Origin of the sequence: Sphingobacterium sp. UBA865 (genome assembly GCF_002295765.1) — a bacterium.
GTDB classification, from domain to species: domain Bacteria; phylum Bacteroidota; class Bacteroidia; order Sphingobacteriales; family Sphingobacteriaceae; genus Sphingobacterium; species Sphingobacterium multivorum.
Genome location: NZ_DBGB01000013.1, coordinates 57,672 through 115,342 on the forward strand (window position 1 = coordinate 57,672; position 57,671 = coordinate 115,342).

At 40.2% G+C, this 57,671-nt stretch carries 48 protein-coding genes, 1 tRNA gene and 1 pseudogene (2 of these 50 cut by a window edge); 22 read left to right on the forward strand and 28 right to left on the reverse strand.

Going from position 1 to position 57,671, the window contains the following annotated elements; translation table 11 throughout:
• Positions 1–339 carry the end of a Na+/H+ antiporter gene (locus B2O97_RS07475; protein ID WP_070564084.1) on the forward strand. 1,239 nt of this gene lie to the left of the window's left edge, so the window shows 339 of its 1,578 coding nt (coding positions 1,240–1,578); its start codon lies off the left edge, out of view; it ends in the stop codon at positions 337–339.
• Between the two features lie 80 nt (positions 340–419).
• Here the strand turns inward: B2O97_RS07475 and B2O97_RS07480 are convergent, their stop codons facing one another.
• The 3 genes and pseudogenes from B2O97_RS07480 to B2O97_RS07495 form a co-directional block, all read right to left on the reverse strand.
• Positions 420–686 carry a hypothetical protein gene (locus B2O97_RS07480; RefSeq protein ID WP_070564082.1) on the reverse strand — a complete coding sequence of 89 codons (267 nt, stop codon included), beginning with the start codon at positions 684–686 and terminating at the stop codon, positions 420–422.
• 39 nt (positions 687–725) lie between these two features.
• Positions 726–2,521: pseudogene (locus B2O97_RS25125) on the reverse strand (serine hydrolase).
• Between the two features lie 368 nt (positions 2,522–2,889).
• Entirely contained in the window at positions 2,890–3,249 is a 360-nt protein-coding gene (locus B2O97_RS07495) for a hypothetical protein (protein ID WP_201639205.1), read from the reverse strand.
• Between the two features lie 234 nt (positions 3,250–3,483).
• Here B2O97_RS07495 and B2O97_RS07500 point away from each other — a divergent pair, with 234 nt between their 5' ends.
• Both B2O97_RS07500 and B2O97_RS07505 read left to right on the forward strand, forming a co-directional pair.
• Positions 3,484–4,113, forward strand: a complete 630-nt coding sequence (locus tag B2O97_RS07500) for a FadR/GntR family transcriptional regulator (protein WP_286710292.1) — start codon at positions 3,484–3,486, stop codon at positions 4,111–4,113.
• 88 nt (positions 4,114–4,201) lie between these two features.
• A complete protein-coding gene (locus B2O97_RS07505) occupies positions 4,202–5,413 on the forward strand; it encodes an MFS transporter (RefSeq protein WP_070564519.1) in 1,212 nt (403 codons plus the stop codon).
• Positions 5,414–5,925: 512 nt separating this feature from the next.
• On the opposite strand, the gene B2O97_RS07510 is transcribed toward B2O97_RS07505, so the two are convergent.
• The gene (locus tag B2O97_RS07510) at positions 5,926–7,803 is read right to left on the reverse strand and encodes a RagB/SusD family nutrient uptake outer membrane protein (protein ID WP_112374115.1); all 1,878 of its coding nucleotides are present in this window, start codon (positions 7,801–7,803) and stop codon (positions 5,926–5,928) included.
• Positions 7,804–7,839: 36 nt separating this feature from the next.
• A complete protein-coding gene (locus B2O97_RS07515) occupies positions 7,840–11,055 on the reverse strand; it encodes a SusC/RagA family TonB-linked outer membrane protein (protein WP_083295857.1) in 3,216 nt (1,071 codons plus the stop codon).
• A gap of 487 nt (positions 11,056–11,542) precedes the next feature.
• On the opposite strand from B2O97_RS07515, the gene B2O97_RS07520 reads away from it, so the two are divergent.
• On the forward strand, positions 11,543–11,851 hold the full coding sequence (locus tag B2O97_RS07520; RefSeq protein WP_070564064.1) for a GNAT family N-acetyltransferase: 309 nt from the start codon (positions 11,543–11,545) through the stop codon (positions 11,849–11,851).
• Positions 11,814–11,924, forward strand: coding sequence for a GNAT family N-acetyltransferase (locus B2O97_RS25240; RefSeq protein ID WP_201639204.1), 111 nt, complete (start codon positions 11,814–11,816; stop codon positions 11,922–11,924). The genes B2O97_RS07520 and B2O97_RS25240 overlap by 38 nt, the downstream gene beginning before the upstream one ends.
• Here the strand turns inward: B2O97_RS25240 and B2O97_RS07530 are convergent.
• The 6 genes from B2O97_RS07530 to B2O97_RS07555 all read right to left on the reverse strand — a co-directional run bounded on the left by B2O97_RS07530 (position 11,921) and on the right by B2O97_RS07555 (position 19,046).
• The gene (locus B2O97_RS07530) at positions 11,921–12,775 is read right to left on the reverse strand and encodes a polysaccharide deacetylase family protein (RefSeq protein ID WP_236590847.1); all 855 of its coding nucleotides are present in this window, start codon (positions 12,773–12,775) and stop codon (positions 11,921–11,923) included. The genes B2O97_RS25240 and B2O97_RS07530 overlap by 4 nt on opposite strands.
• A gap of 290 nt (positions 12,776–13,065) precedes the next feature.
• On the reverse strand, positions 13,066–13,815 hold the full coding sequence (locus tag B2O97_RS07535; RefSeq protein WP_046673445.1) for a succinate dehydrogenase/fumarate reductase iron-sulfur subunit: 750 nt from the start codon (positions 13,813–13,815) through the stop codon (positions 13,066–13,068).
• 11 nt (positions 13,816–13,826) lie between these two features.
• Complete coding sequence (locus B2O97_RS07540; RefSeq protein WP_046673351.1) at positions 13,827–15,743, reverse strand: fumarate reductase/succinate dehydrogenase flavoprotein subunit; 1,917 nt, start codon at positions 15,741–15,743, stop codon at positions 13,827–13,829.
• 12 nt (positions 15,744–15,755) lie between these two features.
• Positions 15,756–16,412, reverse strand: a complete 657-nt coding sequence (locus B2O97_RS07545) for a succinate dehydrogenase cytochrome b subunit (RefSeq protein ID WP_070564055.1) — start codon at positions 16,410–16,412, stop codon at positions 15,756–15,758.
• 16 nt (positions 16,413–16,428) lie between these two features.
• Positions 16,429–17,859 carry an anion permease gene (locus B2O97_RS07550; RefSeq protein ID WP_046673349.1) on the reverse strand — a complete coding sequence of 477 codons (1,431 nt, stop codon included), beginning with the start codon at positions 17,857–17,859 and terminating at the stop codon, positions 16,429–16,431.
• Between the two features lie 20 nt (positions 17,860–17,879).
• Positions 17,880–19,046, reverse strand: a complete 1,167-nt coding sequence (locus B2O97_RS07555) for a porin (protein ID WP_083295856.1) — start codon at positions 19,044–19,046, stop codon at positions 17,880–17,882.
• Positions 19,047–19,366: 320 nt separating this feature from the next.
• On the opposite strand from B2O97_RS07555, the gene B2O97_RS07560 reads away from it, so the two are divergent.
• Together B2O97_RS07560 and B2O97_RS07565 are read left to right on the forward strand one after the other, a co-directional pair.
• Complete coding sequence (locus B2O97_RS07560) at positions 19,367–20,758, forward strand: hypothetical protein (RefSeq protein ID WP_070564513.1); 1,392 nt, start codon at positions 19,367–19,369, stop codon at positions 20,756–20,758.
• Between the two features lie 217 nt (positions 20,759–20,975).
• Positions 20,976–21,488, forward strand: a complete 513-nt coding sequence (locus tag B2O97_RS07565) for an SRPBCC family protein (RefSeq protein ID WP_046673443.1) — start codon at positions 20,976–20,978, stop codon at positions 21,486–21,488.
• A 79-nt stretch (positions 21,489–21,567) separates the two neighbouring features.
• On the opposite strand, the gene B2O97_RS07570 is transcribed toward B2O97_RS07565, so the two are convergent.
• The 8 genes from B2O97_RS07570 to B2O97_RS07605 form a co-directional block, all read right to left on the reverse strand.
• The gene (locus B2O97_RS07570; RefSeq protein ID WP_286767209.1) at positions 21,568–22,254 is read right to left on the reverse strand and encodes a Bax inhibitor-1/YccA family protein; all 687 of its coding nucleotides are present in this window, start codon (positions 22,252–22,254) and stop codon (positions 21,568–21,570) included.
• A 125-nt stretch (positions 22,255–22,379) separates the two neighbouring features.
• Positions 22,380–23,819: a TolC family protein gene (locus B2O97_RS07575; RefSeq protein WP_070564043.1), complete on the reverse strand. Its 1,440-nt coding sequence runs from the start codon at positions 23,817–23,819 to the stop codon at positions 22,380–22,382.
• The gene (locus B2O97_RS07580) at positions 23,812–26,976 is read right to left on the reverse strand and encodes an efflux RND transporter permease subunit (RefSeq protein WP_070564040.1); all 3,165 of its coding nucleotides are present in this window, start codon (positions 26,974–26,976) and stop codon (positions 23,812–23,814) included. Before B2O97_RS07580 ends, B2O97_RS07575 begins: the two co-directional genes overlap by 8 nt.
• A gap of 21 nt (positions 26,977–26,997) precedes the next feature.
• Positions 26,998–28,080 carry an efflux RND transporter periplasmic adaptor subunit gene (locus B2O97_RS07585; protein ID WP_046673341.1) on the reverse strand — a complete coding sequence of 361 codons (1,083 nt, stop codon included), beginning with the start codon at positions 28,078–28,080 and terminating at the stop codon, positions 26,998–27,000.
• 178 nt (positions 28,081–28,258) lie between these two features.
• The gene (locus B2O97_RS07590) at positions 28,259–28,555 is read right to left on the reverse strand and encodes a hypothetical protein (protein WP_286767210.1); all 297 of its coding nucleotides are present in this window, start codon (positions 28,553–28,555) and stop codon (positions 28,259–28,261) included.
• Positions 28,556–28,744: 189 nt separating this feature from the next.
• Positions 28,745–29,959 (reverse strand): DUF763 domain-containing protein, encoded by a 1,215-nt coding sequence (locus B2O97_RS07595; RefSeq protein ID WP_070564034.1) that lies wholly within the window; start codon positions 29,957–29,959, stop codon positions 28,745–28,747.
• A 158-nt stretch (positions 29,960–30,117) separates the two neighbouring features.
• A complete protein-coding gene (locus tag B2O97_RS07600; protein WP_046673338.1) occupies positions 30,118–30,768 on the reverse strand; it encodes a hypothetical protein in 651 nt (216 codons plus the stop codon).
• 93 nt (positions 30,769–30,861) lie between these two features.
• Entirely contained in the window at positions 30,862–33,783 is a 2,922-nt protein-coding gene (locus B2O97_RS07605; RefSeq protein ID WP_070564032.1) for an FAD-binding and (Fe-S)-binding domain-containing protein, read from the reverse strand.
• 210 nt (positions 33,784–33,993) lie between these two features.
• Between B2O97_RS07605 and B2O97_RS07610 the strand changes: the two genes are divergently transcribed.
• From B2O97_RS07610 to B2O97_RS07635, 6 genes are all read left to right on the forward strand, one after another.
• Positions 33,994–34,497: an FUSC family protein gene (locus tag B2O97_RS07610; protein WP_286767211.1), complete on the forward strand. Its 504-nt coding sequence runs from the start codon at positions 33,994–33,996 to the stop codon at positions 34,495–34,497.
• Positions 34,498–34,680: 183 nt separating this feature from the next.
• Positions 34,681–35,154 (forward strand): Lrp/AsnC family transcriptional regulator, encoded by a 474-nt coding sequence (locus B2O97_RS07615; RefSeq protein WP_046673335.1) that lies wholly within the window; start codon positions 34,681–34,683, stop codon positions 35,152–35,154.
• A gap of 18 nt (positions 35,155–35,172) precedes the next feature.
• On the forward strand, positions 35,173–36,240 hold the full coding sequence (locus tag B2O97_RS07620) for an EamA family transporter (protein ID WP_070564029.1): 1,068 nt from the start codon (positions 35,173–35,175) through the stop codon (positions 36,238–36,240).
• 145 nt (positions 36,241–36,385) lie between these two features.
• Positions 36,386–37,147 carry a 5'-nucleotidase C-terminal domain-containing protein gene (locus tag B2O97_RS07625; RefSeq protein WP_236560201.1) on the forward strand — a complete coding sequence of 254 codons (762 nt, stop codon included), beginning with the start codon at positions 36,386–36,388 and terminating at the stop codon, positions 37,145–37,147.
• Positions 37,125–38,084, forward strand: a complete 960-nt coding sequence (locus B2O97_RS07630) for a bifunctional metallophosphatase/5'-nucleotidase (RefSeq protein WP_286767212.1) — start codon at positions 37,125–37,127, stop codon at positions 38,082–38,084. Before B2O97_RS07625 ends, B2O97_RS07630 begins: the two co-directional genes overlap by 23 nt.
• 121 nt (positions 38,085–38,205) lie before the next feature.
• On the forward strand, positions 38,206–39,420 hold the full coding sequence (locus tag B2O97_RS07635) for an MFS transporter (protein ID WP_070564026.1): 1,215 nt from the start codon (positions 38,206–38,208) through the stop codon (positions 39,418–39,420).
• Between the two features lie 75 nt (positions 39,421–39,495).
• On the opposite strand, the gene B2O97_RS07640 is transcribed toward B2O97_RS07635, so the two are convergent.
• The 4 genes from B2O97_RS07640 to B2O97_RS07655 all read right to left on the reverse strand — a co-directional run bounded on the left by B2O97_RS07640 (position 39,496) and on the right by B2O97_RS07655 (position 43,460).
• Entirely contained in the window at positions 39,496–41,499 is a 2,004-nt protein-coding gene (locus B2O97_RS07640; RefSeq protein ID WP_046673331.1) for a M13 family metallopeptidase, read from the reverse strand.
• Between the two features lie 105 nt (positions 41,500–41,604).
• A complete protein-coding gene (locus tag B2O97_RS07645; RefSeq protein ID WP_286767213.1) occupies positions 41,605–41,814 on the reverse strand; it encodes a hypothetical protein in 210 nt (69 codons plus the stop codon).
• A 60-nt stretch (positions 41,815–41,874) separates the two neighbouring features.
• Entirely contained in the window at positions 41,875–42,816 is a 942-nt protein-coding gene (metA, locus tag B2O97_RS07650; protein WP_070564023.1) for a homoserine O-acetyltransferase MetA, read from the reverse strand.
• A 113-nt stretch (positions 42,817–42,929) separates the two neighbouring features.
• Entirely contained in the window at positions 42,930–43,460 is a 531-nt protein-coding gene (locus B2O97_RS07655; RefSeq protein WP_070564020.1) for a TlpA family protein disulfide reductase, read from the reverse strand.
• Between the two features lie 233 nt (positions 43,461–43,693).
• Between B2O97_RS07655 and acnA the strand changes: the two genes are divergently transcribed.
• The 3 genes from acnA to B2O97_RS07670 all read left to right on the forward strand — a co-directional run bounded on the left by acnA (position 43,694) and on the right by B2O97_RS07670 (position 48,841).
• Positions 43,694–46,462, forward strand: a complete 2,769-nt coding sequence (acnA, locus tag B2O97_RS07660) for an aconitate hydratase AcnA (protein WP_286767214.1) — start codon at positions 43,694–43,696, stop codon at positions 46,460–46,462.
• Positions 46,463–46,749: 287 nt separating this feature from the next.
• A complete protein-coding gene (locus B2O97_RS07665) occupies positions 46,750–47,316 on the forward strand; it encodes a pentapeptide repeat-containing protein (RefSeq protein WP_070564014.1) in 567 nt (188 codons plus the stop codon).
• A 139-nt stretch (positions 47,317–47,455) separates the two neighbouring features.
• A complete protein-coding gene (locus tag B2O97_RS07670; protein WP_070564010.1) occupies positions 47,456–48,841 on the forward strand; it encodes a WG repeat-containing protein in 1,386 nt (461 codons plus the stop codon).
• A 75-nt stretch (positions 48,842–48,916) separates the two neighbouring features.
• Here the strand turns inward: B2O97_RS07670 and B2O97_RS07675 are convergent, their stop codons facing one another.
• Positions 48,917–49,786 (reverse strand): DUF808 domain-containing protein, encoded by an 870-nt coding sequence (locus tag B2O97_RS07675; RefSeq protein WP_070564007.1) that lies wholly within the window; start codon positions 49,784–49,786, stop codon positions 48,917–48,919.
• 133 nt (positions 49,787–49,919) lie between these two features.
• Between B2O97_RS07675 and B2O97_RS07680 the strand changes: the two genes are divergently transcribed.
• The 4 genes from B2O97_RS07680 (at position 49,920) to B2O97_RS07695 (ending at position 53,271) form a co-directional block, all read left to right on the forward strand.
• Positions 49,920–50,477 (forward strand): DUF4256 domain-containing protein, encoded by a 558-nt coding sequence (locus B2O97_RS07680; protein ID WP_070564004.1) that lies wholly within the window; start codon positions 49,920–49,922, stop codon positions 50,475–50,477.
• A gap of 31 nt (positions 50,478–50,508) precedes the next feature.
• Positions 50,509–51,366 (forward strand): DUF6265 family protein, encoded by an 858-nt coding sequence (locus B2O97_RS07685; protein ID WP_070564001.1) that lies wholly within the window; start codon positions 50,509–50,511, stop codon positions 51,364–51,366.
• Between the two features lie 61 nt (positions 51,367–51,427).
• Positions 51,428–51,886 (forward strand): GyrI-like domain-containing protein, encoded by a 459-nt coding sequence (locus B2O97_RS07690; RefSeq protein WP_046673474.1) that lies wholly within the window; start codon positions 51,428–51,430, stop codon positions 51,884–51,886.
• A gap of 92 nt (positions 51,887–51,978) precedes the next feature.
• Positions 51,979–53,271, forward strand: coding sequence for a chloride channel protein (locus B2O97_RS07695; protein WP_236560203.1), 1,293 nt, complete (start codon positions 51,979–51,981; stop codon positions 53,269–53,271).
• Positions 53,272–53,331: 60 nt separating this feature from the next.
• Here the strand turns inward: B2O97_RS07695 and B2O97_RS07700 are convergent, their stop codons facing one another.
• Positions 53,332–54,753, reverse strand: a complete 1,422-nt coding sequence (locus B2O97_RS07700) for an RtcB family protein (protein ID WP_286767215.1) — start codon at positions 54,751–54,753, stop codon at positions 53,332–53,334.
• Positions 54,754–54,855: 102 nt separating this feature from the next.
• Positions 54,856–55,950 carry a slipin family protein gene (locus tag B2O97_RS07705; protein ID WP_070563995.1) on the reverse strand — a complete coding sequence of 365 codons (1,095 nt, stop codon included), beginning with the start codon at positions 55,948–55,950 and terminating at the stop codon, positions 54,856–54,858.
• 210 nt (positions 55,951–56,160) lie between these two features.
• Here B2O97_RS07705 and B2O97_RS07710 point away from each other — a divergent pair, with 210 nt between their 5' ends.
• Positions 56,161–56,343 carry a hypothetical protein gene (locus B2O97_RS07710; RefSeq protein WP_046673477.1) on the forward strand — a complete coding sequence of 61 codons (183 nt, stop codon included), beginning with the start codon at positions 56,161–56,163 and terminating at the stop codon, positions 56,341–56,343.
• Positions 56,344–56,357: 14 nt separating this feature from the next.
• Here B2O97_RS07710 and B2O97_RS07715 read toward each other — a convergent pair.
• Positions 56,358–56,419 (reverse strand) — tRNA-OTHER (locus B2O97_RS07715).
• Between the two features lie 547 nt (positions 56,420–56,966).
• On the opposite strand from B2O97_RS07715, the gene B2O97_RS07720 reads away from it, so the two are divergent.
• Positions 56,967–57,554 (forward strand): hypothetical protein, encoded by a 588-nt coding sequence (locus B2O97_RS07720; protein ID WP_236560204.1) that lies wholly within the window; start codon positions 56,967–56,969, stop codon positions 57,552–57,554.
• 85 nt (positions 57,555–57,639) lie between these two features.
• Here the strand turns inward: B2O97_RS07720 and B2O97_RS07725 are convergent, their stop codons facing one another.
• On the reverse strand, positions 57,640–57,671 hold the end of the coding sequence (locus B2O97_RS07725) for an amidohydrolase (protein WP_286767216.1). 1,222 nt of this gene lie beyond the right edge of the window; only the last 32 of its 1,254 coding nucleotides appear in the window; its start codon lies off the right edge, out of view; its stop codon occupies positions 57,640–57,642.

Genomic DNA, 57,671 nt, shown 5'->3' on the forward strand with positions numbered 1-57,671 from the left:
GATAGAGATTTTGTAAGAAGTGAAAAGGAGATCGATTATGAAATTCAGAATAGATTGGCTCAAGTCGCCGTTGACAAGATTCGTAATGATTACGCGGACAAAGTTGAAAGTTTTCCGACCTTAAAGGATCAACTACAGAAGTATGAAAATCAGTTGCGGAGCTCCGAGATTATCATTAATTATGCCGAATACCGTAAAATCTATATCGATATCCTTGAAACACAGCGTATTTGGCTTATCAATAAAAACCGCGAAGAACTTTTATTGGACGAAGAGATTATCCGTAAACACCTTCGTTTGTTAGATCTTCAGGAAGAAAGGTTGAATATGAGAAGCTAATTTATCCCTAGCTCAGCCTACTGCCGTACATTTATGATCGACAATGCAGATTGAATTGTCGATCATAAATAACTAATTTATTAGTCTTCATCCAAATAAATGTCGTGAACAACAAAACGAATAGACTTGCTAAACACCAACATATCCGCTACATCTTCAGAATCTATGGCATAGAGTGTTTCTACCCCACCTTCATCCAAAAGTTCGGAATCTGGTATAAGTTCAAAAAAAGTGATTCCTTCAACAATGGATAATTCTTCTACTTTAACATATGATACATCCTGGCTCTTCCAAAGTGAGAGAATTTCTTTGGAAAACAATTGATAATTATTAGCTTGATTTGACATGCTCGCAAATTAACAAAAATATGGCTCATTATATTTGTGTTATAACGTTTCTAAAATCTTACTTACTCTTTCGTTTTTAGGATTAATTTCGCGAACTTTTTGATAGTTCTTCTTGGCACTATCTATTTGTCCAGATTTCAGGTAGGCTTCCGCTAAACTATCATAAACATTTTCACTTTTAGGATATAGCACCGTATTCACCTTAAATATGTCAATAGCTTGGTTTATTTTATGCTGATTGAGCAATTCATAACCTGCACCGTTCAGGAAACCTTCTGAAAGCAACTCATCGTCACTATCCTGTTCTTTTGCTTTTTGAAAAGCTTTTAATCCATCCTCGAAATTTCCTTCTAAAATAAGCTCTAGTGGAGTCCGGTCATTTGCATTGACTTTCGGATTTTTGGAATAAATCTTTTTATCACGCAAAACCTGTACAAGCTCATATTGACCGCTTTCGGTATCCTTTGAAAATACTACGTTCACGTTTCGATCTCGCATAACAAAAGTATTTGCCGACACTTTAACCAACTCTACAGGCTTGTCTAGATTTTGGACTGACATAAGCTTGCCACTCTGACTATAGACCCTTATAACACCGTATTTGCCAGATCGATAACGTCCACTATTGACATTCAGTTCTTGAGAACTGAGCGGCAAAATTTTATTTATTGGGGCCAGGTAATTGGGCCATTGATAGGTTAGTGCAACCGCTCGGACAAGTTCGTTGATAAATTCAGGTTTGTTTGTATTTGTAAGAATAACTACGCCATCACCGCTTGTTTTATTTCCAACAAAATAGGAGCTAAAGCCTTCGTTCCATCCACCATGGCAAAAAAAAGATGAACCGTCGTAATCTTCCAGAAAGACACCTAATCCTATAATAGATTCAATATAGGGGCTTGTGAATTCTTCGGCCGTCTTCTTGGAAATAACAGCATTACTTTTGCCATTTAAGGTCCGTTGAATATCGATCACGAATCTAGCGTAATCTTCTGCTGTTGACCACAAGCCAGCAGCCGCCTGCTCTGGGTAGACATGATATCTTCCTTCGACTTTTTTACCATCTACAGTATAAGCCGTCGCCGCAAATTGTTTTTTCAACTCAGGAAGAGGCTGGGCAAAAGTGCTATTTTCATACCCAAAGGTGAGAGTACCTTTTCTTCCATTATGCTACTATAATCTTTCCCTTCAATATCAACGAGCATCTGTTGAAGTACGGTATAGCCACCGCCTGAATACCGAAAATTTAAGCCAGGAAGTTTATCAACATACACCATTGGTGTATTAGCAGGCTTTAGACCACTCAGTACTTCTACCGCTGTAGGAATTGGGTCTGTTGTCCGATAGCCCGGGAACCCACTTACAGTAAGTCCCGCAGTGTGGCTAATGATATTTTTGAGTGTAACATTTTTCGCTCTGGTCCAATTATTTTCGGGTATTTTCCAGGATTTCAGGTATAAATTCACATCGGCATTGGATGCCAACTTGCCAAGCTCCACTTCCTTCAATGCAGCGTATGCACTTACGGGCTTGCTCATGGACGCCACCTGAAATAAGGTGTTTGACCTAACTGGTGTTTTCGAATCGAGATCGGCAAAACCATACGTTTTGCTCCATAATATTTCAGCGTTTTTTATCACGGCGATGCTTACACCTGGAACCTGATAAAATTCCATGCGCGATTTAATATTCCAGGCCGGCTCACCCTCAAAACGAACAGGCGGTATGAGACTGGATTCGACATGAGAAATCTCCTTTATTTTTTGAGGGGTCGTTTGAGCACATGCGGTTGACACTAGTATCGCAAAAATTCCAGTAATTGGTAAAGCTTTCATTTTATTTATGATCGTTTAAATGGTGATACGAAGCGTCTCTCCTATCTCTTGCTCGCTTCTTTGTAATTCTTCATTGACAGTAGATGCCAATTTTATTGCCAAAACCATAAATCACTGTAAAACAATATTATGCAATAGTATTCCAAAATAAATTGATCGTATTCGGNNCCGAATACGATCAATTTATTTTTACTAAGCGGTATCTCGCTTTTCTAACATCATCAGCTGTCAGCCCCATAGCATGTTCGCATACAGTAGCATCTTCATTGTCGTATTAGGATCGCCAATAGAAGTTTCCTTTTGGTTGAATTGTGGAAAAATGAAAACGGGGCATACTAGCCCCGTTACATTGTTTGATTAATTGATACTTAATGATTCGGATTACCATAATAGTTTTGATAATTCTGAATGGTAGCACTAAACCATGCTCCACAGCTGCTATAATACATATCATTGGCTCCATAGCTGGTGTACGTGAGATCCTGAGTTTCGATCAACTGACCGCTTGTATTATAGATACTCATCGTCAATCTACATAGCGTACGAGACTTTCCGAGCTTGATCTCTTTGGCTTCGCTCACGATATTCAAATTAGCTTTTCCAGTTTGTGATTTGTAAATCGTTGATTTTTCAACAAGGCTGTTGTCGGCCGCTTTTGGCCCCGTTTTCGCAAAAGTAGCAGATGACATTAAAGCCAAGGCTACGGCGCTCATCATTAATTTTTTCATGTTACTAAGTTTTTGATAAATACATTGGAGGACCAGCCTCACTGTTAATAAACCTAAAACTGCCAATAAATTTGGCACTGTAAACACTGTAATAAATATCTGATGTAGTCGTAACAATATTCGGTTGGTTTGATCAAATTTTTGAAAATAACTAAGAATTCAAAAAATTCTACTACCTTTGCAATCATCAGATGATATGACTATATGAAGACTGAAGCTATCGTACGAAGATCCTTGGCAGAGGAAGTTGCCGCGGCAATAGAAGAAAAAATAAAATTAGGTGAATTCCCGGTAGAATCTAAACTTCCTACGGAACCAGAATTGATGAAACAATTTGCTGTGGGCAGATCCAGCATTCGTGAGGCGGTCAAATATTTAAGTCAATCAGGCTATCTCAATGTACAACAAGGTCTTGGTACTTTTGTTAAAAGTAGCACAGGTCATCATGCTCTTGACTCAAAAATTGAAAAAGCCAATTTTAACGATATTTTTGAAGTTAGACACGTATTGGAATTGCGAATTATTGAAAAAGCTGCCTTAAATCGTACTTCGAAAGGCCTCAAGGATATGGCTCAAGCGCTCAAAAATAGAGCAAAATATGCCGAAATGGGAAATTTGATGGCGTGCGTGGATGCCGATATTGCCTTTCACAGTGCAATTGCTGAATCATGTGGAAATAGTATTTTGACCGCTTTATATACAACTTTATCTGAACATGTCAATAAGTTCTTCATGACTATTTATAAGGATACAGTACCCTTCTTAACTTCACAACAGCAACACGAGGAACTGATGTTGGCAATCAAAGATAAAGAAGTGAAAAAAGCTGTTGATATTGCTAACCGAATTATCCAACAGCTGTAATTTTCCTATAGCATATGCAAATCATCAATCTCAATATACTTTATTTTTATCAATTAAAACATCAGATGACCTGATGAATATTTCTTTTATGAAAACACAATCTTTAAACCCGAGTGGATCTTGGAAAAGCTCCGAAACCGTCTATCCGATTTTATTTGCGATTAGTCTTTCACACTTGCTCAACGACTTGATTCAGTCGGTCATCCCGGCAGTATATCCCATGTTAAAATCAAATTATGCGCTTAGTTTTACCCAAATTGGTATTATAACGTTGGTTTTTCAGCTTACTGCTTCTATTTTGCAACCCTTCGTTGGTTTGTATACAGATAAAAACCCTACACCACGATCACTCGCTGTCGGTATGCTTTTCTCTTTAGCAGGATTGATATGCATTTCTTTTGCGTCAAACTTTATCTACATTCTCCTTTCTGTAAGTCTTATTGGCATGGGTTCGTCTATATTTCATCCTGAAGCTTCTCGAGTTGCTCATTTAGCTTCCGGAGGCAAAAAGGGGCTCGCGCAGTCTATCTTCCAAGTCGGTGGTAATGCTGGTGGTGCGATAGGTCCCCTTCTTGTAGCGCTTATTGTGATCCCTTTGGGCCAACAATACATTGGTGTATTTGGCGTATTGGCCATTGTAGCCGTTATGATTCTTACTTATGTCGGTAATTGGTATCAAATACATCTCAAGCCTAAGACACAAACAACTGCTGTTGGTGCTTCAAAAGCCGACCTGCCAAAATCAAAAGTAGTATTTGCACTTGTAATTTTATTGGTACTCATTTTTTCCAAATATTTTTACATGGCTTCCATGACCAGTTATTTCACCTTCTATTTGATCAATAAATTCCATGTTTCGGTTCAGGAATCTCAAATATACTTATTTATATTTCTTGCTTCTGTAGCTGCGGGAACTATATTAGGGGGGCCATTGGGAGATCGCTATGGGCGTAAACTAATTATCTGGGTATCGATTCTCGGAGCGGCTCCGTTCACATTACTATTGCCACACGTTGGTCTAGGGCTAACCATTATCCTCGCTATTTTAATAGGTCTTATTATATCGTCTGCATTCTCTGCTATCTTGGTCTATGCGACAGAACTCATCCCAGGAAAGGTCGGAATGATTGCTGGTTTATTTTTTGGCTTTGCTTTTGGTATGGGGGGAATTGGTTCAGCAGTTCTGGGCTGGCTTGCAGATCAAACCTCAATCGAATATGTATTTAATATCTGTGCTTATCTTCCATTAATCGGAGTAGTTACAGGGCTATTACCTAATATAAGTCAGCAGAAAAAGTAATTATATAATCCGTGTGTCCGAAAAGTTTGTCACTTGTTTTGTGGAAACTATTTTTGAATAGCAGAGAAAGTTTCAACCTGTCCAAAGAGCTATGGTGAAATTCGATGAAAAATAACCAAAATAAGCGAGTGGGAAGCCCTTTGCTTCGTACCTGCTTCGTACTTTCTTCGGATCATCAATAGATTCCGTACAGATGCTGAACAGTCATTGACCAGTCTCCGAACAGGAAAATACTGGTCAGGAACTGGCCAATAGCTAATCCTTATCTGGTGAGCTCCGAAGCTTGTCCGAAGCAGGTACGAACACAATAGGTATCTAAGGCATATTGCCGCCACTAGCAGCATATACTGAAACTTATTCCTGTCGCTTATCAATACAGCATAGTTACTAAAATTGGACCTATTCACGTATTAAAAATTAGCCGCAAAAAAAGCTGTCCAAAAAAATGCAGTGCCCCCAAAAAGTTAGACATTTTCCGGGGGCACAGCACATTTGGACAGCTTCTTTAAATACTAGTAACCTGGATTTTGGATCAATTTTGTATTTCGATTAACCTCATCGCGATGCAAAGACGTGTAGTACATCTTGTCATCCCAGTTCCTATTTTCGATACCTGGATCAATATTGGATACCGTATAGGTATAGGTGTAGTTATCGGGATTATATTGATAAAGAGTTACATTTTTACCCGCCTTAAGGGTTCCCGTGATGTTTATAATATTTGCTTTACGACCTATAGTTTCCGCGGCTATCATCCAGCGTCGCGCGTCAAAGAAGCGATGCTCCTCGTAGGCTAATTCAATACGGCGCTCGTTTCTATAACGTGCTTTTAGAGCCGCTCCGGTTTCGGCGGTTGGAATTGCAGGCATTCCAGCTCTAAAGCGGATTTTGTTTAACCATGTTTTAGCTTCATTCTCTTCTCCTAATTCAAGACATGCTTCTACATAGTTCAATATCGCCTCTGTATAGCGAAACATTGGCCAGGGAATGCGCTGTCTTGTGTTTTGATCCTGCATTGTAGGGTCCGGATCTGTAAATTTACGAATATAATATCCTGTCCGTGAACCATTCCAATCTTCAATCGGGCTTTTTCTTGTGTCAAGGCCAAATTGGATAACCTTTTGTCCTTTGGCATTCATTATTTCGTATTGACCTGTTTGGATTTGATTCGCCTTATCTCTTTCAGCGACATCGGCTGTCCTAGGTTTCCAATCCGCACCGTCGTATAAAATTGTTGCCTTTAAACGTGGGTCACGATTTTGATAAGGGCTGGCTGCCATAGTAGGATTTGACCAACTGAATTTTTGGCCATCAATAGTCTCGTAGTCGTCTACCAAGAGTTGTATCGGTGTATTTCCGGCCCAGTTATGATAGCCATTTGGACCGTTGTCTCGCCCTACCCAGCCACCACGTTCGTCCTTTTCGTCAATAAAGAATCTCCCCAGAATAATATCTTTTCCTGCTGTAAAATCAACTGTCTTGCTCCCCCCTCCTAACGATACGGCCATATAGTTGGCAGTACCCTCATTAGGCGAAGCGGGTTGAGTTAGGTCTAACTTATAGGCGAATTCTGTATGATCCAGTACGGCTTTTGCTGCGGCTTTTGCTTTTGTCCAACGCTCCACCTGATTGCCACTCGTGTACATTAGATATTCTGGATTCTTATACCCTGCCAATAATGTTGATTTTGCTTTGGCTTTACCCGCATCGTGGAGATCGCTGGCAGCATAGAGTAATACCCTTGATTTTAAGGCCAATACTGCAGTTTCATTTGCACGTCCCTTTGTTGATGAACTGCCCTTTAACAAAAGAGCTGCGCTGTCTAGATCTTTCACGATGGCATTGACACACTCCTCATAGCTATTCCTCGGAACCATATAGTCTTTATCGTTCAATGTATATATCTTATTATCGATGGGGATGCCACCATAAAAGCGTAAGAGCTGTTGATAATAATACCCACGCAGGAAATAAGCTTCGCCTAACAGCTTATCGGCTTTTGCTTTGTCAAACTTGGGTGCACTCAAATTGGAGATGGCAATGTTAGTTGCCCGGATGCGCGTATACATGCGACCGTATTCGTAAGTATCCATAATATAGCCTTGATCAGCTGGATTTGATCGAGATTCGGTCACGGTATTTATGCCCCGATTAGGGTGTGTAAATAAGGCTTCGTCGGTCATGGATGCCATTTCTTGCTCATAAAAGCCTCCTACTCCAAAACCGTTATAGATTTCTGTCACGAAAGCCTCAGACAAACCAGCATCCGACCAAACGATCTCCTGTGGAACTTCACTGAGTGGCTTCGTGCTCACAAAATCATCATTGCAAGCTTGTAATGATGCAGAAAGTACAAGTAGTATAAGTGATATATTCTTAATTTTTTTCATTTTTATTCTTCGTTAAGTTCTTAATATGACAGTTGGTTAGAACGATAATAATGCGCCAAAATTAATCAATCTTGCCTGCGGATAATATTGCCCTAATGCATTAACGGCTTCTGGGTCATACATTTTGATCTTACTCCACGTCATTAAGTTCATGCCATTTGCATATAGCCGTAAAGAACCAATGCCAATTTTACTACAAATGCTTGAGGCCAGATTATATCCTATTTCCACATTTTTAAGCCGCAAATAATCGGTGCTCCGCATCCAATAGGTATTGTTATAAGAATAATATTGATTGCCACGGTCTGTCAAACGTGGATAAACGCTACTTGGGTTACTGATGCTCCAGCGTTTATCATAGAATTCTTCCACAAAATTTCCGATCGATCCAGATTCATCTGTTCCTACACGTATCTCTCCTCCTGTAGCTCCTTGAAATAGTACCGATAAGTCAAAATCCTTATAGGTCAGACTAAAATTGAAACCTCCCTGAAATGTTGGGTCACTATTCTTGTCTCGTCTTACTTTATCATCGGGGGTAATCTTTCCGTCACCATTGAAATCTTTATATTTCATATCTCCAGGGCGTAAAGTTTTCGTAATGGCACTATAGTCCAATTTATTGTTGGCGATATCTTCCATGTCACGGAATACGCCGTCATAGACATAATAAATATCCGTTTTGATAGGTTTACCTGTACTTTGCTGCCATGCAGGGGCGCCCGGGGCTTCATCCCAGAAGATAATTTTGTTTTTAGCATAACCACCATTCACACCAACCGTGTACCCCAAATCTCCCACCTTGCCACGATAACCTAAGTTAAATTCCCAACCCTTGTTATCCACTTTGCCAATATTTTCTGCCGGTAATGTCATCCCTGTACTTTGTGGTATTGACGCATTTTTTCTCCATAGAATGGAATTACGGCGATTTTTAAAAATATCAAACTCGAAATTCAGCTTTCCTTGTAAAAATTGAAAATCAAACCCTAAATTATAGTTATTGGCAACCTCCCAAGTAATCATCTCATTAGGAACACGGCTTTCAAAAAGGGTTTTGGCTAGCTTATCATTGACGATATAAGTACCAAAGGAATAGGTTGAAAAATATTGATATTCTTGTAATTTATCATCATAGTAGATGTTGTCATTACCCATCTGGCCATATGACGCACGGATCTTGAAATAATTAATCACAGGGACATTTTCCTTCCAGAAATTCTCTTCCGACACGACCCATCCCGCCATGGCACCTGGAAAGAAACCGAACCTTTCACTTTCAGGGAACATATACGATCCGTCATAACGCCAAAGGAATTCTGCGATATACTTGCTTTTATAATTATAGCCAAATCGCCCAAAGTAATTTAGCCGCGCTCTTTTCCATGCAGATCCATCGTTATTTTTTTCCTGTTCTCCACCGGCAAAAAGATAGTCGATCGCATTTGAAAGAAAATAGCGACGATACGCGCTGAATTTATCATTATCAATTGTTTCTCTGTTGATACCGGCTATAGCATTTACCTGATGGTCACCAAATTTCCGCTCAAAGCTTAAGATTCCACCAAGTAAGATATTCAGTTGATCTTCATTGCTTTGGTTTAAATTTGGATCGGCAGGGCCACGTCTTCCAGGAACCAGTTGTGGTGTGCTGCCATCGGCCTCATAAGCGCCCTGCCAAGAATACAAAGTCCAGGGTGTAACCCATGTTTTTTGATTTTTTACATATTTGTCAACAGAGGCATTAAGTGTTAATTTAAGACCATCTATCCAGGGATTTGTAATCTCAACCTGACCATTTGTTTGAAAATAGTAGCGTTTATCATGATCGTAACCTGTCGCATTGGTCGTAATTACCACGGGGTTTTCGCCATTTTCGATATCTGGTCCCGGCATTCCATTAGGCCATATTGCTGGTTGTGTTGGATTTCCCCGCATCAGCATTCTAAAGACCGTGCCAGCACTCTTGGTGGGGAAATTTCGGTTTTCCTGTCTTCCTAAAACACCAAATTGTGTTTTGATATACTGACTTATATTGGCGTCCAGATTGATCCTTAAGTCATACTGTTTATAACCTGTAGCCGAATTTTTATAGTAGGCATCCTGATTTTGATACCCCAAAGACATCAGATACTTGACATCCTCAGTACCGCCATTGATTTGGAGGTTGTGGCGCTGTTGAGGTGACCAGTTTTTTAGCGTAGCTTTATACCAGTCAGTATTGGGATGCCCCCAAGGATCTGATCCGTCTTTGAACTTTTGGATATCTTCTGGTTTAAACGGCGCATCCAAAACTCCTCCACCTTGTTTATTGTAACTGCCTTTCTCGTTGATCGCTGTATAAGCAGCAGACCATTCTTCAACAGGGAGGTTATAAATTTCGAGTTCATTTCTAATTGCCGCAAACTGGGAGGCATCTGTTAATTTAGGAATAACGGTAGGTTGGGAATACCCTTGGTTGAACGTATAAGAAAACTGCGGTTTTCCTGTTTTTCCTCTTCTTGTCGTAACGAGAATAACCCCATTGGCTGCCCTGGCTCCATAAATAGCAGCAGAAGCATCTTTTAGAACCGAGATATTTTCTATATCTCGGGGATTAATACGATCAATTCCTCCTTCACGCGCAGGAACTCCATCAATAACGACTAAGGGACTGCTATTACCCAGTGTATTCGTTCCCCGGATTTTGATATTGGAACCATCGTAGCCAGGCTCGGCGCTCCCGTTGGTTGCTGTAACGCCCGGGACGCGTCCTGTTAATGCATTGGAAACGTTCAATGCCGGTGATTGTGCTAGATCGCTTCCCTTCACAGTGGCTACGGCACCGGTGACAGTCTCTTTGCGTTGCTTTCCGTAACCAACAACAACGACTTCTTCGAGATTCGATTCCGAATTAAGAAGTGTGATATCGATGGTCTGTCTTCCTTTTACAGCTTCATCCATAGATTGTTTGCCGACCATCCGGAAATTAATAATCGCACTTGCGGGGACTTTGTCTAACTTGTATCTACCTTGAACGTCGGTTTTAGTTACTAACTTTGTTCCATTGACGGAAACTGTTACTCCAGGAATTGGCATTCCAGATTCATCATGCACCGTTCCAGAAACACTTTGCTCCTGCTGAAAGAGAATTCCATAGCTTGCGAGGGTTGTAGCATCGACGATTTGGGGACTCAAGGCCACTAGTGAGCACAATGATCCAGTCCAAAACGCTCTCTTCCATTGATTTGAGAAATAATGGCAGTTAATCATAAAAACTGTTTAATTGTTTAAATTTTGTGTTTAATTAGTTATTTTTTTTACCTCTAAGACGTATCGGTTTAGGTGTCTACTGGAGGCGATTTATAATTGTTTATTTAACATGAAAATACGAAAATAAATATACATTGCAAGTGTTATTTTTACACTATTTAACACTATTGTTATTAAGTGATTGGTAATCAGATAATTTATTGAAAAACAAATCAATTGTAAATTCATTTTCTCAAAATTGTTTCCAGCGCTTTTGCTACTCAACGCAAGATCAAAGAACTAGTAAAACACTGCAAATAGAAAGTCCTGAGGAAAAGTACTTTTTATCATTTAGAAACTATATTATCAATTTTTCAAATATTAATACGCATATTTATCCTATATAATTAGATCTATAATTGATTTTTTCTAAACAACTATGTACCTACAAATAATGGGGCCAAAAACGGCTTTATTAATAGCGAAGAAATAGTTGTACAAAAAAACTATGACTGTAAATATTAGGACAGAAAAGTCAAGTGACACAACGATTGTATTCGAACTGATCCGACTCGCCTTTGAAAACGAACAGTATAGCGATCATCAAGAGCACATTTTAGTAGAAAAACTAAGAAGGACAGCAGAATTTATACCACAACTGTCAATGGTAGCTGAAGCTGAAGGAGAAATAGCAGGCTATATACTCCTGACAAAGGTGAAGATTATCGATAAAGAGAATCAAAAAAACATCCGATTCTCTTGCCTTGGCTCCTGTCGCTGTGCTACCTCAGTTTCAAGGACAGGGAATTGGCGGTAAATTAATTCTTGGTGCTCATCAGATTGCAAAAGAAATGGGTTTTGATGAGATGACAGCTGGCGAACCTATCTAATACTTAATCGGATAATCTTGCATCAATTCAAACTGGTAGCCTTCTTTTTTTAATGCATCAATTAAAGTGGATAACTCCTGCTGCCCTTTTCGCGTTTGAAACATATCATCATGCATTAAGAAAACAACATTATTAGGTACCATTGAGCTTTTGTTGTTCATATAATTTCGGATATGAGACAAGGTAGACTCTTGGCTCTGTATGGGCGTACCAGTAACGCTATTAAGCCGCCACTCGACATCCCAGCCATAAATTGTATATCCGTTCTTATGCAATAGATCGGCTGTGCTGGATCCATTCTTAAGGTCAATCTTACGAACATTATCATATATCCAAATATTCCTTCCTGGAAGCCGAACAATTTTATGTTTTAAATGGAGATCTTTTTCATTCTTTTCAAAATCAGCAAAAGCATTTTGGGGGTTACTATAAAATCTTGAATATTGATTGTTTGCGTGCGTATAGCTGTGATTATAACAGGCTATAAGTGGATTGGATTCATAACGGGCAAGATCGCGTTTTCTTCCTTTGCTCATATTCGCATGTTTACCAATCAAGAATACACTCACTTTAATGTTTTTTTCTTTCGCAATAGAATCAATAAAAGCACTACCAATTAATGGGCCATCATCAAAAGTCAAATAAATATGTTTTGGTTGCTTATCAAATGCTTTCCGCAGGGAGTCCTTTAGCTCACGTCTTTGTTGTTTGATCGGAACAGGGTGTAGACTATCTACTGTAAAGTGTATCTGATTTTTCTGAAGCGAATCCCACCTATTCAACAAATGTGGTATTTTTTCCTTAACAACCAATTTCTCCGTAAGTGTGTCCTTCAGTTCGCCTTTTCCCAAGACTTTGTTTGAAAAATCCTTACATGCGGTTACACTAAACACTATACTACAAATGAAAAGTACCACAAACAACCTACTACACTTCATATCAATCGCTATAACTTAATGAATTTCTTTTTTCAAAATTACTACAAAAACCTATTTATTAACCATAAAATCTTACAAATCCCTACTTTCAGGGATAAGGTGAGTCATCTTCAACGATCCGGTATCGCTCTTTTTATGGCTTCAGTCTTTATTATAAATCCGATATAAGAAACTATCGTGCCACTTTTTTCGACCGTTGGTCTTTATTTCTTTTTAAAAAATAGTGCCTTGTTATACTCAAAATTCATACGTGCGATATTCAGTACAGATATACCTTGTGGACACTCTACCTCGCACGCTTCTGTATTTGAACAATGACCGAAGGACTCCTTATCCATTTGTTTGATCATATTTAATACCCGTTGACTACGCTCTTCCTTTCCTTGTGGTAATAGTGCCATATGGGTGATCTTTGCTGAGGTAAAAAGGGCCGCGCTGCCATTTTTGCACGTCGCCACACAAGCACCACAACCTATACAGGCTGCCGAGTCAAATGCCGATTCAGCTAATTCATGAGAAATAGGAATGGCTGTTGCATCTGGAGCCTGTCCTGTATTGATAGAGACAAATCCACCAGAAGAAATAATTCGATCGAATGCGGAACGATCCACTTTCAGATCTTTTTTTATATGAAATGCGGCTGAACGAAAAGGTTCTATGGTAATGGTATCCTTGTCTTTAAATGAACGTAAATGTAACTGGCAAGTCGTCGTATGCTTAAGGGGCCCATGTGCAATGCCGTTAATCATCATTCCGCACTGCCCGCAAATTCCTTCACGACAGTCGTGATCGAACTCGACGGGCTCTTCTCCTCCTGTTATCAACTGTTCATTTAAAGTATCCAACATTTCCAAAAAAGACATATGCGGATTTAGGTCAGTTAATGTGTACGTCACTAATTTGCCTGTAGCATTGCGATCCTTTTGTCGCCATATTTTAAGATATAAATCCATAATCATTCATTTTATTTATAGCTCCTAACAGTTGGTTGTATTTCTTCAAAGGTCAACGGTTCTTTGACCAACTCAGGTTCTTCATTTTCTCCCTTCCATAACCAAGCGGAAATAAATTGGTATTCGGCATCGTTACGTAGCGCCTCTCCGTCTGCAGTTTGATATTCTTCCCGAAAATGCGCTCCACAGGATTCATTTCGCGTCAATGCATCATAACACATCAGTTCTCCAATCTCAAAATAGTCTGCTACACGTCCGGCTTTCTCCAGTTCGCTATTTAACGTATCGGCCTCGCCGCTGACAATAACGTCCTTGAAAAATTCTTGTTTTAGCTTTCTAATTTCTTCAATAGCATAGCGAAGCCCTTTTTCATTACGTGCCAGCCCACAATAGTCATAGAGTATTTTGCCGAGTGTTTTATGGAAATAATCCACAGTTTTACTGCCTTTGATTTTCAAAAATACGTCGATTTGTTTTCTAACATCCTCTTCAGCACGTTCAAACGCAATATGATCTGTGGAAATTTTCCCCGTATGAATATCGTTTGCCAAATAATTGGCAATCGTATAGGGACCGATAAAATAGCCATCGACAGATGCCTGAAGCAGTGAGTTTGCCCCAAGTCTGTTTGCACCATGGTCCGCAAAATTAGCTTCGCCAAGCGCAAATAAACCTGGCAGACTCGTCATCAACTCATAATCGACCCATAAACCGCCCATGGAAAAGTGTGCAGACGGTGAAATCATCATCGGTACGCTATAAGCATCATATCCCGTAATCTTTTCATACATGTCAAATAGATTACCATATTTTTCCTGTATTTTCTGTTTCCCCTGTTCTCTGATAGCCTTCGCAAAATCAAGATAAACAGCATTTTTGAGTGGACCAATCCCAAAGCCGGCATCGATCCGTTCCTTTGCCGCCCGAGAGGAAATATCCCGTGGGGCAAGATTTCCAAATGCGGGATACCGTCGTTCTAAATAGTAATCCCGTTCTTCCTCCGGAATAGCGTTGGGTTCTCGCGTCTCACCTTCCTTCATGGGGACCCATATTCTTCCGTCATTGCGCAAAGACTCCGACATTAAGGTTAATTTAGACTGATAACTGCCCGATTGTGGTAAGGACGTCGGGTGAATCTGAATCCAGCTCGGAGAAGCCATTAATGCGCCCTTTTTATGTGCGCGCCAGATTGCCGAACCGTTACATCCCATAGCCAAGGTCGATAGGTAATATATTTTACCATAACCTCCTGTTGCTAATACAACTGTATGGGCCGCATGCCGTTCAATATCGCCCGTATCTAGATTACGTACGATAACACCACGTGCCTTTCCATCGATAACAACAACATCAAGCATCTCATGTCGTGTAAAAAGTTGCACGGTTCCCTTTCCTACCTGGCGCATAAGTGCCTGGTAGGCGCCCAAAAGAAGCTGCTGCCCGGTTTGGCCTCTTGCATAGAACGTCCGACTTACCTGTACGCCGCCAAAAGAGCGATTATTTAAATAGCCGCCGTATTCTCGTCCAAAAGGAACTCCTTGGGCTACAGCTTGATCGATCAAATTAAGTGAGCATTCTGCCATGCGGTATACATTTGCTTCACGTGCACGGAAATCCCCTCCTTTTAAGGTGTCAACAAACATTCTGTAAACGCTATCTCCATCATTTTTATAGTTCTTTGCCGCATTTACCCCGCCCTGCGCTGCGACGGAATGCGCCCGTCGCGGACTGTCCTGAAAACAAAATGATTTCACCTGATACCCCATCTCGCCAAGGGAGGCTGCAATAGAACTACCCGCCAACCCTGTACCAATCACGATAACATCCAATTTTTTGCGATTGGCGGGATTAACTAATTTGGCAGTCTTCTTATAGCGTGTCCATTTTTCATCCAATGGCCCTTCTGGTATTTTTGAATTTAATATCATGATTTATCCGCTTTAGTTTACTGTAAAGAATATATAAACAGGCATCATGGCAAAGCCCAAACTAATGATAACCGAATAGCCAATGCCAAGGATCTTAAACCATTTGACAAATTTTGGATGAAATAATCCTAAGGTTCGAATTGCGCTATGAATCCCGTGAATAAGATGATAACACAAGGCTATCATAGATAATACATAGATAAGGACGTACCACCATTGTTGGAAGACAGCGATGACCAAAACATATAAGTCCTTGTTCCCCCGCTCATCAAGCGGGGTTGCACCAAATTTGTATACATACCAAAAATTCTGAAAATGGATAACTAAAAAGATGAGAATTATAGTACCTAAAATTCCCATATTACGCGAGTACCATTTGCTTGCTCTTCCGCGATGATCCGATTTATAAACAGCTCCCTCCTTTTTATTTTTTAATGTAATGACAAGGCCATCTAAGGCATGAAGGATAATGCTGGCATAAAGTACATAAGAGATAATCTTGATCAAGATATTGCCCGCTAGAAAATGTGAGTAGGCATTAAATTGTAAATGTGCTTGTTCCTGCGGCAAGAATAGCTGTAAGTTCCCTAGGAAGTGAATCAGCAAAAAGAACGCTAAAAACAATCCAGTCAGGCACATGAGCATCTTTTTTGACAAAGTAGATAACATAATAAGATCCTAATTTTTAATAATAACCTATAACCTTCATCCACAATCCACCAACACCCATGTAAATCACCAATAATACGATACCGATTTCCAATCCACGCAACCACCATGATTTTAAATCAACATAGCCACTTCCGAAAAATACCGGTGCAGGGCCATGGCCATAATGTGTTAATACACCATAGATGGAGCCTAGAAATCCAAGCATCATCGCAAGCAGCATTGGTGGAATGCCTAAAGAAACACCGACACCCAACAAAGCGGCATACATCGCTGCTACATGGGCAGTGGCGCTAGCGAAAATGTAGTGACTAAAGAAGTAAACAAGAATAATGACAGGAAAGGCTATTTGCCAGCTCAAATCACCAATCTGTACTTTAATCAAATCACTAAACCAGCCGATGAATCCCAATTCGTTTAATGAACTGGCCATCATGACCAACACAGCAAACCAAACAATCGTATCCCATGCTCCTTTTTCTGCTTTAACATCCTCCCAGGTCAACACAGAGGTTAGTAACAGTAGCGTTAAACCTATAAAAGCCGTCGTTGTAGCATCAATTGAAAAGGATCCACCAAAGATCCATAATGCCAATAAGATAAAGAATGCCAAAAGCATTAACCACTCATTCCTCGAAATAGGCCCCATCTCTTTTAGTTTCTGTGCCGCCATCTTCGGCGCATCGCCTGTTTTTTTTAATTCAGGCGGATATAATTTGTAAAGAACAAGCGGTACCACAAAAAAGGCGACAATACCAGGTATGAATCCCGCAATGGCCCAGGACATCCAAGTAATGTCGATTCCCAGGTTAGCAGCAAATTTTTGACACATTGGATTACTGGCCGTCCCAGTCAAAAACATCGAAGATGCGATAAGATTCATATAATAGCTATTTAAAGTAAGATAGGATCCCAATTTCCGATGTGTCTCTGGTTTATCGGGGACGGAATCAAAACTAATAGCCATGGATTTCATAATTGGATATATAATTCCACCGCCTCGAGCCGTATTGCTCGGGATTGCTGGAGCTAAACAGACGTCTGCCAGTCCCAATCCATAGGCTAACCCGAGCGAACTTTTTCCAAAAACACGAATGAAAAGAAATGCAATCCGATTGCCAAGACCGGTTTTTATGAAACCGCGAGCAATAAAAAAAGAGATACCAATCAGCCAGATAACTTTGTCGCCAAAACCGGTCAAAGCTTTGGTAATGGATTTACCAGCATCTCCGGGGGCCAACACTTGTGTCAGCGCAGTAAATGCTATGGCCATCATACACATGGTACCCATTGGAGCTGCTTTTAAAATAATCCCAAGAATAGTTGCTGCGAAGATAGCAAAGAGATGCCAAGCTTCTGGGCTGACTCCTTTCGGTATTGGGATAAACCATAAAATGAGTGCCACAAGAAAAGTGATGGCAATATTTTTAATACTGATTTCTTTCATAATAAGCGTGGTTTAATAAATTAGAATCGACTTTGCACTTGAATAATAAATAAGTTCTTATTGAATTCACTGGTATTTTCGGTCTGCTTTTTATACCGGTCTAACTGGACACCAAGCTGAATCCTTGCACCATAATTTTTTAAAAATTCTAGACCGAACATCGGTGTGTATGTTTGACGTCCATTTGCATTTAGTTTATAATTAGGATCAATGTATTCATATCGGCAAGATAGCTCGAAAGCGCTTAGGTTGAAATAATTTACTTCGTATCTTAAGTTTGGAAGAAAATAAATACCCCGTACAAGGTAATCGCTCAATTTGGAGCTACGAGCACTCTCGTCCAACGAATAGTACAGGCTATGATTGATCGCCTGTTTTGCTTCCAGCTGCATATCGAGATTCCAGCGCTTGCCAAAGTTCACATTTCCGGTTAGATCAACACCCAATGCGTGCACCTGTTTTTTCATAACCTCGCCAATCCCCCCATTGAGCCCTAAGTTAACACTATACTTCTTCGAAAGGCCAAAGACAAGACGCGTAGCATATTGTTTGCCATTGTCGTTATCGACTACCTGATTTTTTCCATTTCCATTTACCACGGATAACGAGTAGCTAAAAGGCATTTCCCCAAGCGTGGTCTCACCTGTCGCTGCCACGCCGATCTGAAAGCTTGCCCAGCCGAGTTTGCCAAACTCAAGATATTGATTGGACCAATCCAATGATTTGATAATATCAATTGGATAAGTCTCTTCAATACCAAACCAGGGACGGAATTGGCCTACTGTAATCGCCAATTTGGGACTAAATGTATATTTCAAATAAGCATTTTCGAGAACTTTTGTTTTCGGATCGCTTTTAAAATCCGCGAGATTTGCCAAAACTGTCACCTCTGTGCGTTTGCTAATTTGGGCACGCATCTGAACGCGCATATACTTCACCATAAAATTGTTGTCCGTACCAGAACCATCACTGTGATGCAGTCCATTAACGTCTACATCTTTTGTGCCACTCACAAGGTATCTGGCCTGAAATAAACCTTTTACCTGAAGCTTGGGATAAATCGTATCATCCTTGGTTAGTTTTACAGAATCTACTTTGCTTTGTTGTTCGGTCCCTACTTCTTGCCCGTTGGCCAGGTTATTCAATAGTGAGCACGCAATAAGGAGTGGAATGTAATGTTTCTTCATATCAAAACAATTTGGCCTTAGCGAGTAGCCCGGCCTACTTTTCGTTGTTAATAATGTTACTTCTTCGATTTGGTATTGTAGTAACAACAGATAACATTAGAAAATGTTTTGTTATTTTAATATAATTTAATAACTGTAAGAAAACCAGTCCGATTCTAAAATGGTATCGTGTAAATTCCATGTTTTTGTGTAATTTCACGGACGAACATTAAACTAATCTAATTTTCAAATTCGCAGATTGATCTTTTAAGGAGCCATTGAACTCACTGAAAACTTCGCGCGTAAATTATGGTATGCAATTTTTAGAATCGATAAATATTATGAAAGAAAAATTAATCAAGACATGTTTTATTTGCCTGCTTCTCCTGATCATTCAGGGTTTTTCAATAACCACAAGCCACGCTGCTGACAAAGAAAAACCCGCCATGTTTTGGACTTGGCTAGATTACAACGCCAAAACAAACTTTGATTCAATTTGCCGTGAGATGAATTATTTAGGAATCGATGGCGTAATGTTAAATGCCGCCAGTCCAGACGAGTATCGGGTAGCAATTCCCATTGCAAAAAAATATGGCATCCAAGTTATCGCGTGGCTTTGGACGATGAACTTGGAACATGACAGGGATAAAATACTCCAAGAACATCCGGATTGGTTCAGCGTCAATCGAAATGGTAAAAGTCTGGCAGATACCACTGCATACGTTGGTTATTATAAATTTTTGTCACCTGTTGTGCCCGGAGTAAAAGAGTATATCCGTAAAAAAATCGAATCCTATTGTGAAGTCGAGGGATTGGAGGGGATTTCTATTGACTATAATCGCTACGTGGATGTTGTCCTCCCTACAACCCTTTGGCCTAAATACAATATTGTTCAAGATCGTGAATACCCAGCTTGGGATTACGGTTACCATCCAATTGCAATAGCGAAGTTCAAGAAACAGTATGGTTATGATCCGAGAGCACAAAAAGATCCATCGAAAGATCTAAAATGGCGCCAATTTCGTTGCGATCAGATAACCGATATCGCCAATATGATTGCAGACATCGTTCACTCCCATGGTAAAACAATGGCTGCATCCCCATTTCCGACTCCCAAAATGGCTTCTCGTATGGTGCGCCAAGATTGGGGTAAGTGGAATTTGGATGTTGTTTTTCCGATGGTATACAGCAATTTTTATACAGAAGATCCAAGCTTTATTAGAGATTGTACATTAGAAAATGTGCGCGATAAAGGAGCAAATACGACGCTATATTGTGGATTGATGGCTAAAAATAATGAAGAAATATTTGCCGATATGGATGAGGCGCTAAATAATGGTGCGCAGGGAATTTCTATTTTTACCATCCATAGCTTAAAAGATCCGCAGATAAGGGAAAAATTTAAAAACTATACAGCTGCTGCGAAAGCTAAAAAAGCGCAAAATAATGGAACTTTAACCCATTCGGCACATGTGAAAATCGAAAATAATCCTTTCAAAAAAGAAGGTATTATGAAATTAATCAACCAAAAGATACAAGATTTGGTACGCTCAGAAAATCCTGCTGCCAGCCCGATAGCATTATCAAAATATAAAAAAATAGATGCATACGATGTAACTCAAAAATACCTGGTTACTGATCAGGTGAGCAAAAAGAATTTTTACGTCACCTTCTTTTTCTATGGCGGTATACTTTCCGGTTGGAATGTTGATCCAGCTCCAAATGCAGCCTAAAGGATGACCTACTAGATGATTACCATAAATGCGTGGAATAGAATTGGCATCAGCACCCATTTAGAACTATTAAAGTAGTGCTACGCTTTGATTACAAAAAAGCCTCTTTCAATATTGGAAGAGGCTTTTTTCATTGCTAAATATATTCCTGTTTTTTCCAATAAAAATCCCGATTATCCTTTATCTTTATTAGGAAAACCAATATGAATGCATGATTATGAAAATCCTAAAAAAAATCCTAATTGTTTTGGCGATCATCATCGCTATTCCCTTAATTACTGCAATCTTCGTCAGTAAAGACTTCTCGGCCCAGAGTGAGATAACAATCAATAAGCCAAAGCAGGAAGTGTTCAACTACGTGAAAATGCTTAAGAACCAAGATAACTTTGGTGTATGGCAACTATCAGACCCGCAAATGAAAAAAACTGAACAGGGTGTAGATGGTCAAGTCGGCTATAAATCCAGCTGGGATGGTAAGAAAGTCGGTAAAGGTTCACAGACCATTACAAAAATCGTCGAGGGCGAAACAATTGAAACGGCCCTCGATTTCGGTATGGGTGAACCAGCCAAGGGTTATTTCATCTTAAAAGAGATCTCGCCTAATCAAACTTTGGTGACCTGGGGAATTTCAGGAAAATCGCCCTATCCATGGAACTTTATGAACTTATTTATGAATATGAATAAAGACTTCGATCAGGGTCTGAAAAACTTAAAAAATAGACTAGAATAGCGACTATACAATGCAAAAAAAAGTGGTTAAAATAAACTTTACTTTAACCACTTTTTCTCATTTTTAAAAGGAACAAAATTTATCTTCTGCGCATTAAAATTCGTAGAATGTACCAGAACAGCAACATGATTGATGAAAATAGCTGCAAGGCTGCCCCTACATATTGTTCGTTGCCGTAACTATACTTCAGATTTTGAGTTTGATAGAGTATGCTTCCAGAAGCAAGTGCAATCATGGCAACCGAAAACCATAATCCAAGTTCAAAACCAAAAATAGCTCCAGCAACAATTGCCCCCAAAGATAAGAAGCCTCCAATCACCAGGATATTTCTGAGAAATGAAAAATCTTTATTGGATACAAATGCAACGACAGTAAGGCCGGTAAACAAGGCCAAAGTCATTATACTTGCCTGATAAATGACACTAATTCCTTCGGTCATAAATACCGCCATAAAAATCATCGGCAGGAAGATGATTGCCTCCAGTACAATATAGAATGCTAGGCCTAAATATTGGGTTTGACGGCTTTGCGAAAGTGTCCATCTTGATGAAAGTGTGGAGCCCAACCAAAAACATCCCAATAAGAACAACCAAATAAATTTTCCGCTAACTATCCAAACGATAAAATCATAAGGGATCAATTTGATCAGCAAAGTTTCCAAAACGATAAATGCTAAAATCGAAAGCGCAACATGAAGATAGGTTTTTTTATAAAAAACGCCCCTTTCAGCGTCATCATTGATAAGAATATACTCTTGTGATTCCATAAAACAAATACAATAGATTAAATAAGGATTAAAAATAAGCATTTATTCTATTTTCACAAGAAAGAAGTTTGCATAGGCTTATAAAAAAAGAACCCCGCCTAGCGGGGTCCATTCAAACAAACAACTTATTTCCAGCCTCCTCCCAAATCTTTATAGATATTGACAACAGCATTGAGCTGCTGCTTCTTTGTTTCTATCAATTCAAGTTTTGAATCCAGTACATCGCGTTGTGTCATTAAAACCTCCATATAGTCTGCCCTCGCTGATTTAAAGAGATCATTTGACACAGACACGGAATTATTCAGAACCTCAACTTGTTTTGTTTTGAAATCGTAGCTGCGCCCGAGGTTTTCAATATTAGAAAGTTGTGTAGAGACTTCTAAGTAAGCATTCAGAATCGTCTTCTCGTAATTATATACCGCCTGTATTTGTTTCGCGTTGGCTGTATTAAATTCCGCTTTAAGCCCATTTTTGTTGATCAAAGGTGCTGCAAGCTCCCCTATTAGATTATACAAAACTGATTCAGGCATCTTAAATAGATAAGAAGGCTTGAATGCCTGTAAACCCAGAGCAGCCGAAATCTCCAAAGAAGGATAAAACTCTTTCCGCGCGATCTGTACGTCCAACTTCGCGGCAGCGAGCTCATACTCGGCCTCACGAATATCAGGTCTATTGCTTAGTAGTTGGCTCGGTATACCTGTCTTAACTTTCGCCGGGATCAGATCGACAAAATTGCTTTTGTCACGTTTGATCTCTTGTGGGAAACGTCCCAATAGAAAATTAATACGGTTTTCAGTTTCTTTGATCTGTTGCCGCGTCTCAAATTCCATACCTTTGGTCTTCAACACTTCGGCTTCAAACTTTTGAACCGCCAGTTCTGTTACACGAGCAGCCTGTTTCTGCAATCGGATTACCGAAAGCGCATTGTCCTGAAGCTCGATATTTTGTTTGATAATAGCCAACTGATTGTCCAATGCCAATAATTCATAATACGAACGGGCAACTTCGGCAATAAGGCTACTTAAGACAAAATTTTTCCCTTCTACCGTAGCAAGATAACGGTTCAGTGCTGCTTGTTCGGAGTCCTTCAGTTTTTTCCAAACATCGATTTCCCAACTGGCATACGCACCAATGGTCAAATCTCCTAGTGGATCCGGCATTTCCTTTCCAGGGGCAATTTCTGTACTGGCATCACCGGCCCCCTGACTGGTGTATCGTCCAACTTTTTCAACACCACCTCCGGCACGTAAACCAACAGTGGGTTTCAATGCTCCTTTTCGTAAAAGAATATCATTCTTTGCGATCGCCAACTCCTGCAAAGTAACATTCAGCTCCTGATTGTTTTTCAACGCTGTATCGATCAATACAACTAAATTTGGATCCGTAAAAAATTCACGCCACTTAACCGACGCTGAATTCGTTGTATCTGATTGAGCTACATCTGTATACTGCTTCGGAACGAATTTATTCTCCTGTATTTGTGTCGCTTTGGGAACCTTACATCCCGTCACTGCTGCTGAAAGCGAAAATGCAATGACCCATTGTATTTTTCTGCGATTAGTCATTATTATCAAGTTCTTCAGTTAATGGATTTTCATCTTCGTGTTTAATAAGCTTGCGTTTGGAGGCAATAGTCCCGAAGATAAAGTATAAGCCCGGTATCACCACAATACCAAAAACCGTCCCTAACAACATACCTCCCGCTGCCGCTGTACCGATCGTACGGTTTCCAATTGCACCTGGGCCTGAAGCCATAACTAAGGGAATCAACCCGGCGATAAAAGCAAATGATGTCATCAAAATAGGTCTAAACCTTACTTTTGCACCGTCCAAGGCAGCCTCAATGATACTCAATCCCTGCGAATGCCGTTGAGCGGCAAACTCAACAATCAACACGGCATTTTTACCAAGTAGACCGATAAGCATGACCAAAGCAACCTGCGCGTAAATATTGTTTTCCAATCCCAATAACTTCAATAGTAGAAATGCCCCAAAGATTCCGATTGGTAAAGAAAGCAACACCGCAAAGGGCATAATAAAGCTCTCATATTGAGCGGAAAGTATCAAGTAAACGAAACCGAGACAAATTAAGAAGATATAAATTGCTTGATTTCCACGACCTACCTGATCTTTGGAAATACCAGCCCAATCAATGCCATAGCCTCGTGGTAAGGTCTTGGCAGCGACTTCATTAATCACCTGAATTGCTTCACCACTGCTATAACCTGGTGCGGCAGAGCCCGAAATTTCAGATGCCATATACATATTGTGCCGGGTGATCTCAGAAAGACCGTAAACCTTTTCCATATGCATAAATGCTGAAAATGGTACCATTTCGTCTTTATCATTCTTCACATATAGTTTTAAGATATCTTCCGGCAAAGCCCTGTATTGCGGCAAAGCCTGAACCATAACTTTATATTGACGGTCATACTTAATGAAATTTGTTTCGTAATTACTGCCCACCAAAGTCGAAAGCGTATTCAGTGCATTATCAATGGTAACACCCTTCTGTTGCGCCAGATCATTATCGATATGCAACATATACTGCGGAAAACTTGCACTATAGAAGGTAAATACAGACGATAATTCAGGCCTTTTGTTCAATTCACGCACAAAATCCTTACTTACCGTTTCCATTTTCTTGTAGTCGCCAGAACCTGCTTTGTCCAGAAGACGAAGCTCAAATCCACCCGCAGCACCATAGCCCGGTACGGCCGGCGGTTGGAAAAACTCGATAGACGCTCCTGGAATATTTTTGGCAGCGGCCTCCAGTTGCTCTATGATCTCCTGCGAGGATTCTTTACGTTCTTCCCAGCTTTTCAAGTTGATCAAACAAGTACCTGTATTTGCCCCGGTTCCTTCAGTCAGGATTTCATAACCAGCCAATGAAGATACCGATTGTACACCATCAATGTCTTCAGCTTCTTTTTGCAATGTCTGGGCCGCTAGATTGGTCCGTTCCAATGTCGATCCTGGCGGCGTTTGAATAATAGCATAAATCATCCCCTGATCTTCATTGGGGATAAAACCTGCAGGAACAGCATTATTCAAAAAATATGCGCCAATACAAAAACCAATTAATACTAAAAATGTAAAAACGCGCTTATCCACTATGCCCTTCAACAAGTAAACATATTTGTTGGACATCTTATCAAACAATCTATTGAAAGAATCCAGGAATTTATCGATAATGGATTTCTTTCTTGCCTTTCCATGGTTATTCTTCAGCATAATCGCACATAAAGCCGGAGTGAGTGTCAATGCCACAACACCCGATAAGATGATGGAAGTAGCCATGGTAATGGAAAACTGCCTATAGAATATCCCTACGGGGCCAGACATAAAGGCAACCGGAATAAAAACCGCCGCCATAAGGAATGTGATCGCAACAATGGCACCACTGATTTCGTGCATCGCTTTTTTGGTCGCCTTATAGGCCGAAATATGAAGCTCTTCCATTTTAGCATGGACAGCCTCAATAACCACAATCGCATCGTCCACAACCACACCTATGGCAAGCACCAGTGCAAACAATGTGATCAAGTTGATGGTAATGCCAAAAAACTGCATGAACAAAAATGATCCCACCAATGAAACCGGCACTGCAATGGTTGGAATCAAGGTCGAGCGCCAATCTCCTAAGAATAGAAAAACCACAATAGCAACAAGCACAAATGCTTCCAATAAAGTATGGACTACTTTTTCCATGGATGCATCCAAGAATTTTGATACGTCATAGCTAATTTCGTAATCCAGCCCTTTCGGAAAGGAAGCTTTCAATTCCTTCATTTTGCTTTTAACGTCTTGGATTACCTGAGAAGCATTACTTCCATAGGATTGTTTTAAGACAATCGCTGCAGATGGTTTTCCATTCAGTGTAGAGTAGATATCGTACATCGCCGAACCGAATTTGATTTCCGCAACATCTTTTAAACGTAACATTTCACCATTTTCACCCGCACGTAAAACGATATTGCCATAACCTTCCGTAGTTGTAAAACGCCCCGGGTATTTCAATACATATTCAAAAGACTGGGAGGTCATACCAGACGACTCCCCGGCTTTACCTGGTGAAGCTTCCAAACTTTGCTCGGATAAGGCTTTCATCACCTCTTCTGCAGAAATCTTGTAGGCTGTCATACGATCAGGTTTCAACCAAATACGCATCGCTAATTCGCGTGTTCCAAGAATATTTGCCACCCCGACACCGTCTACCCGACGTAATTCGGAGACAATATTCATGTCCGCATAGTTATACATAAAATTTCCATCAAGCTCCTTGTCTTTACTGTAGAGATTGATGTACATTAACATATTGGATTCTTCACGTGTAATCTTCACCCCTTCACGGACCACAATTGGCGGAAGCTTGTTAACCACAGAGGCTACGCGGTTCTGTACATTTAAAGAAGCCTGATTCGGATCCGTTCCTAGGTTGAATACGACCTGAATACTTGCTTCCCCGTCATTACCGGCATCGGAAGCCATGTATTTCATTCCAGGAACCCCATTGATCGCACGTTCCAGCGGAATGATAACTGATTTAATCATCAACTCACCATTGGCTCCAGGATACTCGGCAGTGATGTTCACCTTCGGTGGCGATATTGACGGAAATTGTGTTACAGGAAGCTGTACCATAGAAAGCACACCCAAAAACACAATGATCAGTGATATCACGATCGAAAGTACTGGTCTATTTATAAAACGACTAAACATAGTAATTTAATTGTAAGGGATCTATTCTGTTTTTAACTTCAAATTTGAGATGGCGTCTTTAGGTTGCACAAAGCTGTAGCTGATTTTATCATCCTCTTTTGCTTTCTGAATACCATCCAACAAAAATTTATCATCTTTTTGAAGTCCGCTCGTTACCACATACAGATCTGGTAGGGAGTTACCAATGGTGATATGACGGGCTTTTAATTTGCCCTCCTTATCGATTACATACACATATTTACGGTCCTGCATTTCGTATGTCGCTTTCTGTGGAATAATTAAAACCTGTTTCAGCGGAAAGTTCATCACCACCTTGCCGCTCTCGCCATGTTTTAATAGACGGTTTGGATTGGGAAATTTCGCTCTAAAAGCAATATTTCCCGTCTCACTGTTGAACTCACTTTCTATGGTCTCCACAAGACCATTTTGAGCGAACAACTCATTATTGGCAAGCAACAAGCCGACATGAGTATCTCCACGTTTACTCACGTTAGTTTGATAACTTAAATATTCAGGTTCGGAGACATTGAAATAAACCAGCATCTCACTGTTGTCGGACAGACTTGTCAATAATTCACCTTCATCCACCAAACTTCCCAATTTCAATGGAATCCGATCAATGGTTCCGTCAAAAGGTGCCCTGATTTCTGTAAAGGAGAGATGTAATTTTGCAATCGCAGCCTCAGCTTTGGCTTGCTCAAGTTTTGCTTTAGCCATCGCGAGTTCATTGGGCGATACGACATTTTTATCGGCAAGCGTTTTTGTATTTTGAACTTCAATTTCTGCTACATTAACTTCTGCCGAAGATTTACGGTATTCGGCCTCATACATCTTCGGCATAATCCGAAAAAGTAATTGCCCTTTATGGACAAATTGTCCTTCATCTACGAAAATCTGCTCGAGATAGCCCTTTTCCTGAGCCCGAAGCTCAATATTTCGGAAAGACCTAATCTGGGAAACAAAGTCCTTACGGATAGTTGTGTCCATTTGCACCGGAGAGGTCGCTGTAAATTTCTCTTTTTCTTCCTTTTCTTCCTTTTTGGAAGTACACCCGATTTGGCATAAGGTAATAGCCAAACTAGCGAGCATAAATACTCTTTTCATTTGTAAGCGTCTAATTAAAAAAATAAGTTTGATTGTTTGTTGTCTTGGTTGGTGAAATGACCTCTACTTTGGTTTATGGTCGTTCCGACTTGTTCATAGATTGTACAAATCGATTACGACTGAGCAGAGCATCCCTTAGGATATCCACCAAAGCATATGAAATTTCGAAGGGTATATTTTAAATTCTCCAGTTTTGTTGAAGAACGTATCTTTGAGGGAAAAGATAGGCTATGAAATTGCAAAAAGGTATCTTCTTTGCAAATCGAAAAACGAAAACAAAAAGGACAATAGCAAAAAGTAGCAGCGCAACAAATTGGGATGTCACCTGCAAATCCTTGGTCAGTTGAAAATTTTCGGCATCAAATTCCTCGATAACTGGATTATCACTGTGAATATTACCGTAAAATAGCGGATCGATGTGGTCAACTGATGCGTCAATATACTGGTGTACATCAGCATGATTATGCTGATACATAAAACTAACAGTTGGTCGGTCGGATTCAATGAGCACGGCATGACTATTACTGCTTCTGATAAATAAGAAGCATAAGAATAAGAATATCGTAACAACCGCTTTCATTGCGGAGCAAATATACTAGCGTACAACTAATTTTAACGATCTTTAACACATTTTAACAAAACAATTACAATTCGTAGATTTCCGCTAGAAAAGTGACAATTGCAAACCCCGACCATTTGTTCTCAAGGGTTGTGCATCTCCGAAGACTGTTCTGCCACCATATTTCCAAGTATCTCGCCGTTCTTCTGCTATAATTTGTTGAATATCAAATTGTGGCTGAAAATCTTTTTCGCTATCCAAGACAATCTGGTGCAACTTGTTAATCGACTTTAATTTTTCACCGTAACCCAGTTTAGATTTTTCAATGCCTTTTTGCAAAATTTGAATACTTTCATCGTAAATGGTTAAAGGAACTGGAAAAGGATGCCCATCTTTCCCGCCATGAGCAAAGGAAAATCGAGCGGGGTCATTGAACCGTGAAGGCGCACCGTGGATTACCTCACTGACTAAAGCCAATGACTGTAACGTACGGGGCCCAACTCCTTTTAAAAGCAATAAGTCTTCAAAATGGCTTGGTTGACTTTCTCGAGCCACGTACAACATCGCTCCTAGCCTCTTCAAGTCAACGTCCGAAGCACGGACATCGTGATGGGATGGCATAATAAGTTTAGCGAAGTCTTGCATCACTTGAGTTGAATCCTCCGCTACGATCGTCATAATACCTGTTCTATTGGCCGCCGCTTCTGCAGCTGTCAAGTTGAGGATAATACCTTGTGAAGGACCACTGATACCCGCATGTGGTTCTTCAACGAACGATTTGACCTTTTCAGAATGCCAATGGTAACGACGGGCAGTTCCATCCTTTTCATGCATACCTTGCTGCACGACCGACCAATTGCCATTATCCGTCACGATAAAATTGTGGAGATATAATTGGTAACCATCCTGAATAGCGGTGTTATCCACTTTAGCAACAAGCTTACTGCTGCGAATCAAGTCGTTGCCATCTAGTCCCATGTCGTTCGAAAGCCGAAGTAGTTCCTGTGGGGTCTGCATGGAAAGCTTGCCTTTACCCCCACAGATATATAGTCCTAAAGATTTCGCATCGGGATTAATAGCGCGTTTTAATGCCCCCATAACAGCCGTTGTGATCCCTGAAGAATGCCAATCCATGCCGAGAACAGCACCAAAGCTTTGAAACCAGCGGGGATCTGCCAGTCTTCTCAAAACCTCGTCTTTACCATAATCCATTAATATTACTTCAACAATGGAGCGACCTAGCAAAGCCATACGTTCGTAAAGCCACGCTGGTACTTTTCCATAGTGTAATGGGAGATCTGCGGTTCCGGATCGTTTCATTTCAAACTAAATATATTAGTACAAATCTATCTCTTTTTTAGATAAAATAAAAACGGCTAGATAGCTTCTAGCCGTTTTTATTTTATGATCAATCTATACACTACATCTGAGCATATAACTTAGGGCGCATCGAAGTAGCGGCACAAGTCACAGCTTCACTACTTACCGGTCAACGCTGACAATAATCCAGCCCGGAACGAAGGATCTTTCTCCGAAAACTCGATCGAATGCTTATAGGTGTCTACATTAAAGAAGAGCTCCGCTGGAGCAGCTTTTTTATTGTCCAAAAATAGTTTAAAGCTGTACGCTGTTTTTTTGGACAAATCAGCATTCACCTTATTGGATGAAAACACATTTGGAAGAATTACATCTTTTGTAAAAGAATCAGTGGTAGCTATTTGAAATAAATCACCTAATGCTTTAATTAAATTGTCAGACTGTTGACCCGACGACGAGATTCTAATCTTACCTTTGGTAAAGCCGACTTCATCACTCGGTTGGCCATCTATTATACCTGCGGGTATAAAATCTACAACCTCAAACTTCGCTCCTACAGTATCCTGTTTGTAAAGAGATTTTGTGATATAAATACGGCTTGAATCCGTTTTAATTTCATCTGTAATACGTAGAAAAAAGTTCTTCTTTTCTGCGCCCGGTGAACCATTCGTAAATTGTTCGATTTTTACACCTTCAATTTTGTTCACCGTTGTTGTATCACTTCCATCAGTTTTCTTTTGATTGGAATTTCCGCAACTAGCCATCAGCACCGTAGCGGTCGCAAGAAATGCTATAGATTGAATCTTGTACATATTGAATTGTTTGTTATCAGTTATTAATGAATATTGCTCTTATAATATTACCATTATTACTGATAACAAACAACTATTAGCAATGTTTTTATTTTATTTCAATAAAGCATCGTATAAAATTTCCACTGGATGATAAGATTTTCTTCCTACACCATCTTTAATCTGATGTCTGCAAGAAGTACCCGCTGCGGCAATTAAAGTACCAGGTTCTGTTTGGCGTATGGTTGGTAATAAAACCAATTCGGCTACTTTCATCGAGATATCATAATGTTCAGCCTCATAACCAAATGATCCTGCCATACCACAACAACCCGAAGGAATTGTTTCTACGCTAAAGTTCGTCGGAAATGATAGGACCTGTTCCGTAACAGTAACGAGATGAAAAGCCTTTTGATAACAGTGGCCATGAAGCTTTACCTTTTTCGTTTCCGACGTAAACTGTTCTGAATGAATACGTCCCGCTTTCATTTCATTCAACAGAAATTCGTCAATCATCAGCGCATTTTTGGCTATTTTTTGTGCGTCAACACGTAAATCATCATCGACTAAACTTAAATACTCATCTCGAAATGTAATTATCCCGGAGGGTTCAACGCCTAAAAGTGGCGTATCATCCGTAATTAGTCCCTTTAAGAAATGGATATTTTGATTCGCAATCTCCTTTGCTTTTTTCACAAAGCCTTTAGAAAGATAAGTCCGCCCGCTTTGCACATGTTTTGGAATGACTACTTCATACCCCAAGGCAGTCAGCAACTTATATGCGGTAATGCCGATCTCGGCATCATTATATTCGGTAAATTCATCCGAAAAAAGGTAAACCCGACGCTTACTATCACTTGCCACTGCTTGTTTTTTTACCCATTGGGTTAAAGTCGTTCCATTGACTGTAGGTAAGGAACGCTTTGGCGCAAATCCTACTGTTTTTTTGACTACTCCTGACAAGAAATCATTTTTGACCACAAAGTTGTAAATGGGCGCAACCCAAGATCCGAGTTTCTGAGACTGGGTGAAATTAGCGATTAATTTTGTTCTAAATCCCGCACCATGCTCATCATAATAGTGCTGCAAAAATTCGGCTTTCATTTTGGCCACATCCACACTGGAAGGACACTCCGTCTTACAGCCTTTGCAGCTTAAACAGAGATCCATGACCTCTTTGATCTCCTCATGATCGAAACGATTTTTCTTTGGGGAATTCGTTAAAAATTGACGCAACATATTTGCCCGCGCCCGTGTCGTATCTTTTTCATCGCGCGTAGCCATGAATGAAGGGCACATTGTTCCACCGGTAATTTCAGTCTTTCGGCAATCTCCCGAACCAGAACACTTCTCCGCCAACCGAAGAATAGACTCATCTTTAGAAAAATCGAAATAGGTCTTTATTTCTGTTCGGTTGCTATCGTTGTCATAACGTAAATGAGAATCCATTGGCGGCGTGTTGACAATTTTATTTGCATTAAAAACGCCCTGTGGATCAAAGATATATTTTACATCTTCAAGCAATTTGTAGACTTTTTCACCAAGCACTTTGCCGATAAATTCGCCGCGCAGACGACCATCACCGTGCTCACCACTCAGTGAACCGTTATATTTTAATACAAGGTCGCTGGTTTTTTCGAGGATTGAACGAAATGTACGCTTCCCTGCTGCTGTTTTCAAATTCACAAAGGGCTCAATATGTAGTTCCCCGGCTCCCGCGTGCGCATAATAGGATGCATGCACCCCCTCTTCCACCAAAAGTTTTTGGATATCACGCACGTAAGCAGGTAAATCTTCAGGCGACACCGCACAATCTTCAATCAAATTTACAGGTTGACTATCCCCGGGTAAATTGCGAATTAGCCCCAGTCCTGCCTTGCGTACATCCCAAACCAAATTGGTCTGTTCAATACCCGTAATGTAGGGATAAGCATAACCAAGCCCGCGGGCTACAAGGTCCGCTTTCAGAGCCATCGCTTTTGCCTCTGTTTCAGCGGCTGTCTGCCCCCTAAACTCAACAATTAATAAAGCCTGGGGATCACCCTCAATAAAAAAACGATTATACTTATAAGTTGGATGCCCAACCGTAAAATCCATGATGTATTTATCTACCAATTCGGATGCTTCCGGCTTGTGCGCTAAGGCTACCACATTACCGTGCATACACTCTACCATATCCGCAAAATGAACACAAAGTAAGCCTAGTTCCTGCGGTGGTAAGGGCATCAGTTTGAGTTTCGCTTCTGTAACAATAGCCAGCGTTCCTTCGGACCCTGCCAACAAATTACACATATTGAAAGGTGTCGAGCGATCGGCAAGGATATCCAAAGCATAACCGGTATTTCTGCGCGTGATAGATCGTTTTGGATAGCCCGCTTCAATGGCGCTTAAATGCTCGGGGTCTGTCAATAATGCATTCATATTACGGTAGATATCCCCCTCACGACCAGCTAATAATAATTTCTTAAAATAGGCTGCTTCATCAACTGCTTCAAAGGTCACTTCAGAACAGTCGTCCAAAAGTACATTGGCCGAAATCAAATTGTGTCGTGTATCGCCCCAAACAATCGAATGCAGACCCGAAGAGTTATTGCCAATCATTCCACCTACCATAGCACGGCTTGCAGTCGAAGTTTCAGGGCCAAACATCAGTCCGAACGGTTTAAGATAATTATTCAAGTCGTCACGGATCACACCAGGTTGTACCCGAACCCACTGCTCGTCGACATTAAGTTCAAGTATATGGTTAAAATGACGAGAAATATCCATGATAATGCCATTGCCTACTACCTGACCAGCTAAAGAAGTGCCGGCGGTACGTGGTATGATTGTGACACCGTTGTGCCGCGCAAAATCAATTATTTTTTTGATATCATCATGATCGACGGGTATGGCTACGGCCAAGGGTTTTTCTTGATAAACAGATGCATCTGTCGAATAGGCAAGCAACATCGTTTGGTCCTTCGTTTCATGAGTATAATAGAGCTCCCCTTTGAGTTGAGACGCTAATAAGGCTAATTGATTTTGATCTTTCACTTAATCTGCATTTATGTATGAAACAAATTTAGTCAAATTTATCCATCGGAAAAAGAGAAGATTGCAAGAAATACCCAAATCAAAAACAAAAAACGCATAAAAACGCAAAATCAAACAAATTACCATAAAAGTCAATTTTATTTCGTTCCTTCCGACAATGCACGTATTTTTGTGGCGCTACATCATTTAAATTAACGATTCATATCTTATATGCGTAATCTATTCCTTCGCTATACGCTGCATTCTGATTTTATTATATACACCATCCGGGTATTGATTGGCTTCCTTATAGGTTATCCCTTTTTCGTATCTTTTCCCCAATATTCGGTTTCCTGGACACTAATCTCCATTATATTGGTCATTTCACCGCAAGAGAATGAGTCGAAAAAAATAGCCATCGACCGGGCTAAATCCAACTTTATAGGATCAGCAATTGGTCTCAGTCTATATTTCGTTCCCATTTCGCAACTCTATGCCATGATTATCGGTATTGTTGCATCATTGATTACATGCAAGCTACTCAATATTATGGCTGTGGCAAGGACATCCATGGTGGCACTCATTATCGTCTACCTTCACGAACAGCAAAGTCGCTCTTACTTCGCCGCTTTGGATCGCTTTGGCTGTGTGTGCTTAGGTTGTCTGATTGGATTGGGCGTCATCCTGTCAACGAGTAATATTATTCTGAAATTAAGAAAAAGGTACAATTGTTGAGTTATACGCCTACCTGTCTAAAAGGCAATATACTTACCTTCAGTACCATAGCCCAAATGGTCAAGATTTCTTTCTTATAAATAAGAATAAAATTCACTCAAATTTCCGATCACTCAGAATTATATTCAGAATTTTATATACAATTTTGAATTTTATACTTTTTTGCCTACCTTTGCAGTCGAAATGACAAAAGTAGAATATAATTTAGACCAGGTCGACTATAAAATCTTGCGCCTAATGCAGGATAATGGACGGATCAACAATGCTGACATCGCAAGAGAATTAGGCATGGCACCATCGGCGATCCTCGAGCGCGTAAAGAAGCTCGAGCAAAAAGATGTGATTTTAAAGTATAGTGCCAAGATCAATCCTGCCGCGGTCGATCAGAAACTTTTATCGTTTATTTTTATCAAAGCCAATGATATTATTGGCGAACAGGGTGTAGGGTTGGCACTTGCGGAAATCCCTGAAGTTCAAGAGGTACACGACATTGCAGGTGACGATGGTTACCTTATTAAAGTAAGAACTGCGGATTCTACAGGTTTAGTGGATCTCATGCGAAATACCTTAAGTAAAGTGGAAGGTATTATTTCAACGCGGACAACAATTGTACTTCAGACTGTCAAGGAAGATCAGCAGGTTGTCATACCTGAGTAATAGAAAGGAGGTTTAATCATGTTGCAAGGACAAAAAAAGGCTGCTAGCCCATTAATGGTTGTAGTTGCTTATTTCATTATTTATGTGGTATGGGGCTCAACCTTTTTCTTTATAGAAAAAGCGTTGCATAGTTTCCCCCCATTTATTTTGGGTTCGTTTCGATTTGTTGCAGCCAGTGCAATTCTAATGACATATTGTGCTATAAAAGGGTATAGATTATTTAACAAGCGTTCTATTCAAGAGGCCGCAATCGTAGGTTTTTTATTGCTCTTTGTCGATATGGCCGGGGTTATCTGGGCCGAGCAATATGTGTCTGGTGGTGTTGCCGCTATTATTGCCGCAGCCGCTGCAATCTGGTTTATTTTATTGGATAAACCCAAGTGGAAAGAAAACTTTAGCAGCATTAGCACGGTTGCTGGTGTAGCATTAGGTTTCTGTGGTGTTGTGATGCTTTTCGCTGAACAGATCATGGCGACCAATGATCATACAGACGGTACGCTTAAGGTAATTGCCCTATCTATTTTGGTATTGGGTTCTATCGCTTGGACTGTAGGTTCATTGATTTCCAAGTATTTTAAAAAATCCGAAAAAGAAGAAAAAGAGGACCTGCATGTTATGGTGAAGACTGCTTGGCAAATGGTTACCGCAGGTGTTCTCTTTAATATCACGGCGCTATTTACCGGTGAATATGCATCATTTACACTGAGCAGTGTAGCACCTATTGACTGGTTTAACTTGGGGTATTTAATCACATTTGGTTCCATCCTTGCTTTTAGCTCGTATATTTGGTTATTGCAGGTACGTCCAGCAATGGAAGTAAGTACCTATGCTTATGTGAACCCAATTATTGCACTTATATTAAGTCATTTTTTTACTTCGCATGTGGTGACCTCATTGCAAATTGTTGGACTAGCGGTTATTCTATTCTCGGTCCTATTAATGAACTGGAAAGCATATCGTACCAAGCTGTCCTCGCGCAGCAAAAGGAAAAAGATCCTTCAGCAGGAGAATAGTTTAGAGCGTTTGATAGCAGCGGATCCCCAAACGGACAACAAACATATTCCTGAGACGGAATTAGTTCATTAGGTTGTTATTTTTCTAATTATATGGGCAAAGCTTAACGTGTAACAATGTTAAGCTTTTGTTGTTTTTAAAAATTAGCTAACATTGGATAAGATTTGTTCATATATAATTGGCTAACTTTGCGTACTATTTGGTTAAATTAAAAAGAATGAATATTTCGAAGCAAATTGCCTTTATTGGTAGCCTTGGTGTCGCTTCGCTTTTGATGATTACAGGTTGTACAAAACAACTCCATCCAACGCAAAAAGATTTCCAACAATATCATATCAATAGCGATATGCAAGCTGATCCTGCAGTCGTGTCAATCTACGAACCCTTCAAACACAAAATGGAAGCGGAGATGAATCGTGTGATTGGACATGCGGACAAGGCATTGACAAAAGAGAAAACAGCGGAAACATTAATGGGCAATTTTTTTTGTGAAGCCTTGTTGTGGATGAGTGAACACAATGCCCATAACCCCGCGGATTTGGCGTTCGCAACAAAAGGTGGTATCCGAAATGATCTTAAAGCAGGCGATATTACAGTAGGACATATTTTTGAGGTTATGCCCTTTGAGAACACATTGACGATACTCGAGCTCAAAGGTAGTCAGATTCGTCAGTTGGCTGACTATATTGCTACAACACATGGACAACCTATAGCCGGAATGACGTTGACAATTACGGGCAACAAAGCTCAGGACATAAAGATCAAAGGTCAAGCTATTGAAGACAATAAGTTATATAAATTAGTGACCTATGATTATCTTGCCAATGGTGGTGACAACCTCAGCCTGTTGACACAACCTGTATCCCGGGCTAATTATCCGCAACGCATGCGTGAAGGTTTGATTGAATATGTGAGCGAATTAACAAAAGAAGGCAAAAAAGTAAATGCAGAATTAGATGGAAGAATTAAAATCAATTAACCGAAGATCTTTTATCAAGCAAGTTGGTGGATTTTCTGCTGCAGTTGCTTTGGGATCACTTCCTTTTCAAGTCGACGCGAAGAGCAAAAAGGTAAAACTTACAATTTTACATACCAACGATGTTCATAGCCGTATTGAACCGTTTCCAATGGACGGCGGGAAATATCAGGGATTGGCTGGTGTTGCGCGCCGAAGTACACTGATCAATAAAATCCGCAAAGAAGAAGAACATCTTCTATTACTCGATGCAGGCGATATGTTTCAAGGTACCCCCTATTTTAATCTTTTTGGAGGAAAACTTGAACTTGACCTCATGACAAAGTTAGGTTATGATGCCGGGACATTTGGAAATCATGAATTTGACAATGGTCTTGACGGTCTTTTAAAGTACCTGGATCACGCTAAATTTCCGTTCTTAACGGCAAATTACGACTTCAAAGGAACCGTATTGGAGGGCAGAACCCAAGATTATACCATATTCCATAAAGGTGGAATAAAAATAGGCGTGTTTGGACTAGGGGTAGATATTGAGGGATTGGTTGACCCCAATAACTTCAGGGGAATGAAATATTTGGATCCTATTGAAGTTTCCAACAAGGTGGTCCGCACATTGAAAGAAAAACACAAATGTGATTTGGTCATCTGTTTATCGCATTTGGGCTATCAATATGAAAACGACAAGGTGTCGGATCTGATCCTTGCCGCCAAAACCTCAGACATTGATCTCATTATCGGAGGACATACGCACACCTTCTTAAATGAACCAACACTGGTTACAAATTTAAAAGGAACAAAGACCGTTGTGAATCAAGTCGGTTTTGCTGGAATTAATCTAGGACGTATTGACTTTATTATGGAACCAGGGTCTGACAAGAAACAAATGGTCGCAAGTACCTATCAGGTCAATCCGACAATTCCGGAGTCCATGTTGGCATAATATAATCTAATTTTAACAAATGCCAAGTTGACTAATCAATTTGGCATTTTTTTTACCAATACTATAAGAAGACGTATGAAGTAAAAACTTATACGGTCTATACACGCTGATTCGTCATTCAATGAAAAGAATTTTATCGATTTACCTCGACTCCTTTAAGGGACTGTCTCAAGCCGCATGGCTACTTGCCATAGTGATGCTCATTAATAGAATGGGAAGTATGGTGATTCCCTTTCTTGGCCTCTACATGACCCAGGTTCTACATTTTGACATTAAACAGGTCGGTGTGGTATTGATGAGTTATGGATTCGGCTCCGTTTGTGGTTCCTATATTGGTGGCTGGCTGACTGACCGGATTGGCAGCTTCAAGGTTCAGTTCGGAAGTCTGGTATTGGCGGCCCCTTTATTCTTACTGATCCCACATTTCAAAGAGGTACAGTCCTTATCCATCATGATTTTTACGTTAAGCTTAATCTTTGATGCCTTCAGACCTGCAAACTCCGTGTCAGTGGCAAGTTACGCTAAACCCGAAAATATCACGCGCGCCTTTTCATTGAATCGTCTTGCCATAAATCTGGGATTTTCAATCGGCCCGGCGGTGGCTGGATTTTTGGCCACCATCTCATTCAATTGGATCTTTTATGGAAATTCTTTTGCCGTCCTTTGCGCTGCAGTGATTTTCTTTGTCTTTTTTCATAAACGAGAAAAAAGAAGCGATATTAAATCTACAAAAGAGATTACTGCTGAAAACGAATTACCTCAAAAGACACGAAATCCCTATACCGACCTGCCTTTTGTCTTATTCAATATCTTTTGTTGCATTTTCTCATTCTGTTTCTTTCAGTTGATCACAACGTTACCTATTTTCTACCGAGAAGTTCACCATTTGAATGATCACCAAATCGGATTTCTACTCGGCTGGAGTGGATTCGTTATCGTATTACTGGAGATGTTCATTGTCCATATAGCTGAAAAAAGATTCTCGCTTATAAGCACGCTCGTCTTTGGAACATTTTTATGTGCCAGCTCTTATGCCATGTTAAATTTTTCAGGTGGACTCGGGTGGTTATATTTCACATTCTTTATCTTCGGCCTTGGCGAGATGCTGACACTACCATTTATGGCAACGGTTTCTGTTAACCGTTCGACACCTAAAACACAAGGAGCATACATGGGGTTCAATTCGTTGGCATTTTCAGCTGCAAATATATTTTCGCCGCTTTTAGGGACTAGCATTGTCGATTCCTTCGGTTTTACAACCTTATGGTGGGCAACCGCATTAACCTTATCTGCTACGGCGATCGGATTCTACTTGGTTCTGAGATGGATGAAGTAACCTACACTTGAGAAATGAAAAACGGGTGTATGCTCATGTGAGATACACCCGTTTTTCATTAAACATGCCTGAAACCTACCAAATTTTGATACGTTTATCGACCGGAACAAACATTTTGTCGCCGTTCTTTGTATCCCAAGCCTTATGGAAAGCATCTAGGTTAATGATTGGGGCAAAAGCACGGTACTGTGCTGGAGAATGTGGATCAGTTTTTACTTGATTGACCACAAACTCATCGGTAGTTTTCGTTCTCCAAATCGTTGCCCAGGAAAGGAAAAAGCGCTGGTCCTGTGTAAAACCATCTATTAAACCAGGATTTCCCTTATCGTTCAGATAGAGTTGCAATGCATCAAAAGCCACTGATGAGCCACCTAAATCCCCAATATTCTCCCCTAATGTAAAGCGACCGTTCACAAAAACACCTGGTACAGGTTCGTAGGACTCAAACTGACGTACCAAAGCATCAGCTGCTGCTTCAAATTTCGCCTTATCACTGTCGCTCCACCAATTGTTCAGGTTTCCATTCCCATCGTATTTCGCACCCTGGTCGTCAAATCCGTGCGAAAGTTCGTGACCAATTACCGCACCAATACCGCCGAAATTAACTGCAGCATCAGCTTTATAATCATAGAATGGCGGCTGAAGAATCGCTGCTGGAAAGACAATCTCATTAAACAGTGGACTATAGTAAGCGTTCACAGTCTGTGGAGTCATCCCCCATTCAGATTTGTCCACTGGCTTATCTTGTTTCGCCAAATTCTGGTAAAATGCCCATTTACTCGAAGCTAATACATTTTCATACAACGATGTCCCAACATCAAGTTTGCTAAAATCTTTCCATTTATCCGGGTAACCAATTTTAACTTTAAACTTAGTCAGTTTGTCCAATGCCTTTACTTTCGTTTCATCCGACATCCAAGTCAATCCCTTGATATGCTGCCCGAAAGATTTAACGAGGTAGCTTACAAGCTCTTCCGCTTCAGCTTTGGCCTTTGGAGGGAAGTTTTCTTTCACATACAATTTCCCTAATAACTCACCTGCGATCGAATTGACAAATTCCACACCGCGCTTGTCCAGAGCACGCTGCTCCTTTTGTCCTTTTAACTTACGACCCCAGAAATCAAAATACAGATCATTTAACTCCTGTGTAGTATATGACGCTGCATTATTTAAAATATGAAATGTCAATAGCTCTTTGATCACCGGTAGATTTTCAGGGTTGAAAACCCGATCCAAATTTTCGTAATACTTTATTTCCGGTACAATAACAGTATCAGCCTTAAAACCGACATCCTTTAGGTACTTTGCAATATCGACGTTTTTCACAATCTTTTTTAGATCGGCTACAGCGATCGGATTATATCGCCCATTTGCATCGCGTGATTGCTCAACGGTTTTAAGGTTTGCCGCCAGCTGCTTTTCAAAGGCGACAATTTTTGGACCTTTTAAATCCTTCGTAATTTGGCCTGATTTAGCATAAAGTGCAGAAATATAATTTGAATAATCCGTTAACGTTTCTTCGTTCTTCTTATCTTTTACTTGATAATAAGAACGTCCAAGCCCCAGACTTCCTCCGCCGAGGTATACTGTATTAACATCGGAATTTTTAAGATGCGCATATACATAGCCACTAAAAAAAGGATTTCCACCAATCGGTGCTACCTCAACAAGATAGTTGTATAAATCATCAAAATTTTTAATTGCTGCAATTTTAGCAAGATAAGGTTTAACAGGTTCTAAACCAAGTTTATTACGTGTTTTCATATCCACAAATGATTTATACAAATCACCTATTTTCTGATTGTCTGTACCCTTTTGGAATTGTCCAGTTAGCGATTCTTGCAAGACCTTCAACGTAGCAATATCGGTGTTTTCACGCAATTCGTCGAAAGAACCCCAACGTGCTTTATCAGAGGGTATTTTGACTGTTTTCATCCAGTGTCCATTCACAAAATTATAAAAGTCATCTTGAGGACGAACACTCTTGTCCATGTAACTCACATTGATTGCGTTGTTTTGCGCTTGGCCCGCCAATGAGCCGCAGGTCAACAAAGCTGCTAAAAGTAGATTTTTCTTCATATAAAAATTTAGTTTGTCTATCGCTATACACAAACTTAAGCAAAGTTCTTCTATTGTTAATGCAACAATTGGGATTCTAATCGCAACTAAAATTAATGGGGATAATTAAGTCTTGGTTTTATTGCGTGTTGATTTACGTAGTACAAGGATAAAAATCAATAGAAACAGTGCGACACCGGCAATCCAAATCCACGGATTAGCATACCATAACGTCCCATTCGCTTCTTTAAGCTTTTGATTCTCTTCCAGGGTAATCTGTGCTTTCAATAAAAAAACTGAAAAAACAGGACAAACTATTAAAGCAGTCTTTTTCATATTTAATCAATTCATATGAATAGAATACTCTTTTAGCTGTTTTTGTTTGAAGGAATTAAATTATCCTTGTTTGATTTCGCCTAAATAAACCACGTCTTTTAGATCAAAAGGAGTTTCTTGATACACAAAGTAATTCAACCAATTATTGAAAAGAAGATTCGCATGACTTGTCCAGCGCACCAGAGGGCGATTTTCGGGGTTGTCATCAACATAATAATTTGCCGGCTTAGCAATCTCCTGCCCTTTTTCTAAGTCTCTTTTATACTCTTCATCCAGTGTAAAAGGAGCATATTCTGAATGTCCCGTCAAATAAAACTCGCGTCCCCCGCGTGAAGAAACGATAGCAATACCGGCTTCTGGCGATTCTGAAAGAATTTCTAAACCCTCTTTTACCAGGAGATCATCCTTCTCAATTGTTGTATGGCGGCTGTGCGGTATAAAGAACTCATCGTCAAATCCACGGAATAAAGGATGTCTTTTGTTTAACGCAGTGTGCTTAAATACACCAAAAAGTTTTTCCGTTAATGGCTTCTTCTCTACACCATAGAAATGATACAATGCAGCTTGAGACGCCCAACAGATATACAAACTTGATGTTACATGGGTCCTTGCCCAGTCGAAGATGGTCTGAATTTCATCCCAGTAGGTCACTTCCTCAAAAGCAACCATTTCAACTGGAGCCCCCGTAATAATCATTCCGTCGTAGAAATTCTCCTTAACCTCGGTCAAGCTCTTGTAAAACATTTCCAAATGCTCTTCGGGGGTATTCTTTGAAACATGCGTTTCAAGTCGCAAAAATTCCATTTCCACCTGCAAAGGATTATTTGACAGCAAACGAATAAAATCTGTCTCTGTCGTAATTTTAAGCGGCATTAAGTTCAGTACCAAAACACGAAGCGGTCTGATATCCTGCTCATTTGCTCTTAAATCACTCATGACAAATATATTCTCCTTTTTCAACAGCTCAATGGCAGGAAGGTTATTAGGAAGTTTGACCGGCATAGATAATTTCTCCTTATACAATTAGCATGCAAAATTAGCAAGAAAATGCCATAAATGCTAAATGAAACATAAATTATCTTCCATTATATTGTTATAGTCTCCAAGACCAAAAGCTATTCCTTGCTTAAATCCAATAGGGATTTTCTGAATTTCTGCGACCCAAAGTTCATTCCACCTACGTGTTTAATGACCAGCTTACCAGCCTTATCCAAAATAATCGTTGTTGGTATGCTTGTGGTACTCAATTCTTTGGGTAAAGCCGAATTTAATTGATAGACCGGTAGACTATATTTTCTTTTCGCCATAAACTTCCGCGAAGCGCTAAGATTTCCATCGATATCGACAGCCAAAATAACAATAGCATCGTTGCCCTTAAAGTCCTTATAGAGTTGATCCAAGGAAGGCATCTCAGCAAGACATGGTGGACACCATGTCGCCCATAAATTAATAACCACAACTTTTCCTTTGAGCTGGTTTAGGCTCAATATATTGTTTTTACTGTCCCTAAAACTAAGATTGTATCCTTCGGTTCTGCTCTTATTCTCCTCCTCGACCACACAATGCTTGCTTGCTTTAACCAAAAATGGATTGCAAAACAACAAACTAACCAATAAAAGGAGACTATAATTTACTTTTTTTGTCATATAACACTTTAACTAAGCTTAAACATTACCATAACGTTTGTATCCTAATTTGATTGCTTTTATAGCAGAAAATTAATCGAATTTTTTCACGCGTTTTTTTAACGGATTTTTCAGCGGCAATGGAGGTTTAAAATTCGGTGTTAGAATACGAAAGCGAAAAGGTAAGTGTAAAAGATATTACAAACAAATTTAGGGATATGTATATTATATAGTATGAAAATAAGTAAATGAATATGAGCAAAGAGAAATCAATACAAGAAATTGAAATTAACGGCAAAGTTTACCAGTATAGTTCTATTAAAGATCTCCCTCAAGGTAATGTTATGCACCTACCGTTCAGCATCCGGATACTACTGGAAAATGTATTGCGAAACCATGATGGATTCAGTATCACAGACGAGCATGTCAATACCCTGATTCATTGGACTCCACAACCTGTTGACAAAGATATCCCCTTCAAACCGGCCAGAATTTTAATGCAGGATTTCACCGGAGTACCTGCTGTAGTCGATATGGCATCACTACGTGCCGAATTTATCCGTCATGGCAAGGATGGACAAAAAATAAATCCTGCTATCCCGGTGGATCTGGTCATTGATCATTCCGTTCAGGTCGACTACTTTGGTACACAGTACTCGTATGACAAGAATGTCGAGTTGGAATATGAACGCAACCGTGAGCGTTATGAACTCCTTAAATGGGCACAGAAAGGATTAAAAAATTTTACCGTTGTTCCCCCAGGTATGGGTATCTGCCATCAGGTCAACTTGGAATATCTTGCCAAAGGAGTCATTGAACGTGACAATTGGCTTTTTCCTGACACATTAGTAGGGACAGATTCGCATACACCAATGGTCAATGGTATTGGTGTATTAGGTTGGGGAGTTGGTGGTATTGAGGCCGAGGCAGCCATGCTTGGACAACCCATCTTTTTCACCTGCCCCGAGGTTATCGGCCTTAAACTTACGGGCAAAATACCAGCGACATGCACCGCGACGGACATGGTTCTTTCCATCACAAAAATACTTCGTGATACAGGTGTTGTGGGCAAATTTGTTGAAGTATTTGGCGATGGATTGGACAGCCTTTCGGTGACAGATCGTGCGACAATATCCAATATGTCACCAGAATTCGGCTGTACGGTTACCTATTTTCCGATCGATGACCGAACCCTTGAATACATGCATAGCACCAATCGAAGTGCCGAACAGATTAAAATTGTTGAAGATTATTGTAAAAGCAATTTACTTTGGCGGACAGGCAAGGAAGAAATTCAATATTCGTCGGTTGTTGAATTCAATTTATCAAGTCTGGAGCCAACTGTATCCGGCCCTAAGCGACCTCAGGATAAAATTCTTGTGAAAGATCTAAAAACTACATTTTCACATCTCTTGGATAGCGAACACCATCGACAGTATATCCCTGTTCTACAGCGATCGGAATCTGCTTGGCTTGCCGACGGCGGGTCTGGTACGGAGTTTACCTTTGGTAAGGTACCTATTGAACATGATTCACCGCATGAAGTTATCCAAGAGTCTATTCATGCTGTGCGCATCAAGCACAATCATAAAGAATATATTGTCAGTGATGGCAGTATTGCCATTGCCGCCATAACAAGCTGTACCAATACGTCGAACCCTACTGTGATGATCGGCGCAGGATTATTGGCCCGTAACGCTATCGAGCGTGGACTGCGGACCAAATCCTGGGTAAAGACCTCCTTAGCCCCTGGTTCAAAAGTCGTTACACAATACCTTGAAAGATCAGGACTTAGTGCTGATCTCGATGCCCTGCGTTTTCACACGGTGGGTTACGGTTGTACCTCCTGTATTGGAAACTCGGGTCCTCTTCCACCACAAATAGCAGAGGCAGTGGAAAAAGGTGAACTCATTGTCGCATCGGTATTGTCTGGTAACCGAAATTTTGAGGCGCGTGTGCATCCTCAGGTAAAAATGAACTTTTTAATGTCGCCGATGCTTGTTGTTGCCTATGCGTTAGTCGGAAGAGTTGATATTAATCTTTTGGAGGAGCCGCTCGACTACGACCCGAATGGTGAGCCCGTATATCTGAAAGATATTTGGCCGAGCCGCGAGGATATTATGGAAACCGTCAATGCCTGCGTCAAACAATCGGATTTTCAAGAAGTTTATGATGTCATCTTCGATGGTTCAACAGACTGGCAAGAACTTGAAGTGAATCTGGATCAAAATTACCAGTGGGACAACACGTCTACCTACATTAAAGAATCACCTTTTTTTGAAAATTTACAGGCTGTACCAAATCCGATACAAGACATCCAAAAGGCAAGGGTGTTACTTTATCTTGGTGATTCGGTTACAACGGATCATATCTCACCTGCAGGGTCATTCAAAGAAGAAACTGCGGCTGGGCAATACCTCAGCGCACATCAGGTAAGTAAAGAAGATTTTAATTCGTATGGATCTAGACGTGGGAACCACGAAGTTATGATGCGTGGAACATTTGCCAATGTGCGTATTAAAAACAAAATTACTGATCGTGAAGGTGGATTTAGCCGTTATTTCCCAAGCAATGAGGTGAAGACGGTATATGAAACCGCAATGGAATATCGAAAAAACAACACTGCACTCATTGTGCTGGCAGGAAAAGAGTATGGTTCGGGCTCCTCAAGAGATTGGGCTGCAAAGGGAACATTCCTGCTCGGCGTACGGGCGGTTATTGCTGAAAGTTTTGAGCGTATTCACCGAAGTAATCTTGTCGGTATGGGGGTAGCACCACTTGTGTTTATCAATGACGAAAATGCAGAGAAATTAGGACTAGATGGAACAGAAGTCTATAGCATCACGGGACTTGCGAACGATTTAACACCCCATAAACTCCTCTCGGTAAAGGCGGTGCATGACAATGGAAAAACAACCACATTTCAAGTGAAAGCAAGACTCGATTCTGCCATTGAAATCGAGTATTTTAAGAATGACGGTATTCTGCAATATGTGCTACGGCAATATTTAAAAAACAACTAATATTCGGCAAATTGAAGAATCGAAATAGCTAAAAAAGTAAAGGGCACTCTATAGAGTGCCCTTTAACAACTATATTAAAACCTACCAGAGTTCTACAATACTTCAGTCTTGCCCCCAGAATTATGTTTTATGGCTATGCCAAATATAGTTGGAAAAAATTACCCTTTTTATCCCTGAAATCAGGTATTTTGCATATAATCGGATGTAGCGCATTCACTTCATTTTAAAGTAAAATCATTCGGGAGAATTGTTTATTTTCGCTAAGATCAATGCCAACAGCATACAGAATGAAAGAACTTATCGAACAAACAATCACGAAACAAACATGGACTCCTGAACTGAAACAAGTTCAGGAATTCTACAAATGCACCTTTGAGCAATGTGATTTTCAGAGCGCGGAACTGTTAGACCTCATTTTCACAAATTGTGAATTTAAATCGTGTAATCTTTCCAACGTCAGTCTGAAGGGCACACAACTAGATCATGTTGTCTTTAATGACTGCAAAATGCTAGGTATACACTTTAATGAATGTAGTTCATTTTCCTTTCATGTTAATTTCAGCAACTCGGTATTGGATTACTCCTCTTTTTTTGAACGAAATATAAAGAAATTTCAGTTTGATCACTGTTCGTTGCAACATGTGGATTTTGAACGAGCTAATCTGCAACAGGCGGTGTTTAGAAAAGCGAATTTGTTAAATGCCCGTTTTATACAAAGCAATCTCGAAGGCTGTGATTTTCGGTCCTCCATCAACATCCAGCTCGATCCCGAGGCCAATCGCATGAAAAAAAGTAAATTTGGTCGGGAACAGCTGCCTGGACTATTGCTTAAATATCAGTTGGCCATCGATTAAATCTCAGAATGGGGTTTGATAAGGGCCTGAAGATCGTTGCATGAGATCGGCTCGATTTCGATTTATCATTAAATAACGGATTTCAGGGATATAACACCTTACATTGAATCAGGATATTTGTCTTTCAAAGTTTAAGAAGATGAAAAAAATATCCCTATCGTTCGTAGCTATCTTGGCGGCCAGCAGCATGTCGTTTGCACAAATCAATAAAGCATTCAAGATCAACTATGCCATTACCTATTCCGTCGATCCCAGCGAAGAAGCGCAAGCAGCTCCAGTTTCTGTCTACGAAGCTTATGTTAACAATGATAAAATAAAAGTTGTATCGGCTTCCGGAGACGGCGAAGAGTCCATCTTTCTCGTTAAAAAAAATGAAGAGCAATCGGTTATATTATACCCAGGACTGGCAAAATATGTCGTGAAAGAAAATGAGCTTAGCTCACATGCGATCAAACTCGTCCCAAACCAGACGAAAATGATCGCTGGTTATCCCTGCAAACTAGCGCAGGTAGAAATTCCTATTTCGGAAGATAACGCGGAAAACAGTACCCTATCGATTTGGTATAGCGATAAACTGCCAGTCGCCTATTGGGAGGGCTTTGATCTGTTCAAAAAAATACCTGGGGCTGTGCTGCAGCTAACAACACCGCTTGGCATGAATATGATTGCGCAGAACATCACCGATAGCCAACTGGACGAAAAGGATTTTATTGTACCTGAGGATTATGAACAAGTAGCATCCATTTATGATGACGAAGAGGATGCGGAAGATAGCAACCAGATTGCTGAAAATCTCTATTTATTTGAAGATGCTGCAACTAGCCTTTTGGGGGTAAAAGACGGCGATGAAAAAACAATTGTGCCAGCACAATACCTTTACATTGCTCCATTTGTTGGCGACCTGAGTATAGTTCAATATAAAGATGAAAAATATGGTGCCATTAATCTCACCGGTAAACCAATCCTCCCCTTCCGATACGATTATTTAGGTTACGATGACCATCTTGGCCAACTGGTTTTTGGACTAAACGAAAAATATGGGGTCATGGATAAGTCTGGTAAAATTTTGATCCCAGCAAATTATGATATGATATCATTCATTAACGGGGGCTATGCTGTATTTCAAGTGAAAGATAAATATGGCATATTGAATCAAGCGGGTAAAATAATTGTCCCGGCAACGTATAGCTTTATTTCTGAAAACAATGCAACGCATTTCGTCAGCATTGAAAACGACAAGTATAATCTTACTGATATTAAGACCAATAAAATCGTTGCGCCCGACTACGATTTGATTTCAATTACCGAAGAACCCAATCTTTTCCTTGCAAGCAAAGGTGGAAAGTATGGGTATTTAGATGGTCAGGGAAAAGTTGCAATACCATTTATATACAGTGGAGCTACCTCGTTCAGCGATGGCGTGGCTTCTGTTTCATTAGCGGATTCGGACGATGTAATTTTGATTAATACAAAAGGCGAACGTGTGGAAATAGATGCTGCGGCAGAGGCAACAGATATAATTTAAACATCAGCAACCAAAAAAGGCAACAGATCTATCTGTTGCCTTTTTGGTTGCTGATCATCAATGATCAGTATAAGGTTATTTTTTCTTTTTAAACAGCATTTTGCCGATCGTAAATAAAATCACCACAATTATGCCTCCACCTAGGCCAAATAACAGCTCTTTTAGCATGCTTGGCAGAGCGGGTAGCGCGTGATGTAAGAAATCAATATAATGCGCAAATATTCCGCCTGAAACTAAAATTAAAGCAAATGTACCAACCACAGCCAATAACTTGATAACAAAAGGCAGTGCGCGGACTAAAAAACGACCTAAACTCGCTACAGGGCCTTTCTCACGGGAGGTTTTAATCAATTTATAACCCGCATCGTCCATCCGAACGATAAGTGCCACAATACCATAGACTCCAACTGTGGCTAAAAAAGCAACAAGCGAAACCGTAATAATTTGTAAGGACAAGCTTTTTCCAAGAACTGTTCCTAAAGCGATAATGACGATCTCCACGGAAAGAATAAAATCTGTCGTGATAGCCGATTTTACCTTCGCTTTTTCAACAGCAACTGAGTTTTCAGCAACGACAGTCTCTACTTTCGTTTCTTCTGTAGCATGTTTGCGGTGAAACAGGTATTCAATAATCTTTTCAACACCTTCAAAAGCAAGGTAGAAACCACCCAAAATTAAAATATATTTGATGGCAATTGGAAAAAAGACGTTCAGTAATAAAGCAATAGGTACAATGATCAACTTATTGAGCAGCGAACCCTTTGTAATTGCCCATAAAACTGGGAGCTCACGTGAAGCCAAAAAACCAGTCGCTTTCTCTGCATTTACCGCTAAATCGTCACCTAAGATTCCAGCAGTTTTTTTTGTTGCGATTTTGCTCGCCACTGCTACATCATCCATCAACGCTGCAATATCATCTAGTATTGCAAATATTCCTGAAGCCATATTTATATAAAAATTGAACGTAAAAATATAAATTTAATTCAATTTTGAACTAAAGAATTTAATCCATTTGTAATATTAAGCTACATTACATTTGATTTAAATACGTAATTTTAATACCACAAGGACAACCGTTATGAAAAATTCACTTACACTGCAGGAACAGTCAATGCTACTTGAAACACTAAAACAAAGGTTTCAGAAATTTCCTAAAAGACATCCACAGATCAGTTGGGATGATGTTGCGCATAAATTACTTGAAAATCCCAAGAAATTGTGGAGCTTGTTCCAAATGGAAAAGAGCGCTGGCGAACCCGACCTTATTCTGATTGATGCAAACAAAGAACAGTATGCTTTTGTGGATTGTGCTGAAGAAAGTCCCAAAGGAAGAAGAAGCCTCTGTTTTGACCAAAGAGCCATGGATGAAAGGAAAGAAAACAAGCCTATTGGGAATGCTGTGGAAGAAGCTAAGAAAATGGGGACTGAGCTACTAAATGAAGAACAATATCGCCAACTTCAACAATTAGGTGAATTTGATTTAAAAACTTCCAGCTGGATACAAACACCAGATGCCATCCGCAAGCTTGGAGGTGCCTTATTCTGTGACCGACGTTACAACCAAGTCTTTACCTATCATAATGGCGCAATCTCCTATTATGCCGCACGTGGATTTCGCTGCATACTTTTTCTTTAAAAGTCCCTAACCTTCAAAATTTAAAACCTATATGAAAACAATTGTAATAGCCACCCTGCTCTTTTGCTGGGGAGCTGCCCAACCGCTTTTTTCACAAGTATCTTTTCCATCGTTCTTGGAAGGGACATGGAAGGTGGACAATAAAGAGCAATACGAACAATGGGATCGTATAAATGAACACGAATTAAAGGGACTTTCCTATACGTTGAAAAATGGGCAAAAGATCGTCAGTGAATACCTAAAATTGACCAAAATAAAGGATAAAGTTGTATACACAGCACTGGTCATCGGACAAAACCATGGAAAAGAAGTCAATTTTGAGCTAAGTTATCAGGATAGTACCTATACGTTTATCAATGAGGCCCATGATTTCCCCAATTACATTCGGTACACACCAGTCGCCACAAACCGACTTCACATTGTAGTGGAAGGAAAATCGGGAAGAGCCAGGTCTTTTTATGCGAGCAGAATTGCACCGACCACGACTGAAGGAAACCCAAATTACGATCAAGAGCTCGCAAAAAAATTGGGGGCTGATGATTATGGAATGAAATCCTACATCTTTGTCCTCCTCAAAACTGGCGAGAATAAAACAACAGACAAACAATTCATTAATGAATGTTTCAAAGGTCACATGGAAAATATCAATCGTCTCGTAAAAAATGGGCAATTGATTGTTGCTGGCCCATTTGGAAAAAATGACGACAACTTTCGGGGCCTTTTTATCTTAAATAACATGGCTTCAACTGATGCGGCAAAGCATATTTTAGAGAACGATCCAGCGATAAAAAACGGCCTCTTAGAAGCTTCGTTTTACCCCTGGTATGGTTCAGCTGCCTTGGCAGAATATCTGTCCCAAGTAGATAAAATCTGGAAAAAACAACATTAGCCCTTTGGTCATGACATAGGATTGTCATTGGCCGATCTAACTTTGGGGAAAACTAAGCGAAATGAATAATAAAATAATCCCTTCATTCAGTATAATAGGTCTTGCCATCCGTACAAGCAACCAAAATGGGCAGGCGGCGAAAGACATTCCAGAACTTTGGGCCCGCTTTTTTAAAGAAGATGTGTTGAGCCGTATTCCCAACAAGATATCCAGCGAACTCTATTGTATCTATACCGAATATGAAAAAGATCACACATTGCCTTATACGACTTTATTAGGCTGTAAAGTCAGCAATCTTGAAGAACTACCCGAAGACTTGGACGGTATTCATATCGCTGAAAACCATTACCGACATTTTACAGCAGAAGGAAATTTGGAAGATGGCATCGTTTATGAAACTTGGCAAAGGATATGGCGTTCGGATTTACCCAGAACGTATGCCGCAGACCTCGAAATATATGGCGAAAAAGCCCAAAACCCACACGATGCAAAGGTGGATATATACATAGGCATTCATTAGGGTCTTTATCGTAACAAAACGTATGTGTTAAGGTATTTATCGTTTATTTTAAACTAAATAACCCTTACCTTTGTGTCGATTTAAAGAAAAACATGATGCAAGGCAATACGACATACAGAAAAAAAGTTGTTCGATATAGCTATCTAAAATTAATTGGAAGTTCAGCGCTCGTCAGTATCGTTTGTTGTGTATTGGCATACAGCCTCAAACACAGCACAGCTTATGTACAGGAAGAATTGTTTGAAAGTGTATCTTCCTGGGATGCCAAACTTTTTATTGTTTTACCCAGCATAGGTATTACAGCGATTTACTTCTTACGGAAATACGCTTTTCAAAACAGAAAAAACAAAGGGATCAAAGAAATTTATACGACACTAGAAACAAGAAAAGACCATTTACCTTTTTTTAAGATTCCTTCACATTATATCAATGGTTTTCTAACGGTAGTTTTTGGTGGGTCAACCGGTGTTGAAGTTTCTACAGTTGTTGCATCAGCCACGGTGGGTAACCAAGCGTATAAGCGATTACATCCAGCTTGGGCTTACAAAACCGAGTTGATCTGCGCTGGCGTAATCGCTGGAGTCACCCTGTTGTTTGGAAGTGCATTGGGTGGTTTTCTTTTTGCTTTTGAGGTAATTGCACGCAGATATAACAAGACCTTGCTCATTAGCGGACTAACTTCAATGGCCCTGGCTTCCGTATTTGTCTATTATCTTGACGCAAGTCCTTTGTTTACATTTGAGGTAAAAGCATGGCGATGGCAAGCGATCCCTTTTGTCGCTATTTTGGGATTGATTGGCGGGATTTTAGCATTATATTTTACTAAAACGGTAATTTATGCGAAGTCCTATTTTGCAGGCATAAAAAGTAATTTTATCCGTGTCAACTTGGGTGCAATCACCGTTGGAACATTTATCTTTTTCTTACCGGTACTCTATGGCGACAGCTATCATGGTCTTGGAGAGGTTCTAAAAAGCAGTCTGCATGATTCTGTCAATTTACTTTACTTTCTTCCGTTGATCCTGCTTGTTCTCTTAAAACCTTTTGTGGCTTCTCTGACGCTAGGTGCTGGTGGTGACGGCGGCGTTTTTGCCCCCAGTATTGTTACAGGTGCATTGTTAGGCGTTTTGTTTGCACAGCTTTGCAACCATTATCTAGGCACACAATTGGTGGTTATTAATTTTGCCCTTTTTGGTGCTGCAGCAATGCTTTCTGCGGCTATACATGCACCTTTCACGGCGATCTTTATTATTGCAAGCCTTGTTCCTTCCGGATATTTATTACTAGCCCCCCTACTCATCAGCAGTTTTATTGCGAAAACGCTAGCTAAAAAACTATATCCTTATAACGTATACACCTATAAGGAAGTGGCGACGGCCAGGTAATCAAAAGAAATTAAATACGAAAGCGGCTCAGACATCAATCTGAGCCGCTTTTTCTTGCCATTAGTCTTCTCTGCTCCCATCATCTGCCATGCGGACAATCTTGGGCGAAAATTTTGCCACGACATCAACAAGATCTTTTTGTGAAGCCATGACAGTGTGGATGTCTTTATAGGCCATCGGCGCTTCATCCATCCCTGCTCCAAGCAGCATAACACCTTGATCTTTAAGCATCGCATGAAGGTCATGGGAAGATAAGGTTTTAATCGCTTGTGTACGGCTCATCAGTCGACCTGCCCCATGAGATGCCGATTGTATAGCATTCGACTCCCCTTTTCCGCGAACCAAAAACCCTGGTGTCGCCATGGAGCCCGGAATAATCCCCATTACCCCTTTTGCAGCGGGCGTCGCACCCTTTCGGTGTACAATAACATCTTGACCATTCCAAGTTTCCTTCCATGCAAAATTGTGGTGATTTTCAACTTTCGCCAACAATTCAGCTCCTAAAGCCAACGTGATCTTGTCATGGATCACTTCGTGGCAGGCTGACGCATAATCGCCAGCGAGATTCATGGCCAGCCAATACTCCTGTCCCTCATGGCTATCCAGGTCCAAATAAGCCAGATTTTCCGCTTGATAAGGTAACTTACACAGGGATTTGGCCAGCTTGGTATAATGTGCTGCTAGGGTAGCGCCCATTCCTCTTGAACCCGAATGTGTCAACAAACCCAAATAACTGCCGCTATCAATGTTTAAAACCTCATCTCTTTCCTCAAATTCGACTATACCAAATTCCACAAAATGATTCCCCCCACCGGAAGAGCCCAATTGGGTCCAGGCTTTATCCTTCAAGGAGGAAAGTAAACTATTCTCATTGAATAATTTGTTTTCCAGTACAGCATGATCTACGCGTTCATGTCTCAGGTATCCATTACCAGCCCCAAATTTACTGTTTCGTAGAATAATTTCTTTCAGCGTCATTATATTGTGCTCCACAAATGAACCCGGTAGATCAAAGATGGACAAAGCCATGCGACAGCCAATATCGACACCAACACCATAAGGGATCACGGCATTATTTGTCGCCAGAACTCCTCCGATTGGCAATCCGTATCCTTGATGGGCGTCTGGCATCAATGCTCCGGCAACCGAAACTGGTAATTTCATGGCGATATTCATCTGTGCTTTCGCCCCTGTTTCAATTTCAGACGAACCGTAAATGGTATAATCCGCCGGGTTTTCGTTCAAGACAATTAATGACTTGTCAATTGCCTCTTGCCCAAGCAGAGCACTCGCTAAAATTCCGAAAACAGCATCATCAGAATAGCTGGTCGGATTTTCCAAAACAGCTTTAAACTTTTCAAGCATTTCTGCCCGCGTAAAACCGTGTCTTTTACTGTTGATCTTCAGTGCTACTCCCAAGCTATGATTTTCTTTATATCCCAAAGCAATTAAGTCATTGCCGTTTATTCTCTTATTTTCCATTTTCTTACTTTCTAATTTATAGAGTAGCTTTACAAATCCTCCAAAGCAGGTAACAACAGCTCTTTACGTTGCTACCTGCATCTCTTTCAATTTAATAATCTTTTATTTCACAAACAATTGTTTGAGTTGGTCAACAATCTGTCCATTTCCGGAAACCGAAATCGTATTGATCTTTTCTGCGATCTTTTCGACATATTCCATTTCCTTCAACTTAAACAACATACTGTTTTCTTCCATCAGTTTCGCCGTATTCAACAGACTCCGTGTCGAAGCGGTCTCTTCGCGACGCATGATGCTATTTGCCTGCGCCCTCTTCTCTGCAATCAACACCTGGTTCATGATGTCCCGCACATCCCCTGGTAAAATAACATCTTTAACACCGCAGGTCAACAGTGTTAGTCCCATGCTCGCAACCTGTTGTAATGTATTTTCTAAGATATAGCCTTGTATTTCAGTCTTCCGCTCCATCAGCTCGTCTAACGTCATCTGCCCGATATAGGACCGTAGGGTCAACTGCATCAACGAATACAATTGCTTCTCGTGGTCTTTATTATTCAATAGTGCTTTGACAATATCCACAATCTGATATTGCAGCGTGAAATTGATTCTGATCTGTGCTTTATCTTTAGACAAGATCTCCTGTCCTACCACCTCCAAGGTCAAAACCCGCATATCAGCTTTTGAAATCGCTATGGTTTTTGCATTCTTCCACCAATAATACGTTCCCGACTTCAAGATATCCACAAACACACCGTCTACAAAAAGCAGGGCTTTCTCATTTGGTTCAATTTTATACTGACGTACATAATAGCTCAAACTCTGTTTCTCCAACAACTGACGATTTAAAGATGCCGGAACCTCAATCTCCGCAATGTCTTCCAGTTGAAATCTGCGTTCACGCAATTCCTTCCAAAAAACATGTCTGCCGGAGGCTAACGTCTTTTCGAAATTATTATTCAAAAAAACAAGACAAATCTCCGTATCGCCCACCTCAACGATGTCAACCAATTCACTAAAACCTGCCAACTGCAAAAGCACATCGATATTACGATCGGAAGGAAATGAATGAGTAGTTGTATATTTCTCCAGTTTTTCACCAAATCCCAACCAATAGTTACCGGATTTTAAAACACGGACCACCATATTGTTTTTAATAACCAATCCGATTTCCGCTGTAGTTATCTGTACTCTTTTCATTTGTATATTCTTTTAAATTTTAATTATTGCTATTATAAAACCTGCTATTTTTTATCCCTTGACCTCAAGCGGGATTCAAAAGCCCAAGTATCCGCTTTTAAAATCAAAAGTCGGTGAACAAATACCCCATCTTATTGGTCACGACTTTTTAGTATAAATTCAAATACCACATCTTAGGAATCTCAGGCCATCAATCAATTGCATAGTCGCATGAAAACAGCGCATAAGCAGGATAAAAAGATAGCAAGCTTCTACCAAATGACCTTTTTAAAGAAGGTCTTAACTTTGAATGTCCGAATGGACAGTTCGGTGCAATACCCTTATGCTATTCCATCCGAAAATGGAAGTGGGATTCGAACCCACACGATTGAGCTGTTGTTCTACCCAGACTGAACTATCCTGATTGCTCAGGAGTAGGAATCGAACCTACGACCCACAACTATCTGCTCTGCTCTACCCTTGAGCTACCTTTTTACGGGAGAGGACTCGAACCTCTAACACGAGCACTTTCCTTTCAACTTCTCGTTTTATCAGTATATTGATTCTCATAGAGAACAATACTAACCTGCTATACTGAAACAGGTGACCAGGATGCCACTGAAGAAGAAAGGCTTCTTTAATACTTCATCAAGAAGTATATATCTTAAAGCTATTCGCTATAATTTCATCAAAGAACGTTTGTCATTGTTGACATTACAAATATCGTTGGGTTAATGCGCAGGGAATTTGCGTAGAAAAAAAAAGAAGTAAAAAAAATATAGAGAAAACATAAAATGCTGTTATACAGCAATTAAAAATAAATAATTAGCATCAGAAAGAAACAAGGGACTCTTAACTACGCAGATGTATTGCGTTTATACGCCACACGATCGGCACACAGAGCTTTGCTTTATTTCAACAAGAATGGGAAATAGGATTTTTTGGTAAATATGCTGTAGAAATATAGCGGTAATCCGTGATCGTGTTATGGGATTTATATCCTAATTTTACACCCAAATAAAAGACGATATCAAAAGATGAAAAGTTTGTATGCAACAATACTGCTGTTTTACATGCTAGCGAGCTGTATAAATCCAACGAAAAACCATAAAAGCACTGCAGTGGAACATCCTGCAAAGCAGGTTTTAATCAACGACGGCACAGGCACAGTGAAGCAAAACACGACAATTGCTCAGCATCAGCAAGCGGAAGATTGGTTAAAAGAGATTTTTAAATGTAAAAGTTCTGCATCCGGCAAATATTGTTACTATCTGGACAAAGAAGATGCCTTATGTACCAAACGCTTTCAGGCGTTCTTAAAAGATGCCAATGAAATTTACGGGCCATCTAACCTCACAGATGAAGAACTGCCCAAAGCTGAAGCAGCTTACAAAGCTAAATGGGAAAAAATCTATCCCTTATATACAGCGGAAACCTGGTTATTTGGAAGAGGTAATGACGACGCATTGGATATCAAGGATGTTAAAATCGACAAAATAACGGAGAGCAAGTTTATCGTATTTATTGATTACGGCGATAATATCCGAACCAAAAACGAGGTTCAATTGGTCCATGAGCAAGGTTCTTATAAAATAGACTACTGCAAGACGACTTTCCTACATTAACCGTAATCCCTCCTAAAAAATGAGCATGCCAATTCCCCAGACGATAAATTGGCATGTCAAATGTTCTTATTATGTGCTATTTTAATCAAGCTTGTGAACTATTGTTCCATTTGACGA

Excerpts from the sequence above, each read along its gene's own strand:
- B2O97_RS07680 (WP_070564004.1), top strand. The coding sequence starts at position 49,920 with ATGAAAAATTCACTTACACTGCAGGAACAGTCAATGCTACTTGAAACA.
- B2O97_RS07690 (WP_046673474.1), top strand. The coding sequence starts at position 51,428 with ATGAATAATAAAATAATCCCTTCATTCAGTATAATAGGTCTTGCCATC.
- B2O97_RS07570 (WP_286767209.1), bottom strand. The coding sequence starts at position 22,254 with ATGGAATCACAAGAGTATATTCTTATCAATGATGACGCTGAAAGGGGC.
- B2O97_RS07635 (WP_070564026.1), top strand. The coding sequence starts at position 38,206 with ATGAAAAGAATTTTATCGATTTACCTCGACTCCTTTAAGGGACTGTCT.
- B2O97_RS07575 (WP_070564043.1), bottom strand. The coding sequence starts at position 23,819 with ATGACTAATCGCAGAAAAATACAATGGGTCATTGCATTTTCGCTTTCA.
- B2O97_RS07585 (WP_046673341.1), bottom strand. The coding sequence starts at position 28,080 with ATGAAAAGAGTATTTATGCTCGCTAGTTTGGCTATTACCTTATGCCAA.
- B2O97_RS07595 (WP_070564034.1), bottom strand. The coding sequence starts at position 29,959 with ATGAAACGATCCGGAACCGCAGATCTCCCATTACACTATGGAAAAGTA.
- B2O97_RS07720 (WP_236560204.1), top strand. The coding sequence starts at position 56,967 with ATGAAAAGTTTGTATGCAACAATACTGCTGTTTTACATGCTAGCGAGC.
- B2O97_RS07625 (WP_236560201.1), top strand. The coding sequence starts at position 36,386 with ATGAATATTTCGAAGCAAATTGCCTTTATTGGTAGCCTTGGTGTCGCT.
- B2O97_RS07610 (WP_286767211.1), top strand. The coding sequence starts at position 33,994 with ATGCGTAATCTATTCCTTCGCTATACGCTGCATTCTGATTTTATTATA.
- B2O97_RS07630 (WP_286767212.1), top strand. The coding sequence starts at position 37,125 with ATGGAAGAATTAAAATCAATTAACCGAAGATCTTTTATCAAGCAAGTT.
- B2O97_RS07505 (WP_070564519.1), top strand. The coding sequence starts at position 4,202 with ATGAAAACACAATCTTTAAACCCGAGTGGATCTTGGAAAAGCTCCGAA.
- B2O97_RS07615 (WP_046673335.1), top strand. The coding sequence starts at position 34,681 with ATGACAAAAGTAGAATATAATTTAGACCAGGTCGACTATAAAATCTTG.
- B2O97_RS07670 (WP_070564010.1), top strand. The coding sequence starts at position 47,456 with ATGAAAAAAATATCCCTATCGTTCGTAGCTATCTTGGCGGCCAGCAGC.
- B2O97_RS07645 (WP_286767213.1), bottom strand. The coding sequence starts at position 41,814 with ATGAAAAAGACTGCTTTAATAGTTTGTCCTGTTTTTTCAGTTTTTTTA.
- B2O97_RS07685 (WP_070564001.1), top strand. The coding sequence starts at position 50,509 with ATGAAAACAATTGTAATAGCCACCCTGCTCTTTTGCTGGGGAGCTGCC.
- metA (WP_070564023.1), bottom strand. The coding sequence starts at position 42,816 with ATGCCGGTCAAACTTCCTAATAACCTTCCTGCCATTGAGCTGTTGAAA.
- B2O97_RS07520 (WP_070564064.1), top strand. The coding sequence starts at position 11,543 with ATGACTGTAAATATTAGGACAGAAAAGTCAAGTGACACAACGATTGTA.
- B2O97_RS07655 (WP_070564020.1), bottom strand. The coding sequence starts at position 43,460 with ATGACAAAAAAAGTAAATTATAGTCTCCTTTTATTGGTTAGTTTGTTG.
- B2O97_RS07705 (WP_070563995.1), bottom strand. The coding sequence starts at position 55,950 with ATGAAAAGAGTACAGATAACTACAGCGGAAATCGGATTGGTTATTAAA.
- B2O97_RS07565 (WP_046673443.1), top strand. The coding sequence starts at position 20,976 with ATGAAAATCCTAAAAAAAATCCTAATTGTTTTGGCGATCATCATCGCT.
- B2O97_RS07550 (WP_046673349.1), bottom strand. The coding sequence starts at position 17,859 with ATGAAAGAAATCAGTATTAAAAATATTGCCATCACTTTTCTTGTGGCA.
- B2O97_RS07515 (WP_083295857.1), bottom strand. The coding sequence starts at position 11,055 with ATGATTAACTGCCATTATTTCTCAAATCAATGGAAGAGAGCGTTTTGG.
- B2O97_RS07590 (WP_286767210.1), bottom strand. The coding sequence starts at position 28,555 with ATGTATCAGCATAATCATGCTGATGTACACCAGTATATTGACGCATCA.
- B2O97_RS07580 (WP_070564040.1), bottom strand. The coding sequence starts at position 26,976 with ATGTTTAGTCGTTTTATAAATAGACCAGTACTTTCGATCGTGATATCA.
- B2O97_RS07700 (WP_286767215.1), bottom strand. The coding sequence starts at position 54,753 with ATGGAAAATAAGAGAATAAACGGCAATGACTTAATTGCTTTGGGATAT.
- B2O97_RS07620 (WP_070564029.1), top strand. The coding sequence starts at position 35,173 with ATGTTGCAAGGACAAAAAAAGGCTGCTAGCCCATTAATGGTTGTAGTT.
- B2O97_RS07600 (WP_046673338.1), bottom strand. The coding sequence starts at position 30,768 with ATGTACAAGATTCAATCTATAGCATTTCTTGCGACCGCTACGGTGCTG.
- B2O97_RS07710 (WP_046673477.1), top strand. The coding sequence starts at position 56,161 with ATGAAAACAGCGCATAAGCAGGATAAAAAGATAGCAAGCTTCTACCAA.
- B2O97_RS07510 (WP_112374115.1), bottom strand. The coding sequence starts at position 7,803 with ATGAAAAAAATTAAGAATATATCACTTATACTACTTGTACTTTCTGCA.
- acnA (WP_286767214.1), top strand. The coding sequence starts at position 43,694 with ATGAGCAAAGAGAAATCAATACAAGAAATTGAAATTAACGGCAAAGTT.
- B2O97_RS07495 (WP_201639205.1), bottom strand. The coding sequence starts at position 3,249 with ATGAAAAAATTAATGATGAGCGCCGTAGCCTTGGCTTTAATGTCATCT.
- B2O97_RS07695 (WP_236560203.1), top strand. The coding sequence starts at position 51,979 with ATGATGCAAGGCAATACGACATACAGAAAAAAAGTTGTTCGATATAGC.
- B2O97_RS07535 (WP_046673445.1), bottom strand. The coding sequence starts at position 13,815 with ATGGATTTATATCTTAAAATATGGCGACAAAAGGATCGCAATGCTACA.
- B2O97_RS07540 (WP_046673351.1), bottom strand. The coding sequence starts at position 15,743 with ATGATATTAAATTCAAAAATACCAGAAGGGCCATTGGATGAAAAATGG.
- B2O97_RS07640 (WP_046673331.1), bottom strand. The coding sequence starts at position 41,499 with ATGAAGAAAAATCTACTTTTAGCAGCTTTGTTGACCTGCGGCTCATTG.
- B2O97_RS07480 (WP_070564082.1), bottom strand. The coding sequence starts at position 686 with ATGTCAAATCAAGCTAATAATTATCAATTGTTTTCCAAAGAAATTCTC.
- B2O97_RS07545 (WP_070564055.1), bottom strand. The coding sequence starts at position 16,412 with ATGTTATCTACTTTGTCAAAAAAGATGCTCATGTGCCTGACTGGATTG.
- B2O97_RS07555 (WP_083295856.1), bottom strand. The coding sequence starts at position 19,046 with ATGAAGAAACATTACATTCCACTCCTTATTGCGTGCTCACTATTGAAT.
- B2O97_RS07675 (WP_070564007.1), bottom strand. The coding sequence starts at position 49,786 with ATGGCTTCAGGAATATTTGCAATACTAGATGATATTGCAGCGTTGATG.
- B2O97_RS07560 (WP_070564513.1), top strand. The coding sequence starts at position 19,367 with ATGAAAGAAAAATTAATCAAGACATGTTTTATTTGCCTGCTTCTCCTG.
- B2O97_RS07665 (WP_070564014.1), top strand. The coding sequence starts at position 46,750 with ATGAAAGAACTTATCGAACAAACAATCACGAAACAAACATGGACTCCT.